This is a genomic window from Limnobacter sp. CACIAM 66H1 (assembly GCF_001601825.1).
Classification (GTDB): domain Bacteria; phylum Pseudomonadota; class Gammaproteobacteria; order Burkholderiales; family Burkholderiaceae_B; genus Limnobacter.
Map to the genome: position 1 here is coordinate 1 of NZ_LUJK01000028.1, position 42,293 is coordinate 42,293.

Genomic DNA, 42,293 nt, shown 5'->3' on the forward strand with positions numbered 1-42,293 from the left:
CAAGGCGCACCCCGACGCGGGTTGTAACACAAACGAGCCAGCATCTGCCTCGCCACTCACCAAGGCAAGCCCCTCACCTTGAATCGCCAGAAATTGTTGGGTAACCAGTTGCCTAAACCGAAATGAGTTCTGTCGTGACGCAGGAATGATTTCCCACACCGTCAAGAATCCAGGCTCAGCCTGTGCAAAGGGTGTTGAATCGCTGCTTGATACAGCACTTTGCTGATCGATGGCCTCACCCAAAGACTCTCCAGCCTGACGCACGCCATCACTGACCGGCTTCAAAGGCTCAATCACTTCCGCGAGATCACCAAGACCAGACAAAAAATCGGTGCCGGTTCGGAGAAACTGGATTAGTTGCGCTTGGTTAAAAGGGTTTGAATTGGAAAGCCCGAGAAAACCTGCATCGCTATCCAACAACAAGTATTGCCCCAAGCGACTGGGCTTGAAAAAAAAGGGCGAAGGTGCATTGCCGAGGCTATAGCTGCCAGAACCGACCTCCAGAAAGCGTCCATCGGCGGTAGCAACTGAAAAGCATTGATTGGCAATGTTGAATTGATCGAGCCTCGAGTCAGTTTGCCCGGGTTGAACTCGTGTTCCAGCCACCGAGGCGTTGTCATCGCCACCGACGCAACCCACCAAGGAGAAAAGCAAACAAAGCCATACCAAACAAGAGGCTGTTCGTCCCATCTCTGTCTCCACTTTCTATGTGTTTCAGAAAGTGTAGAACAGGTGTGAATTTGCCAATGTCGACTACCTGACACAAACTCACGATGTTGACACTGACCGTGTCACTTATCGCTCAGGTCGGGTCTTCAGAAAGAATTCCGGAGGTGACTGCGTTGCGCAAAAACTGTTTTTCGTAATGTCGATTGCGTCGAGCTTTTTTGGCTTTTGCGCGCTTGTCGTAACGTTTGTCAACGACCAACTCATCCAGGTTTGACAATTGTTCCGGGCTTACGACCTGTTTCATCGAATTTCGCTTCGTCATGATGACTGCCTGTACTGCAAACTACACGAAACAAAATCATAAATGAAAAAGGACCTAGCGGATCACTCACGCTAAGTCCTTGTTTTATTTGGGGCGATGTATGGGGCTCGAACCCACGACCCATGGAATCACAATCCATTGCTCTACCAACTGAGCTAACACCGCCACCGTAAACCGGTACTAAATTCTTGGCCTGCCCGGAGGGGTTCGAACCCCCGACCCTCGGCTTAGAAGGCCGATGCTCTATCCAACTGAGCTACGGGCAGAATTTGCATTGTAACTCGCACACGCGAATGGGTAGAAAGCACCCACTGGACAAGGATAGAACATCCTTTAAATTCGGTGGTCGGGGCAGAAGGATTCGAACCCTCGACCCTCTGGTCCCAAACCAGATGCGCTACCAGACTGCGCTATGCCCCGACAAAGAAGCGGAATTTTATGTTGATTTCAGGGTTTCGTCAAGGCTTTACACAGTAGCACATCAAATTGGCCGCTGCGTTGAAGCGGCTCGGGCCATTTGCCCTCTGGAACACCAAGTCTGCGCGATTCCTGCACCCCCAGCTCGCCTGCTCGCTCCAACCATGTTTTAACCATACGAAACTCAAAAGGTGACCCGTAACGGATCACGGGGCTACCATCTGTGTAAACAAACTGGCGATGATCCTCCGAAAATGCCTCGCGATGGTGAGCCTTGCTTTGTCGCTGTGCAAGTTGATCAAAAAAGCCGTTGGCGTTGTAAGCCATGCCAGTTAATTGTTCACAAGACGATGGTGATGGAGGTACTGCAAACTGAGTCTGGCGAGAAAACGGCTTTTCCAACCACCTTGCCATGCCTTCAGTAAACCATTTTGTCTTGAAAGGTGAGTAGCCATACTGATACAGGTGAAATAGCTCGTGCGCTGGGGTGGTGCTGAAGCGCGGATCGACCTGCGAACCAATCTTTATTTTTAGTGTGAGCGCCGTGGAGGACTGGCCTTCATACCAATTGGGTTTGGTAGGTTCATCAAAGGCAAGGCCTGTGCCCTGGTCGAAGTGTTGAATATGCACTTCGATTCCATCGCTCTGGCTATATCTTGGATGTTTCAGAGGCGCAATCAACTCAAGCTGGGTTTGATAAAACCAATCTGCCGCTTTGAGCTGAATCAGAATGTCGTCCACTCGATCGGGAACCCCATTACCATTCTGATCCTCTGCAGGAACGGCATGTTTGCCTTCGGTGGTGTAAAAAACCCTGAATACACCTTCCGACGCCGTGTGTGTGTATAGTGCTTTTGGGTGAGGCTTGGCCCATGCATCGTTTGCAAGGATTAAAACAACAGTCAATACAAACAAGTATGTAAGCCATTCCAGCTTCATTACACTGAAAAACCGGCTCAGCAAATATCGACCTTCACCTTTGATTTGCATGATTTTTATCAAAACCTGACTAAAAACATTATGTTCCTGGACTTCATTGAAATTGGCACTTCCGACTTCAACACCCTGATTCAGGCGGCAGGCCCCGATACGCACGGTCTGTCCATTGACCCAATATCACTTTACCTTGATCGACTGCCGAATCGCCCAGGTTGCAAAAAAATCAATGCGGCCATTTCCAATTTTGAAGGCACCGTGGAGGTTTACTTTATCCCCCCTCAAGTGATTGCAAAGCACCGTCTACCCAATTGGCTCAGGGGTTGCAATTCCATTGGTGCACCTCACCCAACAGTCTCCAAACAGCTTGAGAAAATGGACATCGACCCCGAATTGGTCCTGGTTCGTCAGCCAGTACCTTGTCACCGACTCCAAACAGTACTGCACCAACACGACGTGCAGGGAGTATTTATGCTGAAAGTAGACACTGAGGGGCATGACGCGGTGATATTGAACGACTTTTTCGACGACGCCACACCTCAACAATGGCCCCATCAAATTGTTTTTGAATCCAACAAATTATCAGACAGCGAAACCATTCATCGACTGATCGCAAAGCTGATTTTGATGGGTTACGACATTGTGTCTTGCGAAACCGGTGGCGGCGCCAGCGATACACATCTCAGGTTGAACCTCAACCGCTTGAAGGGCGAGCGCACCACTATCCAAACCGCGAAAGGATACTACCTGGAGGGTTACCCGAAAAACTACTCCCCGCTCAACTTACCCCACGAGAATAATCTGGATTCAGCACTTGAATACGCACACCAACAGCAAGCAGCTGGCGTCACCTTTCAATATGGTCGGTACGAGGTTAGGCAAGGGCGCTACTTGCACCACTCTGTCAAAGACCTGAAGGTGCAAAGCTGGATGAGACTTCCCGAAACCTCACCATAGCTGCGGCACTCAGGCCTTGGGCAAGGCCGCAAGAATAGAATCGACCAATCGATTGGCCGTGGATTTGTCTGCTGTCTCCACCATGACGCGCAACACTGGTTCGGTGCCGGAAGGGCGAATCAACAACCGACCATTGCTGCCCAACTCCGCCTTCACAGCCTCGCACACGCCCTGCACTTTCACATCGTTGGCCCAGTCGTAACCCACGGGCAAGCGAGCGTTTTTAAGTACCTGTGGCAGCATGGCCACTGGCTTTAAAATATCGGCCAAAGGCATACCCAAATTTCGCACCGCACGCAGCACTTGCAGGGCACTCACAATACCGTCACCCGTGGAATGTCGGTCAAGAACCAGCAAGTGGCCTGAACTTTCGCCACCCAACTGCCAGCCGTTGGCCTGCAGTTTTTCAAACACATAGCGGTCCCCCACCTTGGCGCGCTCAAAGCCTACATTCAGTTGCTTCAAGGCCAGCTCAAGCCCCAGGTTACTCATCAAGGTGCCTACCACACCATCCACCCTGCCCTGCATGTGCAAGCGCTCGGCAACCAGTGCAAACAACAACTCGTCACCGTTGTAAATTCGACCACTGCCGTCCACGCATATCAACCGGTCCGCATCGCCATCCAATGCGAAACCATAATCAGCCTTGTGTTCAAACACAGCCCTGGCGACAAAATCAGGGTAAGTGGCACCCACACCGCGGTTGATGTTCAAACCATCGGGCTGATCAGCCAACACCACCACATCAGCACCCAGTTCGCGGAAAACCGCAGGGGCAATTTGGTAGGCAGCGCCATTGGCACAATCCACCACAATTTTTAGCCCGCGCAGGTGTTTGTCTCGGGGAAAAGTGCCCTTACAAAATTCAATATAGCGGCCTGCCGCGTCATTCAGGCGTTTGGCCTTACCCAACTCTTCAGATGATTTACAAGGCGCATTCAATGCCAGTTGCGCTTCAATTTCCATCTCCCAGGCATCGGGCAATTTGGTGCCCTCGCCTGAGAAAAACTTGATGCCATTGTCCTGATAAGGGTTGTGAGAGGCACTAATCACCACGCCTGCCGACATGTTCAAAGCACGTGCCAAATAGGCCACACCTGCGGTGGGCATAGGCCCTACCATCACCACATCCACACCCACCGACGTAAAGCCCGCCTCCAGACAGCTTTCCAGCAAATAGCCACTCACGCGGGTGTCTTTGCCTATCAGTACCCGCGGACGTCTTCCATCACCTTCATGTTTGGCCAGCACCGTGCCCGCAGCTTGCCCCAAACGCAACACGAAGTCAGGAACCATGGGGTTTTGCCCCACTGTGCCGCGAATGCCATCAGTACCGAAATATTGTCTGCTCATGAAATATCTGCAATAGGTAAATAGTGTTTATTGGTTTGATTTTACGGGAACTGTAGTGCGCCCAAGGTAATCAATCTCGCTTAATTTACAAAAGCTTTCAAGGTGCGCCGGGTTGTCTATCCCATACACCCCCAAATCAGCGCCTGGCGTGAACAAGGCATGGGTACGCTCGTTGGACCGTTGTTGCAACCAACCAAAAGCTGTGTGGCGCTTGGCCTCCATGTCGGGGTGCCAATGCTGCCCCTCAACCACTTTGCCCACCTCTTTGTACAAGTGATACAGCGGAATCAAATTGTGCCGAGGGTGAAACACCTGATAGCCCTTGGCATGCGCGCGCAAGGAAAGGCTTTGCTCTTCTCCCCGAAAATACAGATAGGGGTCGTACGGCACCTGCTGGGTAAAATCGCCGGAGGTGAATAAAAAACACGCCCCCACATGAAAACCCGGCAAGTGGGTCGTGTCAGGCTGCTCAGCCCGCTTTCGCACCACCCGGAACTGCAACACAGCGCGCTCGGCGGTCAACAGACTGCCAGGGTCGCGTTCAATGAAAAATATCTCGTCAGATTTTGCAGGCTCATCCGCCACCGCCCTGCCTTGCGCATCAAATCGGAAACCTGGCGGGTAGGTGCTAACCAACGGCTTGGGGTGAATGGCTTGAAGCCGCAGCAGTTGTTGAATCAACAACTCATCCCAACCTTGATCAAACAAAGTGTGAGAATCAATTTGCAGCAAATAATCCTGGTCGTTATACAGCGAAAACGCGATGGCACGCGCCCAACTAACCCCGCGGGAATCCACGGGTGACAAGCCCACATAATTGATATTTTTGCGCACAGGAAACTGCGTCAACCACTCAGGGTTTAAGTGCTCGGATTGGTCGACCAAACCGACATGAATTCGCTGCGGATGGGCCGCCTTGGCAAACAATTGATGAATGGTCAAATAAAGGTGCGGTTCGCAATACGCAGCCACACTGACGAAAATCGTGGGCAGTTTGGGCACTCTATCCGCCTGCATCATTGACTCAAAGCGAAGGCCACTTTCAAGGCCTCCACAGTTTCACGCACATCGTGCACGCGCAGCACGGCTGCCCCGTGTTGCGCCGCGTAGGTTGCCGCAGCCACCGAGCCGGCCGTGCGCAAAGCCGGATCGGTTTGTCCAGTCAGCTCCGCAATCATTCGCTTGCGCGACACACCGACCAACACCCCAGCCCCCAAAGTAGAAAACAAGGGCGTTGCCCTCAGCAAATCAATATTGTGCTGCAGTGTTTTGCCAAAACCAAAGCCAGGGTCCACCAGAATCCGGTTTGCCTGCACACCCAACTGCCCAAGCGCCAGCATGCGTTGGTTCAGAAATGCCTCAACATCGTTGACCACATGGTTGTACTGGGGCGAATTTTGCATGGTGCGCGGCTCACCTTGCATGTGCATCACTACCGCACCTGCATTCGATTGTGCAAGCACAGCTTCAGCGCCTGCATCCCTAAAACCATTCACGTCATTAAGAATGTCCACACCCAAATGCACCGCACACGCCATCACGTCGGTTTTCATGGTGTCGATCGACAAAGGCACATTCCAGTTCATCAACTCTTTCAGAACGTCTGCGACGCGTGCCCATTCCTCATCAGCATCAACACCCTGAGCACCTGGCCGGGTAGACTCCCCACCAATGTCCAGAATGTGTGCCCCCTGCTCCACCAGCTTGCGGGCATGCTCAATGGCAAGCCGGGTTGAGTTGTGCTTGCCTCCGTCCGAAAATGAATCAGGCGTGACATTCACGATACCCATAATCAAAGGCTTGCCGTGCGTGTAGGTAAGCTCGAAACGACCTGCTTTCCAAGTGCGAACCATGTGCTGCCTTGTGAGTTGCTGTGCTGGTATTTTACGGCATAGCAGCAGCTTAGTTCGCCTGCTGTGCTCACAGCTTATCCGTTAGCCTAGCCCGCTCAGGTGCGCACCCGTTTGTCCAAGCTTGCTCAGGTGCATACCCTCTCTCGCCAGAAAACCTGAATACCCCCTTGTTATTGATTAACCGCCCCAAGCGCACCCGCTAAACAGCGGGCGGGCTGCGCTTTCGGCTTTGCCGAACGGACGGTTAATTCAACACCAAGGGCAGGTTTTCTTGATCGGCGCTGCGAGGATATCGCCCCTGAGCGCACTGGCAACGGAGTTAGCGTACTGGCTTACTGGCCCTACTAGCGCGGGCGCTGTGCCGCCTTGCCGGCTTTGCAAGGCTTCCCGGCGGCTTCGTAGCGCGGGGCGGTTCCGCTAGGAACCGATGCGAAGACGCTTAAGCGTTTCGCATGCCCCAAGCCAGAAGCATCAAGCCGGATCAGAAGCATTGCTTAGGCAAGGTGGCACAGTACCCAAGTCTCGACCACACCAACGCCGCGCCACAATCAAAAGACTTGCTTAAGGCTTGGTGACGTAGCACCCAAGCCTCGCCATAACCCAACTCCGAAGCAAGCAACAAAAAAGCCGTTGGTCGCGAAACCAACGGCTTTCAGGTTATAACAAATCCAGCAGGGTTTACTCTGCTTTCACACTCATCGCAGCAGGTGCAGGCTGAGGCGAAGGAGCAACCTTCTCGCCACCGCCACCACTGGAACTAGGGCTGCCACCCGTGGGAGGTGTGCTACCACCCGTTGAAGGTGGGCGTGGATCTTTTCCTTCCATGATGTCGTTGATTTGGTCCGCATCAATGGTTTCCCATTCCAGCAAGGCCTTGGCCATGGTGTGAACCTTGTCACGGTTCTGATCCAGAATATCCCAAGCCACCTTGTACTGCGAATCGATGATCTTGCGGATTTCCGCATCCACCATCTGCATGGTCTGCTCGCTCATGTGCGTGGTCTTGGTCACTGAGCGGCCGAGGAACACCTCGCCTTCGTTCTCGGCATACACCATGGGGCCAAGAGCCTCGGTCATGCCGTAACGGGTCACCATGTCACGGGCAATGGCTGTTGCACGTTCAAAGTCATTCGATGCACCAGTGGTCATCTGGTTCATGAAAATTTCTTCAGCAATGCGGCCACCAAACAGCACGGCAATGGTACACAACATGCGTTCCTTGTCCATGCTGTAACGGTCACCTTCCGGCAACTGCATGGTCACGCCCAAAGCACGACCACGAGGAATAATCGTCACCTTGTGCACCGGGTCGGTTTTGGTCATCAATTTGGCGACCACAGCGTGGCCCGATTCGTGGTAAGCCGTGTTGCGGCGTTCCTCTTCGGGCATCACCATGCTACGGCGCTCAGCACCCATGATGATCTTGTCTTTGGCTTTTTCAAAGTCGTTCATTTCAACCACACGGCCATTTCGACGTGCGGCAAACAAAGCAGCTTCGTTCACCAGGTTGGCCAAATCTGCGCCCGAGAAACCGGGGCAACCACGGGCCAGTACAGATGCGTCCACGTCTGGCGACATAGGGATTTTGCGCATGTGCACTTTCAGAATCTGTTCACGGCCACGAATGTCAGGCAGGCTGACCACCACCTGTCGGTCGAAACGACCAGGACGCAACAAGGCCGGATCGAGTACATCGGGACGGTTAGTCGCCGCAATCACAATGATGGCCTGGTCTGTCGAAAAACCATCCATTTCCACCAGCATCTGGTTCAGGGTTTGCTCGCGCTCGTCATTTCCGCCGCCCAAACCAGCGCCACGCTGACGACCCACCGCATCAATTTCGTCGATAAAAATAATGCAAGGCGCCTGCTTCTTGGCCTGTTCAAACATGTCACGAACACGCGCTGCACCCACACCGACAAACATTTCGACGAAGTCGGAGCCAGAGATTGCAAAGAACGGAACCTTGGCTTCGCCAGCAATGGCTTTGGCCAGCAGGGTTTTACCAGTGCCTGGCGACCCTACCATCAATACACCACGGGGAATACGGCCACCCAGCTTTTGGAACTTGGAAGGATCTTTCAGGAAATCAACCATTTCCTGTACGTCTTCCTTGGCCTCGTCACAGCCAGCCACGTCCGCAAAGGTCACTGGGTTTGTGTTCTCATCCAGCAACTTGGCACGGCTTTTACCGAAACTGAACGCACCACCTTTGCCTCCACCCTGCATTTGACGCATGAAGAAAATCCACACGCCGATCAGGAGAATCATGGGGAACCAGCTCACGAACAGGCTCATCAGCAAGGATGGCTCTTCTTCAGGCTTGGCACGTACTTGCACGCCGTATTTCAGCAGATCACCCACCATCCAGATATCGCCAGGCGAATACACCACCCGCTCACGGTCATCAGTGGTGAGAGCGCGCACAGTGCGGCCCTCGACGATCACGCTCTTGATGCGTCCATTCTGCGCATCCTGCATGAACTCGGAATAGGTCATTTCGTTGGAGCGCGTTTGCTGCCCTTCAAACTGTTTGAACACAGTAAAGAGCACCAGCGCCACAACCAACCAGACTGCTGCTTTGGAAAACGAATTATTCAATGCCACTTCTCCTCGAGGACTCTGCCACCACCCTAGGGAAATGGGGACAGGATGTCCATTTTAAACCCAAGCGAATGAAATACGCCATCACACTATTTCATGGTGTGGATTAACAATCGCAATCACCTGGATCATGATGCTGCAAAATACCTATTTAAGACCCTTGCAAAGCAAAAAGGTTTCACGAGAACGATCGCGAGAAGCCTTGGGTTTGCGCGGCGATACGCTTTTAAATACCTGCTTCATCTGGTGCACGATGTTGCTGTAAGACGACCCGTGAAAAATCTTCACAATCAATGCCCCGTTGGGCTTTAGATGGTTCACCGCAAAATCAATGGCCAGCTCGCACACATGTTCAATTCGGGCTGAGTCAGCCGCAGCAACGCCGGACAGGTTAGGCGCCATGTCAGACACCACCAAGTCCAGTTTCTCTCCGCCCAAGCGCTGATTCAGGTCTTCAAGCACCGCTTCGTCGCGAAAATCCCCCTGAATGAACTCAACACCCGCAATTGGTTCCATTGGAAGCAGATCCAGTGCGATAATACGGCCATTGATGACACCGCCGGGCCCGACCAAGGCTTCCCGAAGCACCTGCGACCAACTTCCTGGCGCACTGCCCAGATCGACGACTTTGATGCCTGGCTTCAACAACCCTTCCGGCTCTGCGATTTCCTTCAATTTGAAGGCTGCACGGGCTCGATAACCCGCATTCGTGGCCATTTTCACGTAAGGGTCGTTGATGTGGTCATGCAACCAGTTTTTATTGAGTTTCTTCTTTTTAGCCACCGATTACCCAACCGAGTGAAAAATTAATATGACGGACACCACTGCTGTAACCCTGACACCCGCCGAGAAAAAGGCACTTAAAGCACAGGCCCATGCGTTGGATCCGGTGGTTCTGATTGGCGACAAGGGCTTAACACCCAATGTAGTCAAAGAAATCGACATGAACCTGAACGCGCACGGCCTGATCAAGGTCCGCGTGGCTGGTGACGACCGGGAAGCCCGACTTGAGTATGCACAAACCATTTGCGATGAAACTGGTGCTGCACTGGTTCAACATATTGGCAAATTGCTGGTACTGTTCCGCCCCAAAGCGGAGGATTCAGAAAAGGCAAAAGCCAAAAGTCGCCCCAAGCCGAAAGGTCCACGCCAAACCAAACGTCAGTTTGTATCCAAAGACTAAATCAAGCCTTTGAGGCCAAGGCCGGCTTACTGTCTTTTGTGACACCAAACCGGCTCAGGCCCCACACCAGCGCCCCAATCATTTTGACGGAATACAACACGCTTGAAATGGCATGCATGTTACCGAACTGGCTCCGCATTGCGGCCAGCTCGTCGCCTTGCAAACCAGCCATGGCTGCGCGCAGGGTATTCATGTAGGGCTGAAGCCACGCCAACTCAACCACGCTGACCGCCAAAATTACTGCCATCAGTATGTTGATACGCAGCCCAGCCCGCAATTCTCCGGCCAAATTCGACAGCACCAACAGCGCAGCGCTACTGACCAGAGAATACAAGGCCAGCATGTAAAACAAACGGCCAGCCACCAAACCCGCTTCGGGGCGCGGCAACCATTTGAACAAGCCCGGTGCAACCAGAATAGCCATGAACCACAAAGCCCCGAGCCAAATCGCCCAGAACGCCAGTTCCGCACTCCGAAAACCGCGCCAAGTCATTGTGATTGCACCCCTTTTACAAAAACCATCAGATGTATTTTACTTCCAGTACCTCGTATTCACGCAAACCGCCTGGCGCTTGAACATGAGCTACATCACCTTCGTACTTGCCAATCAGGGCACGTGCAATCGGGCTGGAAATCGAAATCAGACCAGCTTTGATATCAGCCTCGTCATCACCCACGATTTGATATTCCACACTGGCACCGGCTTCAATGTCTTCCAGTTTCACCGTGGCCCCAAACACCACACGGCCTTCCGCATCCACATTCGTGGGGTCAATAATCTGGGCGTTGCTCAGTTTGCCTTCAATTTCCTTGATCCGCCCTTCGATAAAACCCTGCTTTTCTTTTGCGGCGTCATATTCCGCATTCTCGGACAAATCGCCCTGTGCACGCGCCTCAGAAATGGCATTGATCACTGCGGGGCGATCAATGGTTTTCAAGCGATGCAATTCCTGTTTCAGCTTTTCAGCACCCTTAACGGTCAATGGGATAGTGGCCATAAATTCAGTTGTTCCTGCAAATGGAAAGCCGCCTGATAGCAAACATTGCTATGAGACGGCTTAAAGGTTCAGACAGGCAGATTAAGCAGAGAGTTCCGCATGCAGGCTTTGAACGCTGTAAACGTCCATTGCGCCGAGGTGTTTCATCCCCTCGACTGAAGCCAGTGCACCTGCCATGGTTGTAAAGATCGTAACACGAGAACTCAATGAAGTGGTTCGAATGTATCGGCTGTCGTTAATCGCGCTTCGGCGCTCCTCAACCGTATTTACCACCAACTGCACTTCACCGTTTTTCAGCATATCGACAATGTTCGGGCGACCTTCAAGCACCTTGTTCACCACGGTGCATTCAATACCGCCTTCTGCGATGGCTGCAGCCGTACCGCGTGTTGCGATGATCTTGAAACCCAGATCAACCAGACCTTTGGCCAGCTTCACAGTGTGCTTCTTGTCTTCGGTTTTCACGCTGATGAAGGCAGTGCCCCCCTCAGGCAACTTGACTGATGCAGCCAGCTGCGACTTCACAAACGCCTCACCGAAAGTGCGGCCAACGCCCATGACTTCGCCCGTGGACTTCATTTCTGGGCCCAAAATAGTGTCAACCCCGGGGAATTTCACAAAGGGAAACACGGCTTCCTTGACCGAGAAATATTTCGGTACAGGGATTTCAGTCACGCCTTGAGCCGCGAAGGTTTGACCAGCCATGCAGCGTGCAGCAATCTTGGCCAACTGCTTGCCTGTGGCCTTGGATACATACGGCACTGTGCGAGATGCGCGGGGATTCACTTCCAGCACATACACGGTGTCGTTTTGAATCGCGAACTGAACGTTCATCAAACCAATCACATTCAGGGCTTTGGCCATGAGTTCGGACTGACGTTTCAATTCATTGACCATGTCGGCCGACAGGCTATACGGGGGCAAGCAGCAAGCAGAGTCGCCACTGTGCACACCCGCTTGTTCAATGTGCTCCATCACACCACCGATCATCACGGTTTGACCATCACACAGGGCATCTACGTCCACTTCAATCGCGTCGTTCAGGAAGCGGTCCAGCAGCACAGGGCTGTCGTTGCTCACCTTCACGGCTTCGCGCATGTAGCGCTCGAGGTCTTTCTGCTCATGCACAATTTCCATGGCGCGACCACCCAGCACGTAGCTTGGGCGCACCACCAATGGATAACCAATTTCCTGGGCATGGGCTATCGCTTCGGCTTCAGTGCGCGCAGTGCGGTTCGGCGGCTGACGCAGGTTCAGCTTGGTCAGCAGCTTTTGGAAACGCTCCCGGTCTTCAGCGATGTCAATGCTTTCAGGGCTGGTGCCGATGATGGGCACACCGTTGGCTTCCAGTGATTTCGCCAGTTTCAGCGGGGTTTGACCACCGTACTGAACAATCACACCAACCGGCTTTTCAATGGCAACAATTTCAAGCACGTCTTCAAGTGTCAATGGCTCAAAGTACAGGCGATCGGAGGTGTCGTAATCGGTAGACACGGTTTCAGGGTTGCAGTTGACCATGATGGTTTCAAAGCCATCTTCGCGCAGTGCCATGGCGGCATGCACGCAGCAGTAATCAAACTCAATACCCTGACCGATTCGGTTCGGACCACCGCCCAGCACCATGATCTTTTTCTTGTCAGTGGGCGCAGCCTCACATTCCTCCTCATAGGTGGAATACATGTAAGCGGTGCCTGTCTTGAATTCGGCTGCACAAGTGTCTACGCGCTTGTACACGGGACGTACATTGTGCTGGTGACGCAGCTTGCGGATTTCAGCTTCCGACACATCCAGCAAATACGCCAGGCGACGATCGGAGAAGCCCTTGCGCTTGAGCAAACGCAGCACAGGCTCGGAAAGATCCGCCAGCGTTTTGGTTTCCAGCTCAAGTTCTGTGTCAACGATGTCTTGAATTTGAACCAGGAACCAACGATCAATTTTGGTCAACTGATGTACTTCTTCCAGGCTAAAGCCTTGGGCAAAGGCATCACCTACATAAAAAATTCGCTCTGGGCCAGGCTCGCCCAATTCGCGTTCGATCACTTCACGATCGGTTGTTTTCTGGTTCAAACCATCCACGCCAACTTCGAGACCGCGCAGGGCTTTCTGGAAGCTTTCCTGGAAGGTGCGGCCCATGGCCATCACCTCACCCACACTCTTCATCTGTGTGGTCAGGCGATCGTCGGCGGTGGGGAATTTTTCGAATGCAAACCGCGGAATCTTGGTGACCACGTAGTCGATGGAAGGCTCGAACGACGCAGGGGTCAAGCCACCAGTGATGTCGTTTTTCAATTCATCGAGGGTGTAACCCACAGACAGCTTGGCCGCCACCTTGGCAATCGGGAAGCCGGTTGCCTTGGACGCAAGGGCAGACGAACGTGACACACGCGGATTCATTTCGATCACGATCATGCGGCCATTGGCCGGGTTGATCGAGAACTGAACGTTAGAACCACCGGTATCCACGCCAATTTCGCGCAGAATGGCAATGGAAGCATTGCGCATCAACTGGTATTCGCGGTCGGTCAGGGTTTGTGCAGGCGCCACGGTAATGCTGTCGCCGGTATGCACGCCCATGGGGTCGAGGTTTTCGATTGAACACACGATAATGCAGTTGTCGGCGCTGTCACGCACCACTTCCATTTCGTATTCTTTCCAGCCGATCAGGCTTTCTTCAATCAGCAATTCATTCGTGGGGGACGCCTCCAGACCGCGGCGGCAAATGGTTTCGAACTCTTCGGCGTTGTAGGCAATTCCGCCACCGGTTCCACCCAGGGTAAAGCTGGGGCGAATAATGACCGGGAAGCCGTTGCTGCCTACTTCTTTGGCAATTTTCGCCTGCACTTCCAGTGCTTCTTCCATGGAGTGCGCTACACCGCTCTTCGCAGAATCCAACCCGATGCTGGTCATGGCGTTCTTGAACTTCAAGCGGTCTTCAGCTTTCTCAATCGCTTCTTCTTTCGCGCCAATCAATTCGACATTGTACTTGGCCAGCACGCCATGCTTGGCCAAATCAAGCGCACAGTTCAGCGCAGTTTGACCACCCATGGTGGGCAGCACGGCATCAGGACGCTCTTTCTCGATGATTCGTTCAACAACCTGCCAGGTGATGGGTTCGATGTAGGTCACATCAGCCATTTCCGGGTCGGTCATGATGGTGGCAGGGTTGCTGTTGACCAGCACCACTTTGTAGCCTTCCTCGCGAAGTGCTTTACAGGCTTGGGCACCTGAGTAGTCAAATTCGCAGGCCTGACCAATCACAATGGGGCCAGCGCCGATGATCAGGATTGTTTTTAGATCGTTACGCTTTGGCATAACTTCCCTTTAATTTTAAAAATTTCAATACGGTTCAGACAGGTTTGCACAAAAGCGGATTAGGCTTTGGCTGCCTTGATGTCTGAAATAAAACGGTCGAACAGTTCTGCCAAATCGTGCGGACCTGGACTGGCTTCAGGGTGTCCCTGGAAGCAGAAGGCTGCACGGTCGGTGCGCTCTAGACCCTGAATGGACCCATCGAACAACGACACGTGGGTTACACGCAAATTGGCGGGCAATGAATCGGCGTCCACCGCAAAGCCATGGTTTTGGCTGGTAATGGCCACACGCTTGGTTTTCAAGTCTTGCACAGGGTGGTTAGCCCCGTGGTGACCGAACTTCATCTTCATGGTTTTGGCACCACTGGCCAAGGCCATCAGCTGGTGACCCAAGCAAATGCCAAAGACGGGCAGTTTGGTGTTGTCCAAAATATGCTTGATGGCAGAAATTGCATAGTCGCAGGGCTCGGGATCACCAGGGCCGTTGCTCAAGAACACGCCATCGGGGTTCAAGGCCAACACTTTCTCCACCGGAGTTTGTGCGGGCACCACTGTGACTCGACAACCACGCTGAGCCAGCATGCGCAAAATGTTGCGCTTGGCACCATAGTCGAATGCCACCACGTGGTGAGGGCGCTCGCCAGTCTGAAAATGTGGTTCTTCGGACGCAACACCCAAAGCCCATTCGCCTTCAACCCACTCATGTGCTTCCTTGCAGGAGACCACCTTGGCCAAGTCCATGCCAGCCAAGCCTGGAAAGCCTTTGGCCAGTTCGATGGCGCGCTCGGCGCTAAAGGTTTCGCCACTGCCTTCAGTCAGCAGGCAGCCATTCTGGGCGCCCTTCTCACGAAGAATACGCGTCAACTTTCGGGTGTCGATACCGGCAATGCCTGGCACGCCGTGCTTTTTCAGGTAATCCGCCAAAGGCATTGTTGAACGGAAGTTGGACACCAGTTCAGGCAGGTCTTTAATGACCAGGCCAGACAGATGCAACCCGGCGGATTCTTCGTCCTGAGGGTTGGTACCGACGTTGCCGATGTGAGGATAAGTGAGGGTGACAATTTGGCGGCAGTAGGATGGGTCGGTGGCGATTTCTTGATAACCCGTGAGCGATGTATTGAACACCACTTCACCCACTTGCGTGGTAGGGGCGCCAAAAGAAATGCCCTCGAATACTGTGCCGTCTGCGAGCGCGAGCAAGGCGCGCGGGTGGGCGCTTGCGACTAATTTCGACAAGGGAAACTCCAATAGATGCGACAAAACACCCGGGGACAAATAACACCCGCGCAGGCTTTTTGCCTAAGAATCATTCAGCTAGCCGAGAATTATACCCGTAACGGCCGGGTTCGGCCACACCGAAGTGTGGCCTTGGGTGAACTTTGGCGCACTTTAAGAAATTTACGCGCTTGATTGGCTTGAGATACGACGACCATACCAGCACAGCAAAGCAACTGTGACATACATCAACAAACCATAAACAACAACCGGAACAGCAATTTCGGCATTGCCCAACAAAGACAGAGCAATGGTTAAACCCAAAGTTGAGTTTTTGACACACATCTCAATCGACACAGTCAAACTGTCCTGAGCGTTCAAACCGCTGAGTTTGCCACCCAGCAAACCCAAAGCAATTGCGGCCAAGTTCAGGGCAACCACCGGCATCCAGGCCTGCGCAAACCAGGCAGGCATGTTCTCGGATTCGCTCACACCGATCAACACAATGATGGCAACCAGCACAAACACTGCGAACTTGTTGATGGCAGGCTCGAACTTCTTGGACAACTCCGGCTTCTTGGCGCGAATGAACATGCCAATACACACCGGAATGATCACGATCACCATCATGGTAATGAGGGTTTGCAGAAAAGGCAGTTGCAACTCGGTATTGGCCCCCACAAACATGGGAAGTGCGTACGACATGTAAAAGGGTATGGTGAGCACAGTGAGCAGGCTGGCAATCACAGTCAGCGTGATCGACAATGCAAGGTTGGCCTTGGCCATGTAAGTCAGCACGTTAGAGGTAGTACCGCCAGGCATGACCGCAGACAACACCAGGCCTGCCGCCATTACCCCACCGCCAAAAAGACCACCAATGGCAAAGCCCAGCATGGGCACACCAACCAGTTGCAGCACCGTTCCCACGATGACGCCTTTGGGCTGCTCTTTGATACGTCGAAAATCTTCCACGGTCAGGCTTAAACCCATACCGATCATGATGATAAATAGGGAAACCGGTAAACCGATCGTGATGTAGGTGTTGCCGAGCATTGTGTCTCCGTAGGGTATTTTTTGTTGTTCAGCTAATGTAGCCCAAGCCAGAAAGTTTCGCTGTCAGCAAATTGACGTTTAATCTGCCTTTTTGAATTCTGTACGAACTATTTGCTCCAGAAAGTCGGCAACCACCCTGGTTTTCAATGACAACTGGCTGCTTAGGCCCGGTGGAAACACCAGATACATGGGCAAACCACCGGTGGCCGGATTGTCGCAATACCAATCTGAAAGAATTTCGACAAGTTCGCCGCGTGCCAACGCCCCATGCAGCATCCAGTCTGCACTTCGACCCAAACCCAAACCCGCCTGAATGGCTCGCACCACCATCATGGGGCTGGAACAGGTGAGCCATGACATGACCCGGTGCTTTTGGCTGGGTTGCGCACCATTTTTCGGCCAGAATTCCCATTCCTTTTGATCTCCCCGTTGAGAAAATGCAATGCACTGATGGTGAACCAGGTCAGCCGGCGTTTGCGGTACACCATGCTTTTCCAGATACGCAGGCGCGGCATACAACTTTCGCCAGATGGTCGCCACCTTGCGGGCCCGCAAGGTGGAGTCTTGCAGCACGCCCACTCGCAAAGCAATGTCAAAGCCTTCCTCCACGATCATGGCGTTTCGATTGGACAAATCGACCTGCAATTGCACATCGGGATATTTAGCGTGAAATTCGGGCAATCGGGGTGCCAGTATTTTTTCACCCACGATCACCGGAAGGCTGATACGAACGGTTCCGTGGGGTTGCCCGCTTTGCAGCTGCGTAATCGCATCGCGGGCCTCTTGCTGGCTTTCCAGCATGCGCTGGGCGTGAATTTTATAAATTTCGCCCGCCTCAGTAATTTTGACCTGCCGCGTGGTGCGGTTCAAAAGACGAATATTCAAGTGTGCCTCCAACTGGGAAATGGCCCGGCTGATACTGGACGGGTTTTCTCCCTTCAACTTGGCCGCAGCCGCAAAGCTGCCGGTGTTGACGACCATCAGGAAGGTTTCGGCCGCTTGAAGTTCATTAAAATTATTGCTCATGGTGCAATGGTGTAATTCGATACCGGTAGTTTATTTGCACAATGTACATCAATACCATGACTTCACACCATCTCAAAAGGAGTGTGAATCATGAATGAATGGCCCGAAAACCTCACTGGCCTGGACCTGAACTGGAACCTGTTTGAAACCGCAAACAAGGCACTCAGGACAACATTAATTTTGCTCATTATTTTGGCTGGCATTGGCCTGGCTCAAGCGACCGAGTTACCCACCGTGCTGGTGACCGAAACCACTGAATGGCTAGACTTCTCAGGCTGGTTTTCCGATGGCGCCGTTGGCGGATTTGACGCTGCAGGTGCCGGCATTGGAGGTTGGTAATGCTACTTGAACTGTTGTGGCGGCCAGCGCCACCAAGCTGCCACAACAACGAGGGCAAACAGGGTGTAGGCCAAGGCAAACACCCAGCCCGGCGCCTCATAGAACATGACCCCATGAACCCAGTGTTGAATGAAGCTGCCTTGATAAACACCCTGCCCCGCCTGAAGGCGCAACCAGTTTTCAAGCGTGGTGAGCGGGCATTCAATGCCCAGCCAGCTTTCAAAAACAACCACTGAGATTGCGAGAAGGTGCAAGACCCTGAACCACCAGTGGTTTACCCAAGGCCAACGTAACAGGTTGCCAAACACAATCAGCAGCAAACCTCCCACCACAAACAGCACAATCGCAAAGTGGATCAAGAGTACGAAGTCGGCAACATGTGAATAGTTCATGCTGGCAGCATAAACAAAAAGCCCCTCGATGTGAGGGGCTTTTGAGTGGTTGAACTACTTGGGCTATTTAGAAATTGGCAACGGCCATTTCTGTGATGCCTTGGTAACCATTCACAATGCTGTCGCGCAAACCAGGCACGGTGTTCAACACGTGATCGGCAAAGAAACGGGAAGTCAGAATCTTGTCGCTGTAGAAACTGTCTGTTTCGCCAGCCTTGATCTTGGCTTCCGCGGCCAACAGCGCGCGCGCCATTTGCCAACCAGCCACTGTGGTACCTGCCAGCTTCAGGTAAGGTACCGAACCAGCGAACACAGCATTCGGATTGCTCTTCATGTTGTCAACTACAAATTGCGCTGCATCGAGGAAGGAAGCGCGAGCCGCATCCAGACGAGCTGCCACTGCTTTGGCGTGCGCAGAACCGGATTCATTGAGCTGAACCACAGTGCGTGCAATTTCAGCACACAACGCTTTGACCATGGCACCACCGTCGCGCGATGTTTTGCGACCCACCAGGTCGTTGGCTTGAATCGCTGTTGTGCCCTCGTAAATGGTCAGGATTTTTGCATCGCGGTAATACTGCGCTGCGCCTGTTTCTTCAATGAAACCCATGCCGCCATGCACCTGTACACCCGTGGATGTCACATCGATGCTCATTTCTGTGGACCAGCCTTTGACCAGCGGCACCATGAATTCATACACAGCCATGTTCTGTTTGCGCGTGGCCTCATCAGGGTGGAAATGCGCGGCATCATAAGCAGCGCCTGCAACACAAGCCATGGCGCGTGCGGCTTCAACTTGAGAGCGCATACTCATCAACATGCGCTTCACATCGGGGTGGTTAATAATGGCCACGGCTTCGTTGGAAGAACCATCGACTGGACGGGATTGCACACGGTCGTTCGCATACTGCACGGCTTTTTGATAGGCACGCTCGGCCAAACCGATGCCCTGAACACCCACCTGAAAACGGGCGGCGTTCATCATCACGAACATATATTGCAAGCCCTTGTTTTCTTCACCAACCAAATAACCGATTGCGCCCTGGCCTACTTCACCTTTGTTGTCGCCATACAGCAGCACCGCAGTTGGAGAGGCCTTGATGCCCAGCTTGTGTTCGATGGATGCGCAGTACACATCGTTGCGCTTGCCCAGGCTTCCATCTTCATTCACCAGGAACTTGGGCACGACAAACAGGCTGATACCCTTCACGCCTTCAGGCGCATCGGGGGTGCGGGCCAGCACCAGGTGCACGATGTTCTTGGCCATGTCGTGTTCACCGTAGGTGATGTAAATTTTCTGGCCAGAAATGCGGTAAGTGCCGTCGCCTTGCGGCACGGCCTTGGAACGCACCAGCGCCAGGTCTGAACCAGCCTGTGGCTCGGTCAGGTTCATGGTGCCGGTCCATTCGCCGGAAATCATTTTGGGAATGTAAGTTTCTTTCAGTTGCTGGCTACCTGCTACCAACAACGCCTCAATGGCACCATCGGTCAGCAGTGGGCACAGCGCAAAGCTGAGGTTGGAGCCGTTGACCATTTCCATGCAGGGGGTTGCCACCACTTTGGGCAAACCTTGACCACCGAACTCGGTGGGGTGCTGAAGGCCTTGCCAGCCTTGCTCGCCGAAGGCTTTGAATGCCTCCTTGAAGCCTTTGGCTGTGGTTACAACGCCGTCCTTCCAGTTGGCGGCCTCTACGTCGCCCGACCAGTTCAGAGGGGCTACCACTTCGCTGGTGAACTTCGCATTTTCATTCAGAACCGCATCCACGGTTTCCTCGGTTGCATCCTCACAACCTGGCAACTGGGATACCTGATCCAAGCCGGCCAATTCTTTCAAGACAAACATCATGTCTTTGACTGGGGCGTTGTAACTCATTGTCGTCTCCTGATACAGCTTTGCGTTTTATGTCGTTTACAGTTTTTCGGTCAGTTGGGGCACCACATCAAACAAATCACCCACCAAGCCATAATCAGCCACACCGAAAATCGGTGCTTCAGGGTCTTTGTTCACGGCCACAATCACCTTGCTGTCTTTCATGCCAGCCAAGTGCTGAATGGCGCCAGAAATACCGAAGGCCATGTACAACTGGGGCGCCACGATTTTGCCGGTTTGGCCAACCTGCCAGTCGTTGGGTGCGTAACCTGCATCCACCGCAGCACGTGAAGCGCCGATTGCTGCATTCAACTTGTCGGCCAACGGATTCAGGATGCTGAAATTCTCGGCTGAACCCACACCACGACCACCGGAAATAATGGTGCCTGCTGCGGTCAGTTCCGGACGGTCGCTCTTGGCCACTTCGCGGCTGACAAATGTGGATTTGCCAGAATCTGCAGTAGCGCTCAGATTTTCAATGGCAGCAGAACCGCCTTCGGCCGCGACTGGGTCAAATGCGGTGGTGCGCACAGTGATTACTTTGGTCGCGTCAGAAGACTGAACCGTGGCGATCACGTTGCCCGCATAAATCGGGCGTGTGAAGGTGTCCGCACTTTCAACACTGATGATGTCGGAAATTTGTGCAACGTCCAGCTTGGCCGCCACTCGTGGCAATACGTTTTTGCCCACGCTGGTTGCAGGTGCCAAAATGTGGCCATAGCTGCCAGCGATTGCAAGAATTTGCGCGCCTAAGTTTTCTGCCAACTGGTCGCCCAGCGCGTCCGAATCAGCGACCAACACCTTGGCCACGCCCGCAGCCTTGGCGGCCTGTTCAGCGGCAGCGCCACAACCCTTGCCGGAAACCAGCACATGGATGTCGCCACCAATTTTCTTGGCCGCAGCAATGGTGTTCAATGTGGCGGGCTTGATACTTTGATTGTCGTGTTCTGCAATGACGAGTACTGACATGATTTGTGCTCCTTTTGTCCCTGATTTAGATCACTTTGGCTTCGTTCTTCAACTTGTCGATCAACGTCGCCACATCGGGCACGGTGATACCGGCTGAACGCACGGGTGGATCACTTACTTTCAGGGTTTTGATGCGAGGATCAACATTCACGCCCAGGTCAGCGGGCTTGATGGTGTCGATCTGTTTTTTCTTGGCCTTCATGATGTTGGGCAAAGTCACATAACGTGGCTCATTCAGGCGCAGGTCTGTGGTCACCACAGCGGGCAGACTCAGGCTGACTGTTTCCAGACCACCATCAACCTCACGGGTCACATTGACCTTGCCACCTTCAACAACGACCTTGGAAGCGAATGTGCCCTGTGGCATATCGCCCAAAGCAGCCAACATCTGACCAGTCTGGTTGCAATCGTCGTCGATGGCCTGCTTGCCCATAATGACCAGGTCAATGCCTTCTTTCTCAACAATCGCTTTCAGGATTTTGGCGACAGCCAAGGGTTGCAGCTCAACATCGGTTTCAACCAAAATACCGCGATCAGCACCAATGGCGGCTGCTGTACGCAGGGTTTCAACACATTGGGCAACGCCACAGCTGACAGCAATCACTTCAGTGGCCACGCCAGCTTCTTTCAGGCGGGTGGCTTCTTCAACAGCGATTTCGTCGAAGGGGTTCATCGACATCTTCACGTTGGCAATATCTACGCCAGAGCCGTCGCTTTTGCAGCGCACTTTTACGTTGTAATCGACCACACGTTTAACGGGTACCAGGATCTTCATGCAAGCCATCCCTTTCTGAAATTGGAGAATATGTAATTTGGATTATACGAAGCGTTTTCAGAAAAAACGCACGATCGTTCGATTTTTCATAGAGTCTACACTCTAAGGGGGGGGTTTGTCGAGATTATTGGTAGCGTGCGCAGATCGCTTTCATGGCTGAAAAACAGCATTCGTCGATTTCATCCCGACTTCGAATGGTGCAATCCAGATCAATGACCCGCCCCGTTGAGAGGCTGTACACCAGACCACCTACGGCCACCGGCTCGCCCCGGCCCCACGCGGCATTCACTGAGGGGCTCAACGCAGCCAACCGCACTTGCTGAATTACATTCAGCTCGCACAATTTGTCCACATTTCGGTTGGCCTCCTCAAGCGACGAGGGGTTGAACATCAGGTGGTCATGCGCCAACTCCCTGACACCCTCCAGCCAATCTCCGGGCGAACCACCCTCATGCAAACCCAAGGCAATACGAACGCCACCACAGTTGTGATGCCCGAACACCAGCAGGTGCTTCACCTTCAAGCTCTCGATAGAGAATTGAATGGCAGTTTGCAAACTCAAATCATTCAAACCCGCCTGATTGGCCACGTTCTTGTACACAAACAATTCACCCAGATTGCTTTGCAGCAAAGTATTGGGGTCTGCCCGGCTATCGCAACAGCTGATCACGGTAAAAGCCGGGCTTTGCCCTGCAGAAAGTCGCTTGAAATAGTCCGGATCTTGCGCGGTGATTTGCCCCGCCCACTCGGCATTTCGCGCCAACATTTCACTCAATCGATTTTCGGAATACGGCGCGGGGGTTGAAAAAATCACGATGCAAGCGCCTCCACATGGGCATAGACAGAATCGGCCAAAGCCTCCAGTTCGTAACCCCCTTCCAGCGTACTGACCAGTTTGCCATCGCAATATTCTTCAGCCACTCGTTTCAAGAACTGCGTGATCCAGCCATAGTCCTCAGTGCTCAAAGTCATGTCAGCCAACGGGTCGCTCTCATGGGCGTCAAACCCAGCTGAAACCAACACCAACTGTGGCTTGAAGCGATCAATTGCATCCACCCAGTGGGTTTGAATGGCGTGTTTGATTTCCTCGCGACCACCGCCGGGTTGAACTGGACAGTTAATCATGTTGCTGGCCACCCCAAGTCCACCGCTGAAAGGATACAAAGGAGATTGAAAAGTACTGCACATCAGCACCTTGGGGTTGTTGGCAAATGCATGCTCGGTGCCGTTGCCGTGGTGTACATCAAAGTCCACGATCAATACCCGCTCAAGCCGATAGGCATCAATCGCATGCTGCGCGGCAATGGCCACGTTGTTGAATACGCAAAAGCCCATGGCGCGATCCACACAAGCATGGTGACCGGGCGGGCGAACTGCGCAAAAGGCATTGTTCACAGCATGGGCCATCACCAAATCGACCGCGTGCACGCAGGCCCCGGCAGCGCGACGTGCCGCATCCAGCGAGAATTCTGACAGCGTGGTGTCGCCATCAATGTCGATGTTGCGCTTCAAGGGGAAGCGGGCCTTGATGCTTTCTACGTAGGCGGGAGTATGCACTGCTGTCACAGCCGACCAAGGCACCTCGGGCGCCTCGCAATGCACCAGGCGTGGCCACAAATCCGATGCTTGCAACCTTTCTCGAATTACCCGCAAACGAGCCATGCTCTCGGGATGACCCAGACCCGGGTTGTGCAAGGCGCAATCATTGTGGGAAATATAGGCTGTGGTCATGGCTTAGGCCTGAACAGCAAGTAAATGCTGGGTTATAGTGAAGGACAGACCTGCCACGACAAGCAAACATGCGCCGGGTCGACCGTTACTTCTTTTGACTTCGCCTCTACCGGACATGCTGACTCCTTTTGTGACTGCTCAACGAATCTTAACAAGCTTTGCCTCCATTCTAATCAGCACAGCCCTGTGCACTCAAGCCGTGCAAGCCCAAGATGCACAGAAGGTCAACTTCGCCGAGCACAAAAATGCCGCGGCCTTGGCAGAGCGCCTGCAAGCCAAAGAAGGAATACCTGCAACAACGACGCTGGAACTGTTGAAACAGGCTGAGCTGTTACCACAAGTGGTCAAGGCAGTAAAACCACCCAAAACCAAGAGTGTTCGTAACTGGGATACTTACCGAAGCCGTTTTGTAGAACCCTACCGCATTCGCAATGGTGTGGAATTTTGGGATGCCAACCTGGGCACCTTGAAAGAAGCCGAGGCCAAATACGGTATTCCGCAAGAAGTCATCGTGGCCATTATTGGCGTGGAAACCATTTACGGACAACACATCGGCAATTACCGGGTGCTTGACTCCCTGGCGACACTGGCTTTTGCCTACCCCGAGGGTCAACGTGACCGCTCGGAGTTTTTTTTAAGCGAACTCGAGGCATTCATCGCCCTGTGCAACAAAACCCACCTGGACGCGCTTGAGGTCAAAGGTTCGTATGCTGGCGCAATTGGCTTGGGTCAGTTCATGCCAAGTTCATGGACCGCTTTCGCAGTGGACGGTGACGGCGATGGCATCGTGGATTTGTTCCACAGCCGCCGCGATGCAATTTTCAGCGTGGCCAATTTTCTGAAAGTGCATGGTTGGGAAAGCGGGAAAGCCACCCGGGTACTGGTGGATATTGAACATGCCGACAATTTGCAAGAACTGCTGGCACCGGACATTGTGCCCACCTTTACGCCAGCGGTGATGCAACAAAAAGGCGTGAAATTAAATGGTGAAACATTGCCCGAGGAAAAACTGGCACTGATTGAACTGGTGCGAGGTGAAGCCGAGCCTGCATTCGTGGCAGGCGGGCAAAACTTCTACGTGGTGACCCGTTACAACCGCAGTTCTTTCTATGCCAACGCCGTGCTTGAACTCAGCGAAGCATTGAAACTGAGAAGGGACATGCTGAATTGAGTGCTTTGTCAGGCAGGAAACACCCCTGTGGACAGGTAACGATCACCACGGTCGCATACGATAAAAACAATGGTTGCGTTTTCAACTTCTTCCGCAATTTTCAGGGCAATATGCGCCGCACCAGCTGCTGAAATGCCACAGAAGATACCTTCTTCGGCTGCCATTTTTCGTGCCATTTCCTCAGCTTCAAGCTGGGTGACTTGAACCACACGGTCTACACCGGCAGGTTTGTAAATTTTTGGCAGGTATTCTTGCGGCCATTTGCGAATGCCAGGAATTTGCGAGCCTTCACTGGGCTCGGCTCCTATAATTTGTACGTTCGGATTTTGGCCCTTCAGGTAACGGGACACGCCCATGATCGAGCCTGTAGTGCCCATGGCGCTCACGAAGTGAGTGACTTTTCCTGCAGTATCACGCCAAATTTCAGGGCCAGTGGTTTCAAAGTGGGCCAGCGGATTGTCCTCGTTGGCGAACTGGTCAAGAATCACGCCCTTGCCCTGATCACGCATTTGCTCGGCCAGGTCTCGTGCGTACTCCATGCCCCCTTTCTGCGGGGTCAAAATGATTTCGGCGCCAAAGGCACGCATGGTTTGCCGACGTTCAATGCTCAGGTGCTCAGGCATGATCAGCACCATGCGGTAACCGCGAATGGCGGCCGCCATGGCCAAGGCAATGCCAGTGTTGCCCGAAGTGGCCTCAATCAGCGTATCGCCCGGTTTGATGGTTCCGCGCGCTTCAGCACGCTTGATCATGGAGATCGCGGGGCGATCCTTGACAGAACCAGCCGGGTTATTGCCCTCTAATTTACCGAGAATCACGTTGCCACGATCGGCGTTGGCCTTGCCAGGCAAGCGTTGCAACTGCACCAGAGGGGTGTTGCCAATGGTGTCTTCAATGGTGAGGTATTTCACAGCCGGATCACTTTCAACAAAGGTAATCCGGCTATTTTAGCTTAATGTGGGTGCACAACACCGTCACGCAGCGCTGGCCTGTGTTCGATCAATTGTGGCAACAGTGAAGCAATGATCATCGTGAACAAACCCAACACCATGCCCAACAGCTGGGGCGGCCAAATTTCACTGGGGAAGAAGTTTTTGGCGATCAACCAACTGCTCACACCCACCACAATCGATGCCACTGCACCCTGCGAGGTAGCCTTTGACCAGTACAGACCAAACACCAATGGCACAAATGCAGCAGCCAGGGTAATTTCATAGGCGCTTTCCACCATCTCGAAAATTGAGGATTCACTGTTAATGGCGAACGCCACGACGATGATGGTGAACACGAAAACCGAAATACGCATGGTCAGCAACAGCGCTTTGTCATCCATTTTGGGGTAGATGTTCTTGACAATATTTTCTGCGAACGACACGGAGGGTGCCAGCAAAGTCGCGCTGGACGTACTCATGATCGCAGAGATCAGAGCACCGAAAAATACGATTTGAGCAAAGACAGGCGTGTGCATCAACACCAGGTTGGGCAACACCATTTGGGAATCCTCGGACACCATGGCTTCAAATGTGGCGGGGTCGATCATGATCGCACCGTAGGCCAAAAACACCGGAATAAATGCGAAGAAGAAGTACATGGAGCCACCCAGTACAGCACCCCGCACCGCAGTTTTCTCGTCTTTGGCGGAGCTGATGCGCTGGAAAATATCCTGCTGGGGAATGGAGCCAAAAGCCATGGTCAGGAATGCGCCGACGAACGGCACCCACAGCACATAACTGAACTCTTCGGGGAAGAACTGCAATTTGCCCGCGGCCTCAGCATGATCAACCACGGTACCCACACCACCGGCCAAATCGGCGACGATCCACATGATGTAAACCAAGCCAGCCGCAATGACCACCATCTGGATGAAGTCGAGGATCGCCACTGACAACATGCCACCGAAGAGCGTGTAGATCAGCACCACACTGGCGCCAATCACCATGCCCCATTCTTGGGAAACCGCACCATCGGTGAGCACGTTGAAGATCAAACCCAGTGCACTGATTTGCGCTGCAACCCAACCCAGATAGGACACCACGATGCACGCACTGCAGAAAATCTCGACTGCCCGGTTGTATCGCACACGGTAATAGTCGCCCAAGGTGAGCAAATTCAAGCGATAAATTTTGGGGGCAATGAACAGACCTGCCAGAATCAGGCACATGGATGCACCAAACGGGTCCGCCACGATGCCACCCAGGCCCTCTTCCACAAACGTCGAGGAAATGCCCAGCACGGTTTCCGAGCCAAACCAGGTGGCAAACACCGTGGCGGTTACAATCGGCAGGGAAAGATGTCGGCCAGCCACGGCATAATCCGCCGCGCTACTTACATTTCGGGCCACATAAAGGCCAATGAGTACAGAAACCAGCAAATACGCTACTACGGAGGCAAGCAACATCTTGAAAACCCACCAGAAATAAAAAATGATTTCGGATTATAGGCAAGAAACATGCGCACTGCTAGAACAGACCTTTTGGACCGGAATAGCCGATTAAAAATGGCCAAAGCAAATCGAGCGCGACCACTCCGAAAAGCACAGCCAACATCAATACCATCCAGAACAATGCCCGGTTCAAACGCTTTTGCTGCTTCACCAATTGTTCGATTTGATCGTCAACCCGCCCATTCGAATGCGTCAGGGTTTGGTGCAACAAACGCGGCAAGGCAGGCAGAATTTGTGACCACTGCGCAGCTTCCCATTGCAGGCTGGACTGAAAACCTTTCAAACCGATTTGCTGGTGCATCCAGTTCTCGAGGTACGGCTTTGCGGTCTTCCAAAGATCCAGATCAGGATCAAGCTGGCGACCAAGCCCTTCCACATTCAGCAGGGTCTTTTGCAACAACACCAATTGAGGCTGAATTTCGACATTAAAACGACGCGAGGTTTGAAACAGACGCATCAAGGCCTGCCCCAAGGAGATTTCTTTCAGGGGTTTGCCGAAGAAAGGTTCAATACAGGCTCGAATCGCCGACTCAAGTTCGTCGATTCGGGTGCCCTTGGGCACCCAACCGGATTGCACGTGTAACTCGGCCACACGTTTGTAGTCCTGCCGGAAAAACGCAAGGAAGTTTTGGGCCAGGTATTGCTTATCCACATCGCTGAGCGTACCGACAATACCGAAATCAAGCGCGATGTAACGACCGAAATCCTCAGGTTGATCCCCCACATAAATGTTACCGGGGTGCATGTCTGCATGGAAAAAACCATCGCGAAACACCTGGGTGAAGAAAATTTCAACCCCCTCGCGGGACAGTTTTTTCAAATCAATGTTGTTCTCGCGCAGCCGCTCGATTTGCGAAATTGGAATGCCGTGCATTCGCTCCATGGTGATCACGGTGCTACAGCAATAGTCCCAATACATCTCAGGCACGCGAAGCAGGTGCCCGCTACCCGAGGTGGACGAGAAATTACGGCGCAACTGCGAGGCATTGGCCGCTTCGCGCATTAAATCCAGTTCATCGTGCAAGTATTTGTTGAACTCGGCCACCACTTCCCGAGGCTTGAGGCGTTTGCCATCGGATGAAATTTTTTCAACCCATCGGGCCGCGGTTTTCATCAAGGCCAGGTCTTTGTCAATCACCTCGATCATACCGGGGCGCAGCACTTTCACCGCGACCTTTTTACCCTCATGCGCACCCGCCCTGATCACAGCAAAGTGAACCTGGGCGATCGAGGCACTGGCCACCGGGATATTCTGGAAATCCAGAAACATGTCGTCAATTTGACGCCCCAAGCTGGCTTCAATCAATTCACGGGCTTTCTCGGAGGAAAACGCAGGTACCTGATCCTGCAATTTGGCCAACTCGTCGGCCACGTCCTCGGGCAACAGATCGCGCCGGGTTGATAGCAGTTGGCCAAACTTCACAAACAACGGGCCCAAGTCTTCCAGTGCACGCCGCATGCGTTCGCCACGCGGAGCCTGCACATGAGAGCGGGAAGAAATCAAGGTGAGAAACCACTTTGCAAAGCCGTTATTGATTGAATCGGCTGCAATCAGAAACAGGCCATACTTTCGGGCCACCAAAGCGATGCGTGCCAGACGGCGAAACTTCATTTGGGTGCACCCGGTGTTTGATCAGGCCTGAGAGGGTCGAGTTTCGCCAAACGCTTTTCGAGACGAGCCAACTCGTCACGAAGTTGATTGACTTCATCACGAAACGCATCAAACTCGGATGCCGTGGGCGCCATGGCTTTTTCATGCACCACATACTCTCGCAAGTTGCTTTTGAAACGCTGCACCACATCACGTGCATTGGTGCCCAAAGCAGACAGGGTATTCATGACCCAAACGGCCTGTGCATCGCCTACTACCCTCGCCAGGTCACGCTCAGGATCCCAGCTCAAGTCGTTAATGACAGTGGACACGGTTTGAGCAAAATCCATGTCGCCTTCAATGGCGGCTTTTCTCGACATGCTGTTTGGATTGCTGACCGAACCAATCAAATCAGCCCATTGCATGGAAATGGAGGTGTCAGCCGGTGCCAACACACCGTTGATTGGCAAACTGGCCTGAAAGTATCCCTGGTCACTCACACGCAACCGGAGCTGCATGGGCGAAATGCCAAGCACCAGCACCTTTCCCGCCTCTTTTTGCAATTTGGTCTTGCTGCTACGCTGCTGATCCAGCAAATGGTTCAGCACCAGACACACCATCTGAGTCACCGTGTTTGACATCAAACTCAAGGGCGCTGAGAACAATTGACCCGCTGCACCTTTGGATGAACCAGAGGAAAGCAGTTTGGAGGCAAATTGAAAGAACAAGACGGGGGGACTGGCCAAGACACACTTCCAAACAATAAAAATTTGTTTGAGTGTAACCCAGCCGGGCAGGCCAAGCCCGGCGGGTCAGTTCAAAAATTACAGATTGTGAATACCAGACAGCACCCAGCCACCGCCGGACACGGGGCGGGACATGATCCACAGCTCATTGATTTCCTGAGCAGCAGCGTCCTGCTCTTCCCGCAACATACCGGTGAACGCAACTGTCGCAATTTGCTCGTCCACATCCGTTTCAAAGCCAATCAACTGGGCATCCAGGGTAACCACGTCGGTTCGGTTGACCGCGTTGCCACGGGCTTCGATTTCAGCCTGAAGATGATCGACCACCTCGTCGCTGCAGTATTCGCGCAGACCTGCCACATCGCCTTTGTCAAAAACGCCTTGCATGGTCACAAAAAATTTCTTGGCACTGTTCACAAAATTCACTTCATCGAACCCGGCTGGCAGGTCTTTCACAGGTGTAGCCGCCGGCATCGGTGCATCAAAAGCAGACGCGTTGCCAAACTGGCCGAAACCTTGATCGTTGCGTGGTGCCCCCATGCCAGGGACAGGATCGTTGACTGGATTCGAAGGCGCACTATAACGCGGTGTTTGTGGCGCCTCGCGATAACTGTTGTTGGGTGAACCTGCTGCGCCCGGCGCACTGTAGGCTGGACGCTGCTTTGTAGCCTGCTGGCCACGCAACATACGCACCAGGAACATCACCGCAAAAACCGCCAAACCAATCATCAGCAGGGTGCCGAGGAACTCAGCCATACCTGCGCCGAAACCCAGGTAACCAAACAAGGCTGCCAAGCCCAACCCTGCCGCCAGGCCACCCAAGGGGCCCAAAAAGCGGTTACGCGGCGCGGCCGCACCAGCGGTACCCGCGGTTGCGGGACTGGTCGCCTGCTGCTTGCTGGGGGCGGTGGAAGTGGTGCCAGACGGTGCAGTGGATGGTGATTTCTGGAATTGTGATGGCGCCGAACGACCGAAACTGCCGCCGCCACCCAGGCGCTTGGCTTCAGCGTCAGTGGGCAGGGAGCCCAGACTCAAAAAAGCTGCAACCACAGCCAACACAGACAACCTAGTGGACCAAACACGGGTTTTCACAGCAAAAGCCTCCAAGATATTAATTTTTCGCAAGGTAGCTCAATAGACAAGCTCAGGCGAATTTGGTTCCTTGATGCAACGCGACGACACCCGCCGTAAAGTTGGTGTACTTCACCTGATCGAACCCACTTTCCAGCATGATGCTTTTCAGGGTTTCCTGATCCGGGTGCATGCGAATGCTCTCCGCCAGGTACTGGTAACTGGCACTGTCTTGCGCCACAACCTGACCAATTTTGGGCAATACCTGGAAAGAATACAAATCATAAGCCGGGGCCAGCAAGGGATTCACCTTCGAAAATTCAAGGACCAATACCTTCCCACCCGGCTTGATCACGCGACGCATTTCGCTCAGGGCCACCTCTTTGTGGGTCATGTTGCGCAAACCGAAAGCCACGGTAACCACATCAAAGTAATTGTCGGGAAATGGGAGCTTTTCAGCGTCGCAAAGGGCCATTTTCGGCAAATATCCGTGATCAATCATGCGATTGCGACCCACACGCAACATGCTTTCATTGATGTCGGTCAGCCATACTTCGCCGCTTGGGCCCACTTTGTCCAGAAAAGCCTTGCTGAGATCACCGGTACCGCCCGCAATATCAAGCACTTTCATACCGGGGCGAACACCTGCTGCACGCACGGTGCTGGCCTTCCACAAGCGATGCATACCCCCCGACATGAGGTCGTTCATGATGTCGTACTTGGCCGCCACGGAGTCAAATACCTCGGCTACTTTCTTGGCTTTCTGGTCTTCCGGAACCTTTTCGAAGCCGAAATCGGTGATTTTTTCGTTCATATTGATGTGTGGCGTTGATTAATGGCTTGCGCAGGCGCCGCCCTTCTTTTGTTCAAATGGGATGTTTTCAGGCGCATTGGGTTCGCGGCTAGCGCCGGCAGCCTTCATGCGTTCCAGGTAGTCTTCCCACAAACCTTCCTGGTTCTCGCCCATCCACAACAAGTATTGCCAGCTAAACAAGCCTGAATCATGACCATCCGAGAAAAAGGGTTTGATGGCATACATGCCCACCGGCTCCAGGTTATTGATCGTCACTTCTTTTTTACCCACCTGCAGGGTTTCCTGTCCGGGGCCGTGGCCACGGACTTCAGCGGACGGTGAGTACACGCGCAAGAGCTCGAATGGCAGGTTAAAACAGGCGCCAGTGTCGAATTCAATCTCGAGCACCTTGGATTTTTGATGTACCACAATGCGTGTGGGGGTGGGGATATTGGTGGTTTCCATGCTGCTTAGGGTCTTTGGAATGCGTAATCCTCAAGTGTATCTCATCAAGACCAACAGCGGTTTACACCACGGCACGGGATTAATTTGATGACGATTCATTCAAGTGTCATATTACTGTCATGGAAATCCACTACTTTAGGTGGCATTGCAGACCACAAATATGCCAGAGAAGAGGAAGAACGAGATGTCCAGCACCATCCTAGTTGTCGAAGATGAACCCGCAATTGCAGAATTGATTGCCGTCAATTTGAGCTTTGCAGGTCACAAAGTGCTGCGGGCCGCCGATGCGGACCAGGCCAAAACCCTGATCACCGCAGAATTGCCTGACCTGGTGCTGCTGGACTGGATGCTGCCTGGTAAAACCGGCATTCAATTTGCGCACGAACTGCGCGGCCACGAGCGTACGCGCCATGTACCAGTAATCATGCTGACCGCGCGTACGGAAGAACAAGACAAGGTAGATGGCCTGGAAGCGGGCGCAGACGATTACATCACCAAGCCCTTCTCGCCCAAGGAATTGCTGGCACGAATCAAAGCGGTGCTGCGTCGCCGTGCGCCGCAGCTGACCGACGATATTGTGGAAGTTCATGGCCTGAAACTGGACCCTGTGACACACCGCATCATGGGGCATGACAAGATTATTGACATGGGCCCCACTGAATTCCGTCTGCTGCACTTCTTCATGACCCACCCGGAACGCGTACACAGCCGAACCCAGTTGCTGGATCAGGTGTGGGGCGACCATGTTTTTGTTGAAGAACGTACCGTGGATGTGCACATTCGACGGCTGCGCCAAGCCTTGACTATTTCGGGCCACGATCGCCTGATTGAGACTGTTCGCGGTGCTGGCTACCGATTTACTGCAACGCAAAACGAAGGTGCACTAAACTAAGGGCTCCCCTGGAAGGGATATTCCCCTAGAATACGCACCTATGGCGTTCATCTTTTTTCGATTGATACTGTTGGCCATGGTGCTGGGTGCAGCCGCCATCGTGGGCCAAATGGTTGCTGGCCACCAAGGCGCAGTGGCGGGGTCTATTCTGGCCTCGCTGGTGGTGTATGCACTGCATGTGCGCTCGGGGCTGCGGATCATTGCGTGGCTGGATGATTTCAAGGTCGAGAATGTGCCTGATGTCTCAGGCTGGTGGGATGACCTGGCCGCAAAACTGTTTCGCTATTTGCGTTTACACCAGCGCCAACAACAAGCGCTGACCAATGCCCTGGTTTCATTTCGCACCGCTGCGCAAGCCCTGCCCGACGGCGTTGTCACGCTTGATTCGGAAGGCCACATTTCCTGGTGCAACGACACAGCCCAGGACCACCTGGGCTTGAAACTGGGCAGTGACATCGGGCAACCATTGATTAACCTGGTTCGCAATCCGAACTTCTCCAAGTACATTCGCAGCCGCTCTTGGGAACAGCCCTTGATCATGACTGCGCCACGCAGCCGCAGCAAGGTTTTGTCGGTGCAATTGGTCAGCTATGGTGACCAGCAAATGCTGGTGCTTTCCCGAGATGTCACGCAGGTGGAAAAGCTTGAACGCATGCGCCGCGACTTCATTGCCAATGTGTCGCATGAACTGAAAACCCCGCTGACGGTGTTAAGCGGTTTTCTGGAAACCTTCCGCGACCTTCCGTTGAGCAAGGAACAGCAAACCGAGTACCTGAATTTGATGTACACCCAGGCCAACCGCATGCAAAACCTGGTAGAAGACTTGCTGGCCTTGTCAGCGCTGGAGTCTTCGCCCAATGCAGGCGAAGGTGGCGAGCCAGTTGACTTGAGCGGAATTGCTCAAAAAACAGGCGATGAAGCACAGCAGCTCTCAGCAGGCAAACACCATATTTCTGTAGATGTGGAAAAAGGTCTCATTGGTTTTGGCAACTCGGCCGAAATTTTCAGTGCTTTCTCGAACATTGTGACCAATGCAGTGCGCTACACGCCCGAGAAAGGAAATATAACGATCACGCTGCGACGCGCAGAAAACGAAATTGGCAAAGCCTGTGCTGCTTTTATGGTACGCGACACCGGTATTGGCATTTCAGCAGAGCATATTCCGCGATTGACCGAGCGGTTTTACCGTGTAGACCGCAGCCGTTCCCGTGAAAGCGGTGGTACGGGATTGGGCCTTGCCATTGTGAAACATGTGGTGCAACGCCACGATGGTGAACTGGACATTCAAAGCAGGCCGAATGCAGGCAGTACCTTCACCATTCTGATGCCGCTGGCGAAGGCTGGCGCGGCTTCCAAGCCTGCGCTTGCTGAAGCGACGGTTATTTGACTACCGAGATGCGCGACTGAACCTTGGGTGAGCTGCGTTCGATTTTAATTTCGGCGTGGTGCTCGACTTGGATGCTGTGCCACCTTGCCTAAGCAATGCTTCTTGATCCGGCTTAATGCTTCTGGCTTGGGGCATGCGAAACGCATAGGCGTATTCGCATCGACTCCTTGCGGAGTCGCCCCGCGCTTCGAAGCCGCCGGGAAGCATCGCAAAGTCGGCAAGGCGGCACAGCACCCAAATCTCGCCATCGCTCATCGCTCAGCGAACTCAGGTCGCAATGCCCTCGCTGCGCCGATCAAGAAAACCTGCCCGTTTGAATTCACCCGCCACGTTCGGCCAACAGCCGACACCGAGACTCGGCCCGCTTTTTTGCCGAGCGAGGTGAGTCAGGGTGAATCTCAAAAAGGGAAATACAGGTTTTCTGGCGCGAGAGGGTATTCACCTGAGCGAGCGAAGCAAAGGAAAAGCAGCAACTTAGCCCGGAAAAGCGGCCAGCAATTCAGCCCGCAAGTCCAGCATCCATTTTGGTTTCGAATCGAGCACCCACTGCTGGCGGGGCGACAAGGAAACACCGGGTTTGGCAGTAGCCCACACGGGTGCCGGAAAATGTTTGTCGTCAGTAAAACGGGGAATGACGTGCCAGTGCAAATGTGGCACCACATTGCCAAGCGTTGCAATATTTGCCTTGTCGGCTTTGAAAACACGAAGTACGAACTGCTCGAGCAACACTACAGCGTCCATGCATAGCATGCGGTCTTCTCGGCTTAAATCAGAAAACTCACGCACATGGTCATTCCACACCAGACGAAGAAAGCCGGGGTAGTCCGCATCGACAGCCTCGATAACACGGAATTTGCTGCAATTGAAAACCCAATCACCACCCGGTGTGGCACACAGGGGGCAATTGGGATTCGGCGACACTTGATCAGACAAGGATGCGCTCGATACCGCCATCGTTGGCTTCTTTCACGTAGTTCTGCAACCAGTCTTGACCCAGCACATTCTTGGCAATTTCAACCACAATGTAATCGGCATCCACATTGGCATCGTCGCTGTAACGGCTTAAGCCTTGCAGGCAAGAAGGGCAACTGGTCAGAATTTTGACATCCGCCTGAGGCGCTTTTTCTCGCAACTTGTCAGCCCCCTTGCGCATTTCCTCTTCCTTGCGGAATCGAACCTGCGTGGCCACATCGGGGCGCGACACGCCGAAGGTACCGGATTCACCACAGCAACGGTCATTTTTCGTGATGTTCTGCCCCTGCAACTCGCTGTTGATCAAGGTGTTCACCACCTTCAGCGGGTCATAGGTCTTCATGGGTGTGTGGCAAGGGTCGTGGTACATGTATTGCGTACCCGTCACGTTGTCCAGCTTCACGCCTTTTTCCATCAGGAATTCATGAATGTCGATGATGCGGCAGCCTGGGAAAATTTTCTCGAATTCATAACCCTGCAACTGGTCGTAGCACGTGCCACAGCTGACCACCACGGTTTTGATGTCGAGGTAGTTCAGTGTGTTGGCCACGCGGTGGAACAGCACACGGTTGTCGGTAATCATTTTCTCGGCTTTGTCGTACTGCCCAGCCCCGCGCTGCGGGTAGCCGCAACACAGGTAGCCAGGTGGCAACACGGTTTGCACGCCCACATTCCACAACATGGCTTGCGTAGCCAATCCAACCTGGCTATACAGTCGCTCAGAGCCGCAACCAGGGAAGTAGAACACCGCTTCGGTGTCAGCCTGTGTGGTTTTCGGGTTTCGAATAACCGGTACGTAATCGCTGTTTTCAATATCAAGAAGCGCGCGCGCAGTCTTCTTGGGCAAACCACCGGGCATGGGCTTGTTGATGAAGTGAATCACCTGCTCACGAATTGGGGCCTTGCCCACGGTGGCAGGCGGCTTGGCAGTTTGCTTGTTCAACATGCCCAGCGATTTGGCCACTTTGTAGGCGCCGCGTTGCAGCTTGTAACCAATACCGGTCATGCCCACACGCATGGCCTTGATGGTGGCCGGGTCTTTCGCATTCAGGAAAGTCATGGCCAAGGCTGTGCCCGGGTTAAAACTTTTCTTGTCCATCTTGCGCAACAAGGCGCGCATGTTCATGGACACATCGCCAAAGTCAATGTCGACCGGGCAAGGGGTCAAGCACTTGTGGCACACGGTGCAGTGGTCAGCCACATCTTCAAATTCTTCCCAATGCTTGATGGACACACCACGGCGGGTTTGTTCTTCGTACAGGAAAGCCTCAACCAACAAGGAAGTGGCGAGGATTTTATTGCGTGGACTGTACAGCAAGTTGGCGCGCGGCACATGCGTAGAACACACGGGCTTGCACTTGCCGCAACGCAGGCAATCTTTCACTGAGGTGGCAATGGAGCCAATGTCGCTTTGGCTCATGATCAGGCTTTCATGGCCCATCAGGTTGAAGCTGGGCGTGTAAGCATTGGTCAGGTCGCCGCCTGGCAACAATTTGCCCTTGTTGAATCGACCTTCCGGGTCGATGCGCTGCTTGTAGTCCTGGAAAGGCTGCAACTCTTCCTTGGTCAGGTATTGGTATTTGGTAATACCAATGCCGTGCTCGCCGGAAATAACACCATCGAGATTGCGGGCAATCTGCATGATTCGATCCACAGTGTGTTCCGCTTCATGCAGCATTTCATAGTCGTCGGAATTCACCGGAATGTTGGTGTGTACATTGCCATCGCCAGCATGCATGTGCAGTGCCACGAACAGGCGGCCACGCAACACTTGCTTGTGAATGGCTTTGCATTCTTCCATCACAGGCACAAACACACCGCCTTCGAAAATGCGGTTCAAGTTGTGGCGCAACTCGGTTTTCCAGCTGACGCGAATGGTGCGGTCTTGCAGCACATCAAATACAGTGGCTTCGGGCTGCTCAGCCAAGCGCTTTTCAAGCGCCGCATCCAAGTGCCCCAGGCCAATCGTTTTCATCACCGGGTAGGCTTGTGCCAAAGGCATGTTCATATTGGCCAGCAACCAGCTCCAGCGCTCGTGTACCGATTCAAGCAATTCAACAGCGCGACCCACACGATCACCCACGAGGTCTTCAACGGACAACTTGGTAGAATCGACTTCATCGGTTTTGCCCAAAGTCAGCGGCTTTTCGAAGAACGAGCGCAACTCAGCCACCAGCTTCAGCTTGTTGCGAATTGACAATTCAATGTTGATGCGCTCAATTTCGTCGGTGTACTCACCCATGCGCGGCAAGGGAATGACCACGTCCTCATTGATTTTGAAGGCATTGGTGTGGCGCGCAATGGCAGCGGTGCGTGCACGGTCCAGCCAGAACTTCTTGCGGGCTTCCGGGCTAACTGCTACAAAGCCTTCACCGGCGCGACCGTTAGACAGCCGAACCACTTCAGATGCAGCCTGGGCCACTGCATTTTCATCATCTCCCACGATGTCGCCAAACAACACCATTTTCGGGAAGGCACCACGCTTGGATTTCGGGCTGTACTTCACTGCGCGCAAGTAACGCTCGTCCAGATGCTCAAGGCCCGCCAAAATGGCGCCCATGGCTTTTCCCTCGCCATCGAGGTAATTCTTGATTTCAACAATTGAGGGCACTGCATCGCGGGCTTGACCGTAAAACTCCAGACACACCGTGCGGGTGTGCTTGGGCATGCGATGCAAAATCCATTTGGCCGACGTAATAAGCCCGTCGCAACCTTCTTTCTGGATACCAGGCAGGCCTGCCAGAAATTTGTCGGTGACATCCTTGCCCAAACCCACCTTGCGGAAACGCGCGCCTTCGACTTTCAGGCGTTCAGTTTTCAGAATTTTGGCATTCGGCGCCTGGCGACCATCGGACCACACCAGGTCGAACTCGGCATAGGGTGCGTCGTGAATTTTGCCCAGATTGTGGTTCACGCGGGTCACTTCAAGCCAGTCACCCTGCGGGTCGACCATTCTCCACCAGGCCAGGTTGTCCAGCGCAGTACCCCACAGCACTGCTTTTTTACCGCCCGCATTCATGGCGATATTGCCGCCAATACAACTGGCCTCAGCCGACGTAGGGTCTACTGCAAACACACGGCCTGCATGTTCTGCCGCCTCGGACACACGCTTGGTAACCACGCCTGCGCCAGAAAACACGGTGGCGTACTCTTCGCTCAAGCCCGGCAGCACTTCCATTTTCACCTGGCCGAGTTCTTCCAGCTTTTCGGTGTTGATGATGGCTGACATGGCCGTGAGTGGCACTGCACCACCGGTGTAACCCGTGCCGCCCCCACGTGGAATGATGGTGAGCCCCAAATCGATACAGGCTTTCACCAAACCGGGAATTTCAGATTCCCGATCGGGGGTGAGCACCACGAAGGGGTATTCAACGCGCCAGTCGGTTGCATCGGTTACATGTGAAACACGGGACAAACCATCGTATTTGATGTTGTCTTTCGCGGTGTGCTCACCCAGTGCTTTGCGGGCATGACCTCGCAGAATTGCCATGGCTTCCAGCTCACGCTGAAACTCGAACACGGCTTTTTCAGCCACTGTCAACAATTCTCGAACCTTGGCACTGCGATCCTCAGAGTCGGTCTCCACAGCAGCTTCTTTGACCTCAACCCGGCGGGCATCAATTTCACTCAATCGATGAAACAAGGCCTCGATCAGCGCAGTCAGGCGCTTGGGGTTGTCCAGCAAGTCGTCTTGCAAATACGGATTGCGACGAACCACCCAGATATCGCCCAACACTTCGAACAACATGCGGGCTGACCGACCGGTTTTTCGCTCCTGGCGCAGCTCTTGAAGAATGTTCCAAGCCGACTCACCCAGCAGGCGGATCACGATTTCACGGTCCGAAAACGAGGTGTAGTTGTATGGAATTTCCCTCAGGCGCGCGGTTTCGCCGGCTGAGGGTTTCAATGTGTTTAATTCGACGGGTGCGTTCATGCAAAACCTTTAGACTGCTTAGCCTTTCATGGTACCAAAAACACGGCACTTGCGCCTAGAGTGGCGCCTCCTCAATTCTTGCCCAAAACCCTTATACCGCAAGGGTTTTGACTTATTTCACACCAAACTTTTACATGCGCTTCGGCGCAGAAACACCCAACACCGCCAAGCCATTGGCCAATACCGTGGCCACAGCCACCAGCAAGGCCACACGGGCGGTTTTAAGGGCTGTATCGTCAATACGGACGCGCTCGGCATTGTAAAAAGTATGGAAAGCACCGGCCAGTTCACGCAGGTAAAACGCGATGTGGTGTGGCGCCAACTCCTCAGCTGCCTTGGACAAAATGTCCGGGTAAGAAACCAACGTTCTGAGCAAAGCCAGCTCTGAAGGCGCGCCCAACAGGCTCAAATCTGCATTGTTCAAACCTGCCAGGTCGATTTCTGCCTGATCCAGAATGGAGTGAATCCGGGCATGGGCATACTGAACGTAATACACCGGGTTTTCATCGGACTGGGCCAAGGCCAAATCCACATCGAACACAAATTCGGTGTCTGCCTTGCGGCTGACCAGGAAGAAGCGCACGGCATCACGGCCTTTGGTCAAGGCTTCGGGCTGGCTCAGCATGGGCTGGCTTTCATCGACGCCACCTGACCAGCAAATCAGGTCGCGCACAGTCACGTAACTACCCGCGCGCTTGGAAATTTTGACTTCCTGTCCGCCTTTCATCACCGTGACCATTTTGTGCAGAACGTAATCGGGGTAACCCTGCGGAATGCCCACATTGCAGGCCTGCAAACCCGCCCGTACACGCGCTATGGTGCCATGATGGTCGGTGCCCTGAATGTTGATGACCTTGCCAAAGCCGCGCTTGAATTTCTGGATGTGATAGGCCACATCGGGCACGAAGTAGGTGTAACCACCTTCAGATTTGCGCATGACCCGGTCTTTGTCATCGCCGTAATCGGTTGAGCGCAGCCACAACGCCCCGCCTTCCTCAAAAGTTTTACCCGACGCAACCATGAGGGCAACGGCCTCCTCGACCTTGCCTTCGGTGTACAGGGAGCTTTCCAGGTAAAACTGATCGAAGTTGACGCCAAAAGCCTTCAAATCCAGATCTTGCTCAGCGCGCAGGTATGCCACCGCAAAGGCTCGGATGGATTCAATATCATCCGCGTTACCACTGCCTTTCACGGGTTCGCCATCGGCCGCCTTCACTTCTTTGCCAGCCAGAAAGTCGGCTGCGATGTCGGCGATGTAATCGCCGTTGTAGGCACTTTCAGGCCATGCAGTATCACCTGGCTTAAGCCCTTTGGCGCGGGCCTGCACGGAGGTGGCCAAAGTTTGAATTTGCACACCAGCGTCGTTGTAGTAAAACTCTTTGTGAACTGCCCAGCCCTGGGTTTGCATGACAGCAGCCATGGCATCGCCCAGCGCAGCTTGCCGACCATGCCCCACATGCAAGGGCCCCGTGGGGTTGGCTGACACGAACTCGATCAAGACAGTTTCGCCCGAATGGGCTTGAGACTTTCCAAACTCAGCGCCCTGCTCCAGCACTTGGGCCACGACCGCAACACGGGCCGTTTGGCTTAAACGAATGTTGATAAAGCCTGGGCCCGCAATTTCAATGGCGTCGACCAAATTCGCGCAGTCGGCATTGGCTTTGACATGTTCGGCGAGCAGCTGGGCCAGCTCACGGGGGTTACGCTTGGCGGGCTTGGCCAATTGCATGGCCAGGTTACAGGCCACATCGCCATGGCTGGCGTCTTTGGGTTTTTCGAGCGTAACCACCCCCTCAAAAGGCTGGTTCAGGGCAGCAGCAGCGGCCGCTTCAAATGCGGCGATCAGCGTATTTCGTTGTTGGGCAAGCATGGGGACGGTTCAGGCAGATTTGAGCTAAGCCCCTGATTGTACCAAGTATTCCCGCCGGGAACCTGGAATGGCTTAACACTGGCAGGGGCTGAGTGCTATTTCTTTTTGGCCACCCAGGCAAAATGCCTTTGAAGGGCCTCATCGGCCAGCAGTGTCTCAGCGCTGGAAAATTGCTTGGCCAATTTCATTTCATCATACAAATCATGGATGCCATCGTGGCAAAGCCTGCAAATATTGACGCCTTGATTCAAGGTTTCCTTGTCAAAATTTTTTCGATAAAAAGCACGTCGATGTAATTTTTTTAGGAATGAGGTGATGAAAGGTCAGCGCAGTAACGCGCCCACAACACAAACACTGACCGCTTTTTAGCCGGGAAGAAGGCATTGCGTGTACCCAACTCGCCTAAAGGTTTTTCTTCACCAAATCACGCATCAGAAGGGCTTTTTCGGTGCCTTCCTGTTCCAGCCCCTCGACCACGGTCGCCCTGTTTTTGGGCGGCTGGTTCTGGCTGACTTTCCATTTACCAACCATGCTCTCGATTTGAACTTCAAAACCCACAATCGCCTGCTTGATTTGATCCAGAAATTCGGCAGGTGCATCGTTGACAGACCAAGGCTGATCTCGCGTGCCTTCCTGCTGCGCAGTCAAATCTTCCAGTTGCTGATGTAGCCATGCTGCATCATCCACAACCCGCATTTGACCTTTGACATGCACCACCGCGTAATTCCAGGTGGGCACCACCTTTTCTGTTTCCTGCTTGGTGGCATACCAGGAGGGAGTGATGTAATGCTCTGCGCCTTGAAATACCAGCAAAGTTTGTGATGACACCGCCAAATCAGCCAAGATTGGATTGGCCCTTGCCACATGACCACGTAACACCATTGTTCCATCAATGTTTTCCACAACTACCATGGGTATGTGATTGGCGTTCAGCCCCGAAGTTGACATCGTAATGACAGTGGCCAAGGGGTGAGCCTTGATCAAA

The 42,293-nt window shown here is 53.4% G+C and carries 37 protein-coding genes and 3 tRNA genes; 6 read left to right on the forward strand and 34 right to left on the reverse strand.

What is annotated here, in order from left to right:
- The 6 genes from A0129_RS09425 to A0129_RS09450 form a co-directional block, all read right to left on the reverse strand.
- Window positions 1-690, reverse strand: a 690-nt coding sequence (locus tag A0129_RS09425; protein ID WP_291714460.1) for a hypothetical protein, incomplete at its 3' end; no start/stop codon positions are given.
- A 112-nt stretch (window positions 691-802) separates the two neighbouring features.
- Window positions 803-973, reverse strand: coding sequence for a hypothetical protein (locus A0129_RS09430; RefSeq protein WP_291714462.1), 171 nt, complete (start codon window positions 971-973; stop codon window positions 803-805).
- 107 nt (window positions 974-1,080) lie between these two features.
- A tRNA-His gene (locus tag A0129_RS09435) sits at window positions 1,081-1,156 on the reverse strand.
- A 24-nt stretch (window positions 1,157-1,180) separates the two neighbouring features.
- A tRNA-Arg gene (locus tag A0129_RS09440) sits at window positions 1,181-1,257 on the reverse strand.
- Window positions 1,258-1,334: 77 nt separating this feature from the next.
- Window positions 1,335-1,411 (reverse strand) — tRNA-Pro (locus A0129_RS09445).
- Window positions 1,412-1,438: 27 nt separating this feature from the next.
- Window positions 1,439-2,398, reverse strand: coding sequence for a hypothetical protein (locus A0129_RS09450; RefSeq protein ID WP_291714464.1), 960 nt, complete (start codon window positions 2,396-2,398; stop codon window positions 1,439-1,441).
- Window positions 2,399-2,428: 30 nt separating this feature from the next.
- Here A0129_RS09450 and A0129_RS09455 point away from each other — a divergent pair, with 30 nt between their 5' ends.
- A complete protein-coding gene (locus A0129_RS09455) occupies window positions 2,429-3,301 on the forward strand; it encodes an FkbM family methyltransferase (RefSeq protein ID WP_291714466.1) in 873 nt (290 codons plus the stop codon).
- Window positions 3,302-3,310: 9 nt separating this feature from the next.
- Here the strand turns inward: A0129_RS09455 and glmM are convergent, their stop codons facing one another.
- The 5 genes from glmM to A0129_RS09480 all read right to left on the reverse strand — a co-directional run bounded on the left by glmM (window position 3,311) and on the right by A0129_RS09480 (window position 9,894).
- Window positions 3,311-4,654, reverse strand: coding sequence for a phosphoglucosamine mutase (gene glmM / locus A0129_RS09460; protein WP_291714468.1), 1,344 nt, complete (start codon window positions 4,652-4,654; stop codon window positions 3,311-3,313).
- Between the two features lie 27 nt (window positions 4,655-4,681).
- The gene (locus A0129_RS09465) at window positions 4,682-5,656 is read right to left on the reverse strand and encodes a GlcNAc-transferase family protein (RefSeq protein WP_291714470.1); all 975 of its coding nucleotides are present in this window, start codon (window positions 5,654-5,656) and stop codon (window positions 4,682-4,684) included.
- A gap of 14 nt (window positions 5,657-5,670) precedes the next feature.
- Window positions 5,671-6,507, reverse strand: coding sequence for a dihydropteroate synthase (gene folP / locus A0129_RS09470; protein WP_291714472.1), 837 nt, complete (start codon window positions 6,505-6,507; stop codon window positions 5,671-5,673).
- Window positions 6,508-7,185: 678 nt separating this feature from the next.
- Window positions 7,186-9,108 (reverse strand): ATP-dependent zinc metalloprotease FtsH, encoded by a 1,923-nt coding sequence (gene ftsH, locus A0129_RS09475; RefSeq protein WP_291714474.1) that lies wholly within the window; start codon window positions 9,106-9,108, stop codon window positions 7,186-7,188.
- Window positions 9,109-9,258: 150 nt separating this feature from the next.
- Window positions 9,259-9,894, reverse strand: coding sequence for an RlmE family RNA methyltransferase (locus A0129_RS09480; RefSeq protein ID WP_291714476.1), 636 nt, complete (start codon window positions 9,892-9,894; stop codon window positions 9,259-9,261).
- Window positions 9,895-9,922: 28 nt separating this feature from the next.
- Here A0129_RS09480 and yhbY point away from each other — a divergent pair, with 28 nt between their 5' ends.
- Window positions 9,923-10,294 (forward strand): ribosome assembly RNA-binding protein YhbY, encoded by a 372-nt coding sequence (gene yhbY / locus A0129_RS09485; protein ID WP_341709823.1) that lies wholly within the window; start codon window positions 9,923-9,925, stop codon window positions 10,292-10,294.
- Window position 10,295: 1 nt separating this feature from the next.
- Here yhbY and A0129_RS09490 read toward each other — a convergent pair whose 3' ends face one another.
- The 6 genes from A0129_RS09490 to A0129_RS09515 all read right to left on the reverse strand — a co-directional run bounded on the left by A0129_RS09490 (window position 10,296) and on the right by A0129_RS09515 (window position 17,897).
- Window positions 10,296-10,787: a DUF4149 domain-containing protein gene (locus tag A0129_RS09490; protein WP_291714477.1), complete on the reverse strand. Its 492-nt coding sequence runs from the start codon at window positions 10,785-10,787 to the stop codon at window positions 10,296-10,298.
- 28 nt (window positions 10,788-10,815) lie between these two features.
- Entirely contained in the window at window positions 10,816-11,292 is a 477-nt protein-coding gene (gene greA / locus A0129_RS09495; RefSeq protein ID WP_291714479.1) for a transcription elongation factor GreA, read from the reverse strand.
- 81 nt (window positions 11,293-11,373) lie between these two features.
- Window positions 11,374-14,604 carry a carbamoyl-phosphate synthase large subunit gene (gene carB / locus A0129_RS09500; RefSeq protein ID WP_291714481.1) on the reverse strand — a complete coding sequence of 1,077 codons (3,231 nt, stop codon included), beginning with the start codon at window positions 14,602-14,604 and terminating at the stop codon, window positions 11,374-11,376.
- A gap of 59 nt (window positions 14,605-14,663) precedes the next feature.
- A complete protein-coding gene (gene carA / locus A0129_RS09505; RefSeq protein WP_291714484.1) occupies window positions 14,664-15,839 on the reverse strand; it encodes a glutamine-hydrolyzing carbamoyl-phosphate synthase small subunit in 1,176 nt (391 codons plus the stop codon).
- Window positions 15,840-16,001: 162 nt separating this feature from the next.
- Complete coding sequence (locus A0129_RS09510; protein WP_291714486.1) at window positions 16,002-16,871, reverse strand: bile acid:sodium symporter family protein; 870 nt, start codon at window positions 16,869-16,871, stop codon at window positions 16,002-16,004.
- Between the two features lie 78 nt (window positions 16,872-16,949).
- Entirely contained in the window at window positions 16,950-17,897 is a 948-nt protein-coding gene (locus A0129_RS09515; RefSeq protein WP_291714488.1) for a LysR family transcriptional regulator, read from the reverse strand.
- A 90-nt stretch (window positions 17,898-17,987) separates the two neighbouring features.
- Here A0129_RS09515 and A0129_RS09520 point away from each other — a divergent pair, with 90 nt between their 5' ends.
- Window positions 17,988-18,236: a hypothetical protein gene (locus A0129_RS09520; RefSeq protein WP_291714490.1), complete on the forward strand. Its 249-nt coding sequence runs from the start codon at window positions 17,988-17,990 to the stop codon at window positions 18,234-18,236.
- A gap of 2 nt (window positions 18,237-18,238) precedes the next feature.
- Here A0129_RS09520 and A0129_RS09525 read toward each other — a convergent pair whose 3' ends face one another.
- The 6 genes from A0129_RS09525 to A0129_RS09550 all read right to left on the reverse strand — a co-directional run bounded on the left by A0129_RS09525 (window position 18,239) and on the right by A0129_RS09550 (window position 23,973).
- Window positions 18,239-18,628, reverse strand: a complete 390-nt coding sequence (locus A0129_RS09525) for a DUF2784 domain-containing protein (RefSeq protein ID WP_291714492.1) — start codon at window positions 18,626-18,628, stop codon at window positions 18,239-18,241.
- Between the two features lie 67 nt (window positions 18,629-18,695).
- A complete protein-coding gene (locus A0129_RS09530) occupies window positions 18,696-20,501 on the reverse strand; it encodes an acyl-CoA dehydrogenase (protein ID WP_291714494.1) in 1,806 nt (601 codons plus the stop codon).
- A gap of 36 nt (window positions 20,502-20,537) precedes the next feature.
- Complete coding sequence (locus A0129_RS09535; RefSeq protein ID WP_291714496.1) at window positions 20,538-21,467, reverse strand: FAD-binding protein; 930 nt, start codon at window positions 21,465-21,467, stop codon at window positions 20,538-20,540.
- Between the two features lie 25 nt (window positions 21,468-21,492).
- On the reverse strand, window positions 21,493-22,242 hold the full coding sequence (locus A0129_RS09540) for an electron transfer flavoprotein subunit beta/FixA family protein (protein ID WP_275269999.1): 750 nt from the start codon (window positions 22,240-22,242) through the stop codon (window positions 21,493-21,495).
- Between the two features lie 124 nt (window positions 22,243-22,366).
- Window positions 22,367-23,056 (reverse strand): carbonic anhydrase, encoded by a 690-nt coding sequence (locus tag A0129_RS09545; protein WP_291714498.1) that lies wholly within the window; start codon window positions 23,054-23,056, stop codon window positions 22,367-22,369.
- On the reverse strand, window positions 23,053-23,973 hold the full coding sequence (locus tag A0129_RS09550; RefSeq protein WP_291714500.1) for a histone deacetylase family protein: 921 nt from the start codon (window positions 23,971-23,973) through the stop codon (window positions 23,053-23,055). The genes A0129_RS09545 and A0129_RS09550 overlap by 4 nt, the downstream gene beginning before the upstream one ends.
- Window positions 23,974-24,172: 199 nt before the next feature.
- Here A0129_RS09550 and mltB point away from each other — a divergent pair, with 199 nt between their 5' ends.
- Window positions 24,173-25,144, forward strand: coding sequence for a lytic murein transglycosylase B (gene mltB / locus A0129_RS09555; protein WP_291714502.1), 972 nt, complete (start codon window positions 24,173-24,175; stop codon window positions 25,142-25,144).
- Window positions 25,145-25,152: 8 nt separating this feature from the next.
- Here the strand turns inward: mltB and cysM are convergent, their stop codons facing one another.
- The 7 genes from cysM to A0129_RS09590 form a co-directional block, all read right to left on the reverse strand.
- Window positions 25,153-26,055 (reverse strand): cysteine synthase CysM, encoded by a 903-nt coding sequence (cysM, locus tag A0129_RS09560; protein WP_291714504.1) that lies wholly within the window; start codon window positions 26,053-26,055, stop codon window positions 25,153-25,155.
- Between the two features lie 41 nt (window positions 26,056-26,096).
- Complete coding sequence (locus A0129_RS09565; protein WP_291714506.1) at window positions 26,097-27,542, reverse strand: sodium:solute symporter family protein; 1,446 nt, start codon at window positions 27,540-27,542, stop codon at window positions 26,097-26,099.
- A gap of 61 nt (window positions 27,543-27,603) precedes the next feature.
- On the reverse strand, window positions 27,604-29,199 hold the full coding sequence (gene ubiB / locus A0129_RS09570) for a ubiquinone biosynthesis regulatory protein kinase UbiB (RefSeq protein WP_275270006.1): 1,596 nt from the start codon (window positions 29,197-29,199) through the stop codon (window positions 27,604-27,606).
- A complete protein-coding gene (locus tag A0129_RS09575; RefSeq protein WP_275270007.1) occupies window positions 29,196-29,924 on the reverse strand; it encodes an SCP2 sterol-binding domain-containing protein in 729 nt (242 codons plus the stop codon). Before A0129_RS09575 ends, ubiB begins: the two co-directional genes overlap by 4 nt.
- 78 nt (window positions 29,925-30,002) lie before the next feature.
- The gene (locus tag A0129_RS09580; protein WP_291714508.1) at window positions 30,003-31,016 is read right to left on the reverse strand and encodes a Tim44 domain-containing protein; all 1,014 of its coding nucleotides are present in this window, start codon (window positions 31,014-31,016) and stop codon (window positions 30,003-30,005) included.
- Between the two features lie 52 nt (window positions 31,017-31,068).
- On the reverse strand, window positions 31,069-31,809 hold the full coding sequence (gene ubiE, locus A0129_RS09585) for a bifunctional demethylmenaquinone methyltransferase/2-methoxy-6-polyprenyl-1,4-benzoquinol methylase UbiE (RefSeq protein ID WP_105028362.1): 741 nt from the start codon (window positions 31,807-31,809) through the stop codon (window positions 31,069-31,071).
- Window positions 31,810-31,827: 18 nt separating this feature from the next.
- The gene (locus tag A0129_RS09590; protein ID WP_008250308.1) at window positions 31,828-32,253 is read right to left on the reverse strand and encodes a DUF971 domain-containing protein; all 426 of its coding nucleotides are present in this window, start codon (window positions 32,251-32,253) and stop codon (window positions 31,828-31,830) included.
- A 184-nt stretch (window positions 32,254-32,437) separates the two neighbouring features.
- Between A0129_RS09590 and phoB the strand changes: the two genes are divergently transcribed.
- A complete protein-coding gene (phoB, locus tag A0129_RS09595) occupies window positions 32,438-33,145 on the forward strand; it encodes a phosphate regulon transcriptional regulator PhoB (RefSeq protein WP_008250307.1) in 708 nt (235 codons plus the stop codon).
- 40 nt (window positions 33,146-33,185) lie between these two features.
- Entirely contained in the window at window positions 33,186-34,532 is a 1,347-nt protein-coding gene (phoR, locus tag A0129_RS09600; RefSeq protein ID WP_291714510.1) for a phosphate regulon sensor histidine kinase PhoR, read from the forward strand.
- Between the two features lie 474 nt (window positions 34,533-35,006).
- On the opposite strand, the gene A0129_RS09605 is transcribed toward phoR, so the two are convergent.
- The 4 genes from A0129_RS09605 to A0129_RS09620 form a co-directional block, all read right to left on the reverse strand.
- On the reverse strand, window positions 35,007-35,486 hold the full coding sequence (locus A0129_RS09605; RefSeq protein ID WP_291714512.1) for an HIT family protein: 480 nt from the start codon (window positions 35,484-35,486) through the stop codon (window positions 35,007-35,009).
- Complete coding sequence (locus A0129_RS09610) at window positions 35,458-39,438, reverse strand: FAD/FMN-binding oxidoreductase (protein ID WP_291714514.1); 3,981 nt, start codon at window positions 39,436-39,438, stop codon at window positions 35,458-35,460. Before A0129_RS09610 ends, A0129_RS09605 begins: the two co-directional genes overlap by 29 nt.
- 130 nt (window positions 39,439-39,568) lie before the next feature.
- Entirely contained in the window at window positions 39,569-41,308 is a 1,740-nt protein-coding gene (gene argS / locus A0129_RS09615; protein WP_291714516.1) for an arginine--tRNA ligase, read from the reverse strand.
- Between the two features lie 402 nt (window positions 41,309-41,710).
- On the reverse strand, window positions 41,711-42,292 hold the full coding sequence (locus A0129_RS09620; protein ID WP_291714518.1) for an FMN-binding negative transcriptional regulator: 582 nt from the start codon (window positions 42,290-42,292) through the stop codon (window positions 41,711-41,713).
- Window position 42,293: the final 1 nt, after the last annotated feature.

Bases quoted from the DNA above. Each gene is read 5' to 3' on its own strand.
- A0129_RS09605 (WP_291714512.1), bottom strand. From the start codon at position 35,486: ATGGCGGTATCGAGCGCATCCTTGTCTGATCAAGTGTCGCCGAATCCC.
- glmM (WP_291714468.1), bottom strand. From the start codon at position 4,654: ATGAGCAGACAATATTTCGGTACTGATGGCATTCGCGGCACAGTGGGG.
- argS (WP_291714516.1), bottom strand. From the start codon at position 41,308: ATGCTTGCCCAACAACGAAATACGCTGATCGCCGCATTTGAAGCGGCC.
- A0129_RS09610 (WP_291714514.1), bottom strand. From the start codon at position 39,438: ATGAACGCACCCGTCGAATTAAACACATTGAAACCCTCAGCCGGCGAA.
- yhbY (WP_341709823.1), top strand. From the start codon at position 9,923: ATGACGGACACCACTGCTGTAACCCTGACACCCGCCGAGAAAAAGGCA.
- A0129_RS09520 (WP_291714490.1), top strand. From the start codon at position 17,988: ATGAATGAATGGCCCGAAAACCTCACTGGCCTGGACCTGAACTGGAAC.
- A0129_RS09490 (WP_291714477.1), bottom strand. From the start codon at position 10,787: ATGACTTGGCGCGGTTTTCGGAGTGCGGAACTGGCGTTCTGGGCGATT.
- A0129_RS09540 (WP_275269999.1), bottom strand. From the start codon at position 22,242: ATGAAGATCCTGGTACCCGTTAAACGTGTGGTCGATTACAACGTAAAA.
- A0129_RS09450 (WP_291714464.1), bottom strand. From the start codon at position 2,398: ATGCAAATCAAAGGTGAAGGTCGATATTTGCTGAGCCGGTTTTTCAGT.
- A0129_RS09530 (WP_291714494.1), bottom strand. From the start codon at position 20,501: ATGAGTTACAACGCCCCAGTCAAAGACATGATGTTTGTCTTGAAAGAA.
- A0129_RS09535 (WP_291714496.1), bottom strand. From the start codon at position 21,467: ATGTCAGTACTCGTCATTGCAGAACACGACAATCAAAGTATCAAGCCC.
- phoR (WP_291714510.1), top strand. From the start codon at position 33,186: ATGGCGTTCATCTTTTTTCGATTGATACTGTTGGCCATGGTGCTGGGT.
- A0129_RS09565 (WP_291714506.1), bottom strand. From the start codon at position 27,542: ATGTTGCTTGCCTCCGTAGTAGCGTATTTGCTGGTTTCTGTACTCATT.
- A0129_RS09455 (WP_291714466.1), top strand. From the start codon at position 2,429: ATGTTCCTGGACTTCATTGAAATTGGCACTTCCGACTTCAACACCCTG.
- carB (WP_291714481.1), bottom strand. From the start codon at position 14,604: ATGCCAAAGCGTAACGATCTAAAAACAATCCTGATCATCGGCGCTGGC.
- ubiE (WP_105028362.1), bottom strand. From the start codon at position 31,809: ATGAACGAAAAAATCACCGATTTCGGCTTCGAAAAGGTTCCGGAAGAC.
- A0129_RS09550 (WP_291714500.1), bottom strand. From the start codon at position 23,973: ATGACCACAGCCTATATTTCCCACAATGATTGCGCCTTGCACAACCCG.
- phoB (WP_008250307.1), top strand. From the start codon at position 32,438: ATGTCCAGCACCATCCTAGTTGTCGAAGATGAACCCGCAATTGCAGAA.
- ubiB (WP_275270006.1), bottom strand. From the start codon at position 29,199: ATGAAGTTTCGCCGTCTGGCACGCATCGCTTTGGTGGCCCGAAAGTAT.
- greA (WP_291714479.1), bottom strand. From the start codon at position 11,292: ATGGCCACTATCCCATTGACCGTTAAGGGTGCTGAAAAGCTGAAACAG.
- A0129_RS09510 (WP_291714486.1), bottom strand. From the start codon at position 16,871: ATGCTCGGCAACACCTACATCACGATCGGTTTACCGGTTTCCCTATTT.
- folP (WP_291714472.1), bottom strand. From the start codon at position 6,507: ATGGTTCGCACTTGGAAAGCAGGTCGTTTCGAGCTTACCTACACGCAC.
- A0129_RS09590 (WP_008250308.1), bottom strand. From the start codon at position 32,253: ATGGAAACCACCAATATCCCCACCCCCACACGCATTGTGGTACATCAA.
- A0129_RS09515 (WP_291714488.1), bottom strand. From the start codon at position 17,897: ATGAGCAATAATTTTAATGAACTTCAAGCGGCCGAAACCTTCCTGATG.
- A0129_RS09525 (WP_291714492.1), bottom strand. From the start codon at position 18,628: ATGAACTATTCACATGTTGCCGACTTCGTACTCTTGATCCACTTTGCG.
- A0129_RS09430 (WP_291714462.1), bottom strand. From the start codon at position 973: ATGAAACAGGTCGTAAGCCCGGAACAATTGTCAAACCTGGATGAGTTG.